General features: G+C 57.1%; 55 protein-coding genes and 4 tRNA genes (1 of these 59 running past the window's edge). 21 read left to right on the top strand and 38 right to left on the bottom strand.

Annotated features, from left to right (window positions below; genetic code table 11):
* The 4 genes from SB719_RS00295 to prmB all read right to left on the bottom strand — a co-directional run.
* On the bottom strand, window positions 1-391 hold the 5' portion of the coding sequence (locus SB719_RS00295) for a sulfite exporter TauE/SafE family protein (protein ID WP_292976170.1). It extends 407 nt beyond the left edge of the window; 391 of the gene's 798 nt are visible here — the first part of the coding sequence; the start codon lies at window positions 389-391; the stop codon falls past the left edge of the window.
* A gap of 70 nt (window positions 392-461) precedes the next feature.
* On the bottom strand, window positions 462-1286 hold the full coding sequence (gene mepA, locus SB719_RS00290; protein ID WP_292976571.1) for a penicillin-insensitive murein endopeptidase: 825 nt from the start codon (window positions 1284-1286) through the stop codon (window positions 462-464).
* An 8-nt stretch (window positions 1287-1294) separates the two neighbouring features.
* Complete coding sequence (gene aroC, locus SB719_RS00285) at window positions 1295-2380, bottom strand: chorismate synthase (protein ID WP_065648800.1); 1086 nt, start codon at window positions 2378-2380, stop codon at window positions 1295-1297.
* A gap of 46 nt (window positions 2381-2426) precedes the next feature.
* The gene (prmB, locus tag SB719_RS00280) at window positions 2427-3359 is read right to left on the bottom strand and encodes a 50S ribosomal protein L3 N(5)-glutamine methyltransferase (protein ID WP_065648799.1); all 933 of its coding nucleotides are present in this window, start codon (window positions 3357-3359) and stop codon (window positions 2427-2429) included.
* Window positions 3360-3513: 154 nt separating this feature from the next.
* Here prmB and smrB point away from each other — a divergent pair, with 154 nt between their 5' ends.
* Entirely contained in the window at window positions 3514-4062 is a 549-nt protein-coding gene (gene smrB / locus SB719_RS00275) for an endonuclease SmrB (protein WP_065648798.1), read from the top strand.
* Window positions 4063-4432: 370 nt separating this feature from the next.
* Here the strand turns inward: smrB and sixA are convergent, their stop codons facing one another.
* The 4 genes from sixA to SB719_RS00255 all read right to left on the bottom strand — a co-directional run bounded on the left by sixA (window position 4433) and on the right by SB719_RS00255 (window position 9011).
* The gene (gene sixA / locus SB719_RS00270) at window positions 4433-4915 is read right to left on the bottom strand and encodes a phosphohistidine phosphatase SixA (RefSeq protein ID WP_065648797.1); all 483 of its coding nucleotides are present in this window, start codon (window positions 4913-4915) and stop codon (window positions 4433-4435) included.
* Between the two features lie 207 nt (window positions 4916-5122).
* Window positions 5123-7243: a fatty acid oxidation complex subunit alpha FadJ gene (gene fadJ / locus SB719_RS00265; protein WP_314689226.1), complete on the bottom strand. Its 2121-nt coding sequence runs from the start codon at window positions 7241-7243 to the stop codon at window positions 5123-5125.
* Entirely contained in the window at window positions 7243-8553 is a 1311-nt protein-coding gene (fadI, locus tag SB719_RS00260) for an acetyl-CoA C-acyltransferase FadI (protein WP_292976161.1), read from the bottom strand. The genes fadJ and fadI overlap by 1 nt, the downstream gene beginning before the upstream one ends.
* Before the next feature lie 161 nt (window positions 8554-8714).
* A complete protein-coding gene (locus SB719_RS00255) occupies window positions 8715-9011 on the bottom strand; it encodes a YfcZ/YiiS family protein (RefSeq protein WP_304235608.1) in 297 nt (98 codons plus the stop codon).
* A gap of 360 nt (window positions 9012-9371) precedes the next feature.
* Between SB719_RS00255 and fadL the strand changes: the two genes are divergently transcribed.
* On the top strand, window positions 9372-10622 hold the full coding sequence (fadL, locus tag SB719_RS00250) for a long-chain fatty acid transporter FadL (RefSeq protein WP_065650435.1): 1251 nt from the start codon (window positions 9372-9374) through the stop codon (window positions 10620-10622).
* Window positions 10623-10673: 51 nt separating this feature from the next.
* Here fadL and mlaA read toward each other — a convergent pair whose 3' ends face one another.
* From mlaA to ccmA, 10 genes are read right to left on the bottom strand one after another with little or no spacing between them, the layout of a single operon-like run.
* Window positions 10674-11441, bottom strand: a complete 768-nt coding sequence (mlaA, locus tag SB719_RS00245; RefSeq protein WP_304235605.1) for a phospholipid-binding lipoprotein MlaA — start codon at window positions 11439-11441, stop codon at window positions 10674-10676.
* A 35-nt stretch (window positions 11442-11476) separates the two neighbouring features.
* A complete protein-coding gene (gene ccmI / locus SB719_RS00240) occupies window positions 11477-12688 on the bottom strand; it encodes a c-type cytochrome biogenesis protein CcmI (protein WP_412158748.1) in 1212 nt (403 codons plus the stop codon).
* On the bottom strand, window positions 12688-13143 hold the full coding sequence (locus SB719_RS00235; RefSeq protein WP_412158747.1) for a cytochrome c-type biogenesis protein: 456 nt from the start codon (window positions 13141-13143) through the stop codon (window positions 12688-12690). The genes ccmI and SB719_RS00235 overlap by 1 nt, the downstream gene beginning before the upstream one ends.
* Window positions 13140-13697 carry a DsbE family thiol:disulfide interchange protein gene (locus SB719_RS00230; RefSeq protein WP_292976148.1) on the bottom strand — a complete coding sequence of 186 codons (558 nt, stop codon included), beginning with the start codon at window positions 13695-13697 and terminating at the stop codon, window positions 13140-13142. The genes SB719_RS00235 and SB719_RS00230 overlap by 4 nt, the downstream gene beginning before the upstream one ends.
* Window positions 13694-15652, bottom strand: coding sequence for a heme lyase CcmF/NrfE family subunit (locus tag SB719_RS00225; RefSeq protein WP_412158746.1), 1959 nt, complete (start codon window positions 15650-15652; stop codon window positions 13694-13696). Before SB719_RS00225 ends, SB719_RS00230 begins: the two co-directional genes overlap by 4 nt.
* Entirely contained in the window at window positions 15649-16134 is a 486-nt protein-coding gene (ccmE, locus tag SB719_RS00220) for a cytochrome c maturation protein CcmE (RefSeq protein ID WP_065648789.1), read from the bottom strand. The genes SB719_RS00225 and ccmE overlap by 4 nt, the downstream gene beginning before the upstream one ends.
* Entirely contained in the window at window positions 16131-16361 is a 231-nt protein-coding gene (gene ccmD, locus SB719_RS00215; protein ID WP_314687535.1) for a heme exporter protein CcmD, read from the bottom strand. Before ccmD ends, ccmE begins: the two co-directional genes overlap by 4 nt.
* Window positions 16358-17098, bottom strand: coding sequence for a heme ABC transporter permease (locus tag SB719_RS00210; protein WP_292968386.1), 741 nt, complete (start codon window positions 17096-17098; stop codon window positions 16358-16360). Before SB719_RS00210 ends, ccmD begins: the two co-directional genes overlap by 4 nt.
* Window positions 17099-17152: 54 nt before the next feature.
* Window positions 17153-17812 carry a heme exporter protein CcmB gene (gene ccmB, locus SB719_RS00205; RefSeq protein ID WP_065648786.1) on the bottom strand — a complete coding sequence of 220 codons (660 nt, stop codon included), beginning with the start codon at window positions 17810-17812 and terminating at the stop codon, window positions 17153-17155.
* Window positions 17812-18420 carry a cytochrome c biogenesis heme-transporting ATPase CcmA gene (gene ccmA, locus SB719_RS00200; RefSeq protein WP_065650434.1) on the bottom strand — a complete coding sequence of 203 codons (609 nt, stop codon included), beginning with the start codon at window positions 18418-18420 and terminating at the stop codon, window positions 17812-17814. Before ccmA ends, ccmB begins: the two co-directional genes overlap by 1 nt.
* Before the next feature lie 243 nt (window positions 18421-18663).
* On the opposite strand from ccmA, the gene SB719_RS00195 reads away from it, so the two are divergent.
* Window positions 18664-19602 carry a formate/nitrite transporter family protein gene (locus tag SB719_RS00195; RefSeq protein ID WP_292968394.1) on the top strand — a complete coding sequence of 313 codons (939 nt, stop codon included), beginning with the start codon at window positions 18664-18666 and terminating at the stop codon, window positions 19600-19602.
* Between the two features lie 96 nt (window positions 19603-19698).
* Window positions 19699-19773 (top strand) — tRNA-Arg (locus tag SB719_RS00190).
* Here the strand turns inward: SB719_RS00190 and SB719_RS00185 are convergent.
* Entirely contained in the window at window positions 19733-21592 is a 1860-nt protein-coding gene (locus SB719_RS00185; RefSeq protein WP_412158907.1) for a DEAD/DEAH box helicase, read from the bottom strand. The two genes, SB719_RS00190 and SB719_RS00185, sit on opposite strands and share 41 nt — an antisense overlap.
* Before the next feature lie 291 nt (window positions 21593-21883).
* Between SB719_RS00185 and SB719_RS00180 the strand changes: the two genes are divergently transcribed.
* On the top strand, window positions 21884-22129 hold the full coding sequence (locus tag SB719_RS00180; RefSeq protein ID WP_039385596.1) for a DUF2543 family protein: 246 nt from the start codon (window positions 21884-21886) through the stop codon (window positions 22127-22129).
* Window positions 22130-22181: 52 nt separating this feature from the next.
* On the opposite strand, the gene SB719_RS00175 is transcribed toward SB719_RS00180, so the two are convergent.
* From SB719_RS00175 to SB719_RS00155, 5 genes are read right to left on the bottom strand one after another with little or no spacing between them, the layout of a single operon-like run.
* Window positions 22182-23189: a substrate-binding domain-containing protein gene (locus SB719_RS00175; protein ID WP_065648783.1), complete on the bottom strand. Its 1008-nt coding sequence runs from the start codon at window positions 23187-23189 to the stop codon at window positions 22182-22184.
* Between the two features lie 34 nt (window positions 23190-23223).
* A complete protein-coding gene (locus SB719_RS00170) occupies window positions 23224-24243 on the bottom strand; it encodes an ABC transporter permease (protein ID WP_412158906.1) in 1020 nt (339 codons plus the stop codon).
* 33 nt (window positions 24244-24276) lie between these two features.
* Complete coding sequence (locus SB719_RS00165; protein WP_065648781.1) at window positions 24277-25749, bottom strand: sugar ABC transporter ATP-binding protein; 1473 nt, start codon at window positions 25747-25749, stop codon at window positions 24277-24279.
* Window positions 25750-25766: 17 nt separating this feature from the next.
* Window positions 25767-27284 carry a xylulokinase gene (xylB, locus tag SB719_RS00160; protein ID WP_314687529.1) on the bottom strand — a complete coding sequence of 506 codons (1518 nt, stop codon included), beginning with the start codon at window positions 27282-27284 and terminating at the stop codon, window positions 25767-25769.
* A 3-nt stretch (window positions 27285-27287) separates the two neighbouring features.
* Window positions 27288-28322, bottom strand: a complete 1035-nt coding sequence (locus SB719_RS00155) for an NAD(P)-dependent alcohol dehydrogenase (protein ID WP_065648779.1) — start codon at window positions 28320-28322, stop codon at window positions 27288-27290.
* Between the two features lie 211 nt (window positions 28323-28533).
* Between SB719_RS00155 and SB719_RS00150 the strand changes: the two genes are divergently transcribed.
* Together SB719_RS00150 and SB719_RS00145 are read left to right on the top strand one after the other, a co-directional pair.
* Complete coding sequence (locus SB719_RS00150) at window positions 28534-29076, top strand: D-lyxose/D-mannose family sugar isomerase (protein WP_314687527.1); 543 nt, start codon at window positions 28534-28536, stop codon at window positions 29074-29076.
* A gap of 82 nt (window positions 29077-29158) precedes the next feature.
* Window positions 29159-30160 carry a LacI family DNA-binding transcriptional regulator gene (locus SB719_RS00145; protein WP_065648777.1) on the top strand — a complete coding sequence of 334 codons (1002 nt, stop codon included), beginning with the start codon at window positions 29159-29161 and terminating at the stop codon, window positions 30158-30160.
* An 11-nt stretch (window positions 30161-30171) separates the two neighbouring features.
* Here SB719_RS00145 and SB719_RS00140 read toward each other — a convergent pair whose 3' ends face one another.
* Complete coding sequence (locus SB719_RS00140) at window positions 30172-31044, bottom strand: helix-turn-helix domain-containing protein (RefSeq protein WP_412158745.1); 873 nt, start codon at window positions 31042-31044, stop codon at window positions 30172-30174.
* A 181-nt stretch (window positions 31045-31225) separates the two neighbouring features.
* On the opposite strand from SB719_RS00140, the gene SB719_RS00135 reads away from it, so the two are divergent.
* Entirely contained in the window at window positions 31226-32125 is a 900-nt protein-coding gene (locus tag SB719_RS00135) for a DMT family transporter (RefSeq protein ID WP_412158744.1), read from the top strand.
* 37 nt (window positions 32126-32162) lie between these two features.
* On the opposite strand, the gene SB719_RS00130 is transcribed toward SB719_RS00135, so the two are convergent.
* Entirely contained in the window at window positions 32163-32402 is a 240-nt protein-coding gene (locus SB719_RS00130; protein WP_065648774.1) for a hypothetical protein, read from the bottom strand.
* 257 nt (window positions 32403-32659) lie between these two features.
* Here SB719_RS00130 and SB719_RS00125 point away from each other — a divergent pair, with 257 nt between their 5' ends.
* Window positions 32660-33877, top strand: a complete 1218-nt coding sequence (locus SB719_RS00125; protein WP_412158743.1) for an OFA family MFS transporter — start codon at window positions 32660-32662, stop codon at window positions 33875-33877.
* Window positions 33878-34137: 260 nt separating this feature from the next.
* A complete protein-coding gene (locus tag SB719_RS00120) occupies window positions 34138-34284 on the top strand; it encodes a hypothetical protein (RefSeq protein WP_167350666.1) in 147 nt (48 codons plus the stop codon).
* Window positions 34285-34359: 75 nt separating this feature from the next.
* Here the strand turns inward: SB719_RS00120 and SB719_RS00115 are convergent, their stop codons facing one another.
* The 4 genes from SB719_RS00115 to SB719_RS00100 all read right to left on the bottom strand — a co-directional run bounded on the left by SB719_RS00115 (window position 34360) and on the right by SB719_RS00100 (window position 36955).
* Window positions 34360-34641, bottom strand: coding sequence for a hypothetical protein (locus SB719_RS00115; RefSeq protein ID WP_039379385.1), 282 nt, complete (start codon window positions 34639-34641; stop codon window positions 34360-34362).
* Between the two features lie 253 nt (window positions 34642-34894).
* The gene (locus tag SB719_RS00110) at window positions 34895-35698 is read right to left on the bottom strand and encodes a hypothetical protein (RefSeq protein ID WP_412158742.1); all 804 of its coding nucleotides are present in this window, start codon (window positions 35696-35698) and stop codon (window positions 34895-34897) included.
* A gap of 9 nt (window positions 35699-35707) precedes the next feature.
* Complete coding sequence (locus tag SB719_RS00105) at window positions 35708-36160, bottom strand: universal stress protein (protein WP_039379390.1); 453 nt, start codon at window positions 36158-36160, stop codon at window positions 35708-35710.
* 6 nt (window positions 36161-36166) lie between these two features.
* The gene (locus SB719_RS00100; protein WP_314687515.1) at window positions 36167-36955 is read right to left on the bottom strand and encodes an IclR family transcriptional regulator; all 789 of its coding nucleotides are present in this window, start codon (window positions 36953-36955) and stop codon (window positions 36167-36169) included.
* 152 nt (window positions 36956-37107) lie between these two features.
* Between SB719_RS00100 and SB719_RS00095 the strand changes: the two genes are divergently transcribed.
* From SB719_RS00095 to ypdK, 3 genes are all read left to right on the top strand, one after another.
* On the top strand, window positions 37108-38712 hold the full coding sequence (locus SB719_RS00095; protein WP_314687513.1) for an MFS transporter: 1605 nt from the start codon (window positions 37108-37110) through the stop codon (window positions 38710-38712).
* Window position 38713: 1 nt separating this feature from the next.
* On the top strand, window positions 38714-39742 hold the full coding sequence (locus SB719_RS00090) for an HlyD family secretion protein (protein ID WP_065648768.1): 1029 nt from the start codon (window positions 38714-38716) through the stop codon (window positions 39740-39742).
* 200 nt (window positions 39743-39942) lie between these two features.
* Window positions 39943-40014, top strand: coding sequence for a membrane protein YpdK (ypdK, locus tag SB719_RS00085; RefSeq protein ID WP_006120362.1), 72 nt, complete (start codon window positions 39943-39945; stop codon window positions 40012-40014).
* A 41-nt stretch (window positions 40015-40055) separates the two neighbouring features.
* On the opposite strand, the gene alaC is transcribed toward ypdK, so the two are convergent.
* Window positions 40056-41291, bottom strand: a complete 1236-nt coding sequence (gene alaC / locus SB719_RS00080; protein ID WP_314687511.1) for an alanine transaminase — start codon at window positions 41289-41291, stop codon at window positions 40056-40058.
* Window positions 41292-41410: 119 nt separating this feature from the next.
* Window positions 41411-41935, bottom strand: coding sequence for a GNAT family N-acetyltransferase (locus SB719_RS00075; protein ID WP_314687509.1), 525 nt, complete (start codon window positions 41933-41935; stop codon window positions 41411-41413).
* 513 nt (window positions 41936-42448) lie between these two features.
* Between SB719_RS00075 and SB719_RS00070 the strand changes: the two genes are divergently transcribed.
* Entirely contained in the window at window positions 42449-44140 is a 1692-nt protein-coding gene (locus SB719_RS00070; protein WP_412158905.1) for a LytS/YhcK type 5TM receptor domain-containing protein, read from the top strand.
* On the top strand, window positions 44137-44859 hold the full coding sequence (locus SB719_RS00065; RefSeq protein ID WP_314687507.1) for a LytTR family DNA-binding domain-containing protein: 723 nt from the start codon (window positions 44137-44139) through the stop codon (window positions 44857-44859). Before SB719_RS00070 ends, SB719_RS00065 begins: the two co-directional genes overlap by 4 nt.
* A gap of 30 nt (window positions 44860-44889) precedes the next feature.
* On the opposite strand, the gene glk is transcribed toward SB719_RS00065, so the two are convergent.
* Together glk and SB719_RS00055 are read right to left on the bottom strand one after the other, a co-directional pair.
* Window positions 44890-45855 carry a glucokinase gene (gene glk, locus SB719_RS00060; protein ID WP_065648764.1) on the bottom strand — a complete coding sequence of 322 codons (966 nt, stop codon included), beginning with the start codon at window positions 45853-45855 and terminating at the stop codon, window positions 44890-44892.
* A gap of 152 nt (window positions 45856-46007) precedes the next feature.
* Entirely contained in the window at window positions 46008-47663 is a 1656-nt protein-coding gene (locus SB719_RS00055; protein ID WP_412158741.1) for an alpha-keto acid decarboxylase family protein, read from the bottom strand.
* Between the two features lie 215 nt (window positions 47664-47878).
* Between SB719_RS00055 and mgrA the strand changes: the two genes are divergently transcribed.
* Window positions 47879-48868, top strand: a complete 990-nt coding sequence (gene mgrA / locus SB719_RS00050) for an L-glyceraldehyde 3-phosphate reductase (RefSeq protein ID WP_304235553.1) — start codon at window positions 47879-47881, stop codon at window positions 48866-48868.
* Between the two features lie 148 nt (window positions 48869-49016).
* Window positions 49017-49376, top strand: coding sequence for a DUF2502 domain-containing protein (locus SB719_RS00045; protein ID WP_304235550.1), 360 nt, complete (start codon window positions 49017-49019; stop codon window positions 49374-49376).
* 34 nt (window positions 49377-49410) lie between these two features.
* On the opposite strand, the gene SB719_RS00040 is transcribed toward SB719_RS00045, so the two are convergent.
* Window positions 49411-50652, bottom strand: a complete 1242-nt coding sequence (locus SB719_RS00040) for an Nramp family divalent metal transporter (RefSeq protein WP_065648760.1) — start codon at window positions 50650-50652, stop codon at window positions 49411-49413.
* Between the two features lie 366 nt (window positions 50653-51018).
* On the opposite strand from SB719_RS00040, the gene SB719_RS00035 reads away from it, so the two are divergent.
* Window positions 51019-52209, top strand: a complete 1191-nt coding sequence (locus tag SB719_RS00035; protein WP_039379419.1) for a NupC/NupG family nucleoside CNT transporter — start codon at window positions 51019-51021, stop codon at window positions 52207-52209.
* Window positions 52210-52444: 235 nt separating this feature from the next.
* On the opposite strand, the gene SB719_RS00030 is transcribed toward SB719_RS00035, so the two are convergent.
* Both SB719_RS00030 and SB719_RS00025 read right to left on the bottom strand, forming a co-directional pair.
* Window positions 52445-52520, bottom strand: a tRNA-Ala gene (locus tag SB719_RS00030).
* Window positions 52521-52563: 43 nt separating this feature from the next.
* Window positions 52564-52639 (bottom strand) — tRNA-Ala (locus SB719_RS00025).
* Window positions 52640-52982: 343 nt separating this feature from the next.
* On the opposite strand from SB719_RS00025, the gene SB719_RS00020 reads away from it, so the two are divergent.
* Together SB719_RS00020 and SB719_RS00015 are read left to right on the top strand one after the other, a co-directional pair.
* Window positions 52983-53771, top strand: coding sequence for a formate/nitrite transporter family protein (locus tag SB719_RS00020; protein WP_065648757.1), 789 nt, complete (start codon window positions 52983-52985; stop codon window positions 53769-53771).
* A 110-nt stretch (window positions 53772-53881) separates the two neighbouring features.
* A complete protein-coding gene (locus SB719_RS00015) occupies window positions 53882-54235 on the top strand; it encodes a YfeC-like transcriptional regulator (RefSeq protein WP_065648756.1) in 354 nt (117 codons plus the stop codon).
* A 77-nt stretch (window positions 54236-54312) separates the two neighbouring features.
* Here SB719_RS00015 and gltX read toward each other — a convergent pair whose 3' ends face one another.
* On the bottom strand, window positions 54313-55734 hold the full coding sequence (gene gltX, locus SB719_RS00010; protein WP_304235545.1) for a glutamate--tRNA ligase: 1422 nt from the start codon (window positions 55732-55734) through the stop codon (window positions 54313-54315).
* Between the two features lie 273 nt (window positions 55735-56007).
* Between gltX and SB719_RS00005 the strand changes: the two genes are divergently transcribed.
* A tRNA-Val gene (locus SB719_RS00005) sits at window positions 56008-56083 on the top strand.
* Window position 56084: the final 1 nt, after the last annotated feature.

Below are 56084 nucleotides of genomic sequence, written 5' to 3'. Positions count from 1 at the left end.
GATCCACTTCTCCCAGACGCGGCATGAGCAGGAACCAGAGCCCAATGGCGATAAGCAGCAGCGGCAGGATCTGCCGCAGGATATCGGCCTGGATATGCTGGATCAGCAGCGTGCCGCCGACCGCACCGAGAAACGTCATCGCAATGTTCAGCCGCTGGGCACGCAGGTTTACGGCGCCACGACGGACAAAATAGAGACTGGCAGAGAAAGAGCCGCCGACCGACTGCAGCTTATTAGTGGCAAGCGCCTGCGCCGGTGACAGCCCGGCCGCCAGCAGCGAAGGAACGGTCAGCAACCCGCCGCCACCGGCTATTGAGTCAATAAAGGCGGCCAGTATGGCGACAAAAAACAGTACGCCAAGGATAAGCGGGCTGACGATAAAAAGGTCCATTTCACTTCTCGCAGCAGGTAGCAGACAAGCCCGGCGCGGGGCGATGGCCGTTGCGCGCCGGGAGACGTATTCAGAGCCGGTGGTTATCCAGCAGCGCCTGGCAGGATGGCGGCAGCGGCGGCGGTGCTTTTTTTACCGGCGGCGTGCTGCCGGGCTTTTTCGGCAGAAACCAGCTCTCCAGCTCCGCTCCGCAACCATCTCCCGGTGGCGGCGGCGGCTGATCTTCACATTCCAGGCTGCCGGCCGGACAGCGCAGGCGCACATGCATATGCGCCCGATGCGCAAACCACGGACGTACTTTATGCAGCCACGCGCGATCGCTGCCGGCATCGGCGCACAGCTGCTTTTTGATCGCCGGATTCACAAAAATCCGCGTGACGTCGCTGTCTTTCGCGGCCAGCTTGATCAGGCTGTCAATCTGCGGCTGCCAGTGGCGGGCGATCACCTGTTTATCATCCGGCGCCACCAGATCCAGCGGCTGCGGCTTCAGCAGCTGCTGCGCGCTCCAGCGGCTCTTTGGCAGCTGCAGCCAGATGTCCACATCCAGTCCGGTCTGATGACTGGCGTGGCCACTGCTGAAACGTCCACCGGCCGCCATTCCCATATCGCCAATCAGCACCTGCCCCAGCTGCAGCTGACGGGTCTGAGTGCTGAGGCGCTGAATAAAGGCGATCAAATCGGGATGGCCGTAGTAGCGGCGCTGGTCCTGACGCATGACCTGATAGGCCGGTGCGTCAAGCGGCAGCGCCTGTGCGCCAATGATACAGCCATTGGCGAAGCCGCCAATCGACTGCGGCGCCCCGGAAACCGGGTGCTGGATCTGCTGCCACGGCGTGGCGGCAACGGCGACCGCGCTACCCAGCAGCGCGGCGAGAGTGAGCAGAGCGCGGCGCATCATCAGGCTCACCAGCGCGGCACGCTGCTGTTAACGTCAGCGTTTTGCCCGCGCTGGCGTAACAGGTGATCCATCAGCACTATCGCCATCATCGCTTCCGCAATGGGTACGGCGCGAATGCCCACGCAGGGATCGTGCCGCCCTTTGGTGATCATCTCTACCTCCTCGCCCGTGCGGGTGATGGTGTTACCCGGTACGGTAATGCTGGAGGTCGGTTTCATCGCCAGATTGGCGCTGATGGTCTGCCCGCTGCTGATGCCGCCGAGGATGCCGCCGGCGTGGTTGCTCTGAAAGCCATCTGTGCGGATTTCGTCGCGATGTTCGCTGCCGCGCTGGTTGACGACGGCAAAGCCATCCCCAATCTCCACGCCTTTAACGGCGTTGATGCTCATCAGCGCATGCGCCAGATCGGCATCGAGACGATCAAACACCGGCTCACCGAGGCCTGGTGGGACGTTTTCCGCCATGACGGTGACTTTTGCGCCAATAGAGTCGCCCTCTTTCTTCAGAGCGCGCATCAGCGTATCCAGCGCCTCCAGCTTGCTGGCGTCCGGACAGAAAAACGGGTTTTCTTCCACGATGCTCCAGTCTTTCAGCTCACAGGCGACGTCGCCAATCTGCGCCAGATAACCCCGCACCACAACACCGTGCTGCTGCTGCAGATATTTTTTGGCGATAGCACCAGCGGCCACGCGCATGGCGGTTTCGCGCGCTGAGGAGCGTCCGCCACCGCGATAGTCGCGCAGACCATATTTCTGCTCGTAGGTGTAGTCCGCGTGGCCGGGCCGGAACAGATCTTTGATTGCGCCGTAATCCTGCGAACGCTGATCGGTATTCTCAATTAACAGGCCGATAGAGGTGCCAGTGGTCACCCCTTCAAACACACCAGACAAAATTTTCACCTGATCCGGCTCGCGACGCTGGGTGGTATAGCGCGAGGTGCCGGGACGGCGGCGGTCGAGATCGTGCTGGATATCGGCTTCGGTCAGCGGAATACCGGGTGGCACACCGTCAACGATGCAGCCCAGCGCAAGACCGTGCGACTCGCCAAACGTGGTAACGCGAAAAAGTTGTCCAATGCTGTTTCCGGCCATGATGGCTCCTTGTTGCCATAGTGCGGGCGCTCAGGCGCGCCGCAAATTAATCTTTAAAAAAGGAGAAATGGTGCTGTGCTGCAACGATCTGCTCGCGCGTCAGCATAAAGACGCCGTCGCCACCGTTATCAAACTCCAGCCAGGTAAACGGCACGTCAGGATATTGCTCGATCATATGCACCATGCTGTTACCGACTTCGCAAATCAGCACGCCCTGTTCGCTCAGATAGTCAGGCGCACAGGCGAGAATGCGGCGTACCAGCTTCAGGCCATCGCTGCCGGCTGCCAGACCAAGTTCCGGTTCGTGATGATATTCGCCAGGCAGATCGCCCATATCTTCCGCGTCAACGTAAGGCGGATTGGTGACGATCAGGTCATATTTAACCGGTGGCAGGTTGCGGAACAGATCGGCGCGAATCGGCGTCACGTGATGCAGCAGGCCATGCTCTTCGATGTTTTGCTCCGCCACGGCCAGCGCATCGTGGGAGATATCCACTGCATCCACTTCCGCTTCAGGAAACGCATAGGCGCAGGCGATAGCGATGCAGCCGCTGCCGGTGCACATATCCAGAATATGCTGCGGCTGGCTGGCGAGCAGACCGGCAAAACGGTTTTCAATCAGCTCACCAATCGGTGAACGCGGGACCAGCACTCGCTCATCAACATAAAACTCATGTCCGCAGAACCAGGCTTTGTTGGTCAGATAAGCCACCGGAATACGCTCATTCACGCGGCGGATGACCCGCTCAACAATACGATGCCGTTCACTGGCAGTCAGGCGCGCATGGCGCATATCTTCAGGAATATCGAGCGGCAGCCACAGCGTGGGCAGAACCAGTTGGACCGCTTCGTCCCAGGGATTATCCGTGCCGTGGCCGTACCAGATGCCAGCCGCCGAAAAACGGCTGACGGCCCAGCGCAGCATATCCTGAATAGTGTGCAGTTCGTTTACTGCCTCATCGACGAAAATCTTGTCCACGTAGCCCTCCGCAGGCCATAAAATCAATCGGCCGATAGTTTGCCATGAAGCGGACCAGAATTCAGCGCAGCGAGGCGAAAAAGCTGACATTTGTCAGCGCTTAGCGGTAAGGTATCAGCCCGGTAAACTGCAACGTTGAAAGAATTTTCCCGCCATGAGTAAAAAGACGCCGCTGAACGACGACGATCAGGCGCTGTTTCGTCAGTTAATGACCGGGACGCGTAAGCTGAAACAGGACACTATCGTACATAAACCTGCGGTAAAAACCCGGGAAGTGCCGCTGAAACGTCTGCTTTCCGAGCAGGCTGACAACAGCCACTATTTTTCCGACGAGTTTCAGCCGCTGCTCTCCAGCGACGGCCCGGTGCGCTATGTACGCGCTGACGTCAGCCACTATGAACTGAAGAAGCTGCGTCGTGGTGACTATACGCCGGAAATATTTCTCGACCTGCACGGACTGACGCAGATGCAGGCGAAGCAGGAGCTGGGTGCGCTGATCGCCGCCTGCCGCCGCGAACACATTTTTTGCGCCAGCGTCATGACCGGCCACGGAAAACATATTCTTAAACAGCAGACGCCACTTTGGCTGGCGCAGCACCCGCATGTGATGGCTTTTCACCAGGCACCTAAACTGTTTGGCGGCGACGCCGCATTACTGGTGCTGATTGAGGTAGAAGAGTGGCAACCGCCTGAATTGCCTTAGCAGATGAGGTTGCAGGGTTGCAGGTTGCAGCAAGGCGACAAGTAAATGAATCCCCGGGAGCTTACATCAGTAAGTGACCGGGGTGAAAGCACGCAGCCAGTGCGGCTGCGGCCTGAACACACAAATTCCCCGAAATAATTCAGGTTGCAGCAAGGCGGCAAGTAAATGAATCCCCGGGAGCTTACATCAGTAAGTGACCGGGGTGAAAGCACGCAGCCAGTGCGGCTGCAGCCTGAACACACAAATTCCCCGAAATAATTCAGGTTGTAGCAAGGCGGCAAGTAAATGAATCCCCGGGAGCTTACATCAGTAAGTGACCGGGGTGAAAGCACGCAGCCAACGCTGCTGCGGCCTGAAGTATGAAGGGGAATCAGATAGCTTTAGCCAGCCTGGCCGGACTCACCTGCCACAAAAGTTTGCCCTCGCACTCATCAGCGTTAAAATCGATACAGGCGATAGCCGACGTAGCGAACATAGGCGGCGTTTCCTGCGGGCACAGCTCAGAAACCAGGTATCCTACCAGCGGCAGATGCGAAATCACCAGCACGGCTTTCACCCCCTGCAGCGCCAGCGCATGCAAATGCATTGCGACCTGTCCCGGGTCACCACCCGGCGTCAGTTCAGGGAGAACTTCCTGATTTTGCGGCAAATCCAGTGCCTCGCGCACCGTGGCGAGCGTCTGCCCGGCACGGAGATAGGGACTGACCAGCACCCTTCCGATATCCGGCGCCTGGTTGTTAAGCCAGCTCGCCATCTGACGTGATTCGTTACAGCCGCACAGCGTAAGGGGACGAGCAGAATCGCTCGCGGCTTCCAGAGCTGCATCGCCATGACGCATGATAAAAACTTGCATAAAGCACCGCTGTTGTTGGTCGATATCGCCCGGTACCGCAGCACCAGACGCTTCATTCTGCGAATGAAGGCTGTGTTTTACCCCAATGCCTTCAGTATAGTCAACCGGTTGCTCATTAAATAAGCGCCCGCTAAAACGCTACCGGCTGACGTATCGTGCGCCTGCTGTGCTAAGCGGCTGAATCTGCACTGCTCTTACCGAACGTGATTAAATGTAAAAATGCGCGTCCTGTTCTGCCCGCTTCAGCAACGCCTCGCATGGGGTAAAGCGATCGCCGTACTGCTGTGCGAGTGCCGTCAGTTTCTGCACCAGTGCAGCGCTGCCGTAGCGATCCATATAGCGGAACGGTCCGCCAAGGAAAGGCGGAAAACCGATGCCGAATACGGCAGCAATGTCACCATCGCGTGCCGAACGGATCACCGATTCATCCAGGCAACGCGCAGCCTCATTCAACAGCATCAGCATGCAGCGTTCAGCAATCTGCTGTTCACTCTGACGTGCCTCCGGCTTGATAGCGAGCAGCGTATAGAGGCTGTGATCCGCTTTACGTGCGCCGGGCCAGCGCCTCTTCTCATAGCGATAAAACCCTTTGCAGTTTTTTCGTCCTTTACGATCGTCAGCGAGAATGGCATCAACCGCAGCCTGCGGTGCAGCAAAGCGCGCGCCATACGCCTGCTCAAGCAGCGGACTGATTTTGCTGCCTGTGTCGATGCCCACTTCATCAAGCAGCTGCAATGGCCCTACCGGAAAACCCGCTTTTACCAGCGCCTGGTCGATGTGTTCAACCGGTTCACCTTCCAGCAGACAGCGTAATGCTTCATTAATATAAGGCGCGAGAATACGGTTTACGTAAAAACCCGGACGATCCGCCACCACTACCGCGGTTTTCCCCTGCTTTTGCGCCAGCCGCAGCGTGGTAGCCAGCGTTTCAGCTGACGTCGCGGCGTGCGGGATCACCTCCACCAGCGGCATTTTATCTGCCGGACTGAAGTAGTGCAGCCCGATGATGTTTTGCGGCCGCTGTGCCTGCGCGGCAATATCGCCAATAGCGAGCGAAGACGTATTCGAAGCAAAAATGGTGTCGGGCTGGCAGTGCTGTTCAATTTCCGCCACCATCTGCTGCTTCAGCGCGAGATCTTCAAATACCGCTTCAATAATCACATCGCGCTGGCTGAAGCCCTGATAGTCGGTGCCGCCGCTGATGCGCGCCATCTGCTGCTGCCGCTCCGCCGGTTTCAGCTGACGCCGCCTGACTTTCTTCGTGAGCAGATCCCAGCTGTAGCGCAGTGCGTGATTGACCCCGCTGAGCTGGATATCTTTGATGCGCACCGGCAGTCCCGCCTTCAGCGCCGTAACGCTGGCGATCCCGCCGCCCATCAGCCCCCCGCCCAGCACACCCACCTGCTGCAGCGTGCGCGCCTCCCCCTCTGTCGCGGCTGCTTTTTTCAGCGCGGTGGACGCGAAAAACAGGCTGCGCAGCGCCGCAGACTCTGGCGTCAGCGCCAGTTCGCCAAACGCCTGCGCCTCGGCCTCATGTCCCGCCTGACTGCCCTGCTCCAGCCCGGTGCGCACCACCTGCAAAATACGCGCAGTCGCCGGATAGTTGCCGTGCGTTTTTTTATCCGTCTGGCGCTTTGCCAGCGCAAACAGCAGCGGCCGGCCTACGATGCTCTGTGTAAAACGTGCCCGCTGTGGCAGAGGACGCGCTGCGCCTTTTCCTTTATGTACGCGCGCCACTGCTGTTGCCAGCAAAATAGCGTGCGGCACGGCATCATCCACCAGGCCCAGCTTAAGCGCCTGCCGGGCACGCAGTGCTTTACCGCTCAGCATCAGCGACAGCGCCTGCTCCGCCCCGATCAGCTGAGGCAGCCGCTGCGTACCGCCGGAACCGGGCAGCAGGCCCAGCTGCACTTCTGGCAACCCGAGGCGGGTTTTCTCATCCAGCGAACAGATGCGGGCGTCGCACGCCAGCGCCAGCTCCAGCCCTCCGCCCAGACAGGCACCGTGAATCGCCGCCACCACCGGAAACGGCAGCGCGGCGATTTCCGCCATCACGTCCTGGCCCTGCTTTGCCAGCGCCTGAGCTTCAGCGGGTGAATGACAGCGGTCAATCATGCTGATATCGGCACCCGCAATAAAATTGTCCGCTTTACCGGAAATCAGTATCAGACCTGCCAGCTGCGGATGCTGACGGGCTGCGGCTATGACCGCACGGATCTCCGCAGCAAACTCAGCGCGCAGGGTATTCATTTTTTCACCCGGCACATCAATGGTGATCACACCAACATGATCCGGACGCAGGGTTAATTCAAACGCGGTATTCTGCATTATTCAGCCTCCAGAACCATTGCGGCACCTAAGCCTCCCGCTGCACAGGCGGTGACCAGCCCCAGCCCGCCGCCGCGACGCCGCAGCTCATGCAGCGTCTGGGTTATCATGCGTGCACCGGTGGCGGCAAACGGATGCCCGTAGGCGATGGAGCCGCCCAGCACATTAAAACGGGCGTCATCAACCTCACCCAGTGCCTGTGGCCGGTTGAGTACCTCACGCGCAAAGCGGTCATCGCTGAACAGTTTCAGGTTGGCTAACGTCTGCGCGGCAAAGGCTTCATGCATATCAATCAGCGTTAAGTCATTCAGCGTAACGCCCGCGCGATCCAGCGCCAGCGGCGAGGCGTAAGCCGGCCCCAGCAGCATATCGGTATGCACACCAATAGCGGTAAATGCGTAGCTGCGCAGGTAGCCCAGCGGCGCAATCCCCAGTTCGCGGGCGCGCCCTTCACGCATCAGGATAAGCGCTGCCGCGCCGTCGGTCAGCGGCGTGCTGTTTGCCGCGGTGACCGAGCCATGACGCCGGTCAAAAGCGGGCCGCAGTCTGGCGTAATCTGCCGCGCTGGCGTTAAAGCGGATGGTGTTATCCTGCTCAACCGGCGCTTTCCACGGCGGCACAAAGGCGGGCATCACTTCCTGCTGCAGTACGCCGCTTTGCCAGGCCTGCGCGGCACGCTGGTGTGAGCGCAGCGCCAGCGCGTCCTGCTGCTCACGCGTGATGCCGTACGTTTTAGCCATCTGTTCAGCTGTATCCCCCATGCGCAGACCGGTTGAATACTCTGCTACAGCAGGTGGCACCGGCAGCAGATCGCGCGGGCGCAGACGCCGCAGGATCTGCAACTTTTTAGGTAAGGTTCGCGCCCGGTTAAGATCCACCAGCGCGCGCGCCAGCGTTTTACTGACGCCGATCGGTAATACGGAGGAGGAGTCGGCGCCGCCGGCAATACCCGCATCAATGGTGCCCGCCATCAGGCTTTCAGCAAGGTTAGCGACGGCCTGAAAGCTGGTCGCACAGGCGCGACTGACGCTGTAGGCGTCCGTGTGTACGCTCAGCCCGCTGCTCAGCACAATTTCGCGCGCAATATTTGGCGCTTCAGGCATTTGTACCACCTGGCCAAACACCAGCTGATCGATGACTTCAACCGGCAGTTCGCTGCGCACCAGCAGTTCGCTGACCACCATACGCCCCAGCTCCAGCGCCGGAATGCCGTGAAAATCGCTCGCCTGACGGGCAAAAGGCGTACGCAGCCCGTGAGTAATCGCGATACGTTCGCCCTGACGCGTCAGCAATGGCTGCGCTCTGCTCATTATTTTCCCCTGTAACCGACGATCTGACACCATTGCCAGACAGGTCTGACCTGATCGTCAGTGTTAACCATCCGGCGACTGCGCGCCAATAGCAAAGAGAAAAAAGTGCGAGGAAAAACACGAAAATGGCAATTCGCCGTCGCTGGCCGACGGCGGCAGGATCAACGCAGGGCGAGCTGAAAAATCAGCGCTTCAGCCTGACAGGCAAAGGTAAATTCAGCGTTCAGGCGTATGCCATCCGGCTCTGAGATAAAATGCGATGCTATCTGACAGGGTTCAGAAGCGGTGTGCTGTGCTTTCCCCGTCAGCGCGGCCAGCTTCGCTTCGGCAGCCTGACGATCGGGAAACAGTGCTGACCAGCGGGCGCTGCAGTCACTGTTATCAATCACGATACCTGTATCCACACAGCAGCAGGCTGCGGTCTCGCGGGCTCTGCAGTTATTAATGGTATGACTCATGAAGTTTCTCCGGCTAAAAAGCGGGCGCTGTTGGGGTGATTTTCTGTCAGAAAGTGTACGCCTGCGGGCCGTTTTCCTCTATGATTGCGTCGCTAAGTGACGAATATCACAATAAAATTTGATCCAAAACAAATCTGAGCCGGTATGCTGACGGCGCAGCATAAAGAAATTGTTAAGCAGATCTGATTTTATCGATCAAGTCTGTAATATTTGAAAAACATTATTGCAACTTACACACAGGTCAGACCTATACTCGTCGCACTGGTCTGATATGTCTGTTTAGTCTCAGTCCCTACAATCCGCCGTCCTTTGTTACGCGACGTGACAACGTTTAATAATAATTTTGATGAGGTTGTGGTCATGAACCATAAGAACCTGTTTGCAAAGTCAGCTGTGGCAGCTGCAGTGGCGCTCGTCTCCTCCCAGGTTTACGCCGCAGGCTTTCAACTTAACGAATTCTCAGCAATTGGATTAGGTCGCGCTTATTCAGGTGAAGGCGCGATGGGTGACACAGCAGCATCGGCCAGTCGCAACCCCGCCACCATGGCGCTGATGGAGAGCCCGATGTTCTCGATCGGCGCGGTCTATATCGATCCTGAAGTGGATATCAGTGGCCGCAGCCCGCTAACCGGCAACAGCCTGGATGCCAATAACATTGCGCCTAATCAGTGGGTGCCCAATATTCACTACGTTCAGCCACTTACCGATCGGTGGTGGGTGGGCGCGTCAGCAACGTCAAACTATGGCCTGGCCACAGAGTTTAACAATGGTTATGCCGCAGGGGGCTACGGCGGCAAAACCGACCTGATGACCGCCAACCTTAATCTCAGCACCGCGTATCGTCTGAACGAGCATCTGAGCGTGGGCGTTGGTTTTGATGCGGTTTACGCCCGTGCCAAAATCGAACGTTATGCCGGTGAAGCCGGCCCGGCAGTGGGCTTCCCGTCAGACCTGCAGGTCGCGCACCTCAAAGGCAATGAGTGGGGCTATGGCTGGAACGCCGGCGTGCTGTATGAAGTGGATAAAAATAACCGTTTCGGCTTTACCTATCGCTCTGAGGTAAAAGTCGACTTTGACGGCAACTATAAAAATGATATTCCGGCGGCGTTTGGCGGTACCGGCGGCTCAACGGTGCCCGGCTACCTGACACTGAACCTGCCGGAAATGTGGGAAGTGTCCGGCTGGCATAAAGTTGCGCCACAGTGGGCAGTACACTACAGCCTTGCCTACACCAGCTGGAGCCAGTTCCAGGAGCTGAAAGCGACCGGCAGCCGTGGTCAGACGCTGTTCCAGAAAGATGAAAGCTTTAAAGATGCCTATCGCATTGCGCTGGGTACAACCTACTTTTATGACGATCGCTGGACCTTCCGTACCGGTATCGCCTTCGATGACAGTCCGGTTCCGGCCGATAAACGTTCTATCTCTATTCCGGACCAGGATCGCCTGTGGCTGAGTGCCGGTGCGTCTTACGCCTTTACGCCTGAAGCGTCAGTGGATGTCGGTGTGTCTTATATGCATGGTCAGCACGTTACCGTTAATGAAGCCCCTTATACCTTTAACTCTGAAGGCAAAGCCTGGCTCTACGGTGCGAGCTTTAACTATAAGTTCTGATGACTGCAGTTGCATAAATAAGAAGGGCAACCCGGTGGGTTGCCCTTTTTTTTACGGCGCGTCGATATCCTGCAAATCATCCTGTATCGCGCTGGCGTTTGGATTCTCTTCCGGCTTCAGCTTGCCGCCGCTGGCCAGGAAATCGTTACGCTGGAAATAGGCATTGCGGATAAAGGAGTAAGGATCCTGCTGCTGTTTCAGCAGCCCGTCGGAGTCCAGCAGCTGAGCACGTGTCTCCACCCCTTCCAGCGCCCACTTACCGATCGACATCGGCCAGGTGAGCCAGCTGAGTACCGGATAGAGCGTATCCACATAGTCACCGCCATCCTGCCGTACGGTGAAGCTGCCGTAGCCAGGCAGTACGACATACGGGCCGTAGCCAACGCCATAACGTCCCAGCGTGCTGCCAAAGCGATGCGGTACCTCGCGCGCCAGCACCGGATTCGCTTTGCCTGCAACATCGATAAAACCGCCCAGGCCCAGCACGGTATTCAGGAAGAAACGCGTGAAGTGGATCCCGGCCTGACGCGGCTCGCCCACCAGAATAGCGTTAACCATACTGGCTGGTTCATTCAGGTTACCCAGAAAATTGCTGACGCCGGTACGCGCCGGTACCGGCACATAATCGCGCCAGGCTACCGCCACCGGGCGCACCACCCAGGGGTCAAGTACGTTGTAATTAAAGTTAAACATCGTACGGTTAAACCCTTCCAGCGGATCGCTGCGCTGCGCCGGGGCGGCATCATCTGCCGGTTTTGAGCTGGCGCATCCCACCAGAAGTAAACTGGCCAGTGCCAGACTGGTCAGGCGGTTATTCATGTTCTTCTCCCTGTGCGGATAATAAATGTAGCGCTTCAGGGCTGCTGCTGATTAATCTCAACAGTCAGCGGCTGGTGACCCTCCCACGAGGTAATAGCACTGATCCCGAACCAGTCCCCGGCCTGAGGATTTGCGCTGCCGTCGCGGGCAATGCGCACTCTGACCTGAACCTGATGCTGCGCCGAAAGCAGGCGATCGGACATCATAGCGTTGCTGTCATCCAGCGTAAGCGATAGCGGAAAGTGGCTAAGCGGCAGGCGCTTAACGGCCACGGGCACCGGTGAAACACCGTCAGATACAGAAATATACAACACTCCGTCCGGCGGCAACATTTTTTCTGCCTGCGGCGACAGCTTTACCGTCAGGCTCAGCGCAACCGCCTGCTGTCCGGCATCGGTTTTTGCCTGTTCAATGCTGCGCTGAATCAGCGTGATGCGCGGATCGCCGGCAGGCAGTAATGCCAGCATGGCGCGCCACGCATCGATCGCCTCAGTATAGTTCTGCTGCCCGGACGCGTTGAATGCCAGCAGGCTAAGCGTGCGAAGATTCGCGCTGTCGCGCTTCAGCAGCGCATGCAGCAGCAGTCCCGCCTGCCGGTTATCCTGCGGATCGCCGGAGCGTGTCAGGACTTCCGCATAATCCTGCTGCAGTTCCAGGTTGCCGGGTGCGCGCTGCAGGGCGCGCTCAAACGCCTGCCCGGCCGCAGTCGCATTGTTCAGCACCATACCAAGCCGCCCCAGCATCGCCCACTCATCGGCGCTGCCGCTTGTCTGCTGCAGCGCCGTGCGCAGGCCCAGCTGCAGGCGCGCCAGCTCCTCCATCGTCAGCGGCTTTGCAGCCGGGTCCATCACGCGCGCGCGCAGCGCCGGATAGTCACGCTGAACGGCGAGCCAGCCCGCGAGCTGTGCGTAGCCGCCGGTTTGCAGATAGACCCCGGTTGTCACCAGCAGCAGCAGGATCACGCCCGGCAGCAGGATCCAGCGGCTGCTCTGCCGCGCCGGGAGAGTCTGCCCGTCGGGTACGTCCGTCAGCAGCATCTGCTGCAGATCGCGCTCCATCTCCGCCCGGTTGGCTACCACGCCTTCCGTTTCATCACGCTGCAGCTCGCGCAGGCGCTGCTGGTAAAAGGCGGTGTTAAGACGGTCGCGTTCGTCAGCATGGTATTCACGCTGGCGCCATCCCGCAGCCAGAAACAGCGCCACCGCAGCCGTCAGTAAAATTATCAGAATCGTGCAAAATGCGATCATTACGGCTTCCCGTTACGTTCCAGAATCGCCGCCAGGCGCTGTTGTTCATCATCATTCAGTTCACCCGGCTCACGCACGCGGCGGTTACGCAGCAGGATCACCCCGCCACCCAGCAGCACAAACAGCGCCGGACCGGCCCATAAAATCAGCGTCGAGGGGGTAAGCGGTGGATCGTAAGTGACAAAGTGACCGTAACGCGCCACCATGTAATCCACTATCTGCTGCCGGCTCTTGCCCTGCTGCATCAGCTCATAGACTTTCAGGCGCATATCAGCGGCAATCATGGCGTTTGAATCTGCGATGCTGTTGTTCTGGCATTTCGGGCAGCGCAGCGAGGCGGTGATCGCACGATACTGATCCTCCTGCTGCAGCGAGGCAAACTGCAGGGCATCCGTGGTGGCCTGCACGCTGAGCGCAAGGAGCAATCCCGTCAGGGCGACAAGCAGCCTGCTCATGCTCCTGCCTCACGGCTATATTTTTCCCACAGCGGTTTAACTTCCTGATTCCAGACGCGCTCGTTCATATCGCCGGCGTGGCGGTAACGGATAATACCGTGGCCGTCGATCAGAAAGGTTTCCGGCGCACCATACACACCGAGATCGAGTCCCAGCATGCCGTTGCCATCATAGAGGCTCAGGGCGTAGGGGTTGCCCAGCGTATTAAGCCAGTTTATCGCTTTGGTACGGTCATCTTTATAGTTGAGACCGACCACGCGCACGCCCTGCTCTGCCAGCTGGTTCAGATAGTGATGCTCAGCGCGGCAGGTCGGACACCAGGTCGCCCAGACGTTGAGCAGCAGCGGCTGGCCATCGGTAAGGATCTGCTGGCTGTAGATTTTGCCCGGCTTATCCAGCGCTTCCAGTCTGAACTGCGGCACCGGCTTGCCCGTCAGGGCTGACTCCAGCCGGGAGGGATCGTCACCCTGCGCATTGCGCGACAGCTGCCACAGCAGCGCCGCCGCCAGCAGCAGAAACAGCACCAGGGGAATAAAAAGAATTTTTTTGTTCATGCCCGCTCCTCACGCGCAACTTTTTTCCGCGCGCGATAACGCGGATCCAGCAGACAGAGCAGGCCGCCTGCCGCCATAAACAGTCCCCCAAACCAGATCCAGCGGACAAAGGGTTTATAGTAGAGGCGCACAGCCCAGGCACCGTTATCCAGCTCTTCACCGAGCGCCGCATAGAGATCGCGGGTAAACCCGCCGCTGATCGCCGCTTCGGTCATCATGGTGCGCGCCGCGGTATAAAAGCGTTTTTCCGCCCGCAGTACAGCTTCCGGTTTGCCATCACGGGTCACGTCAATGATCGCCACGCCGCCGCTGTAGTTAGGGCCCTGCAGGTTATGCACGTCGCGGAATACAAAGTGATAGCGATGAATATCGATGCTGTCGCCCGCCTTCATCCGTACATCGCGCTCAACGCTGTACTGGGTGCTGAATGCGATGCCCACCACCGTCACCGCCACGCCCAGATGCCCCAGCACCATGCCCCAGTGGCTGCGCGACAGATGACGCAATCCTCTCAGCAGGCTATGCCGGTGGGTCGCGCGCTCATGCAGCTCCATCAGCGTCAGCAGCGTGACCCAGATGGCCATCAGCAGGCCGGTTACCGTCATCGCTTCGATACGATCTTCCAGCAGCCACGGCAGCAGAACAGAAAGCAGCAGCGTGACCACCAGCCCGGCGCTCAGCCGCTTCCACAGTTTCTGCGGCTCATCGCGCCGCCAGCGTACCAGCGGACCAATACCGAGCAGCAGCGCAAACGGCGCCATCAGCCAGCTAAACAGGGTATTAAAGAAGGGTTCTCCCACTGAAATACTGCCCAGCCCCAGCTGCTTATGCACCAGCGGCAGCAGCGTACCGAGCAGCACCACCAGCATTGCCGCAATCAGCAGCACGTTATTGCCCAGCAGAAACGATTCCCGCGACCAGATTTCGCTTTGCACGCGGCTGCGTACCTGCCCGCCGCGCAGCGCATAGAGCAGCAGCGAGCTGCCAATCACGATTATCAGAAAAGCGAGAATAAACATCCCGCGCGCCGGATCGGAGGCAAAGGCATGCACCGAAACCAGCACCCCGGACCGCACCAGAAAGGTGCCGAGCAGGCTGAGCGAGAACGTCGCGATCGCCAGCAGCACGGTCCAGGCTTTAAAGCTGCCGCGCTTTTCTGTAACCGCCAGCGAGTGCATCAGCGCGGTTCCGGCCAGCCACGGCATAAACGAGGCGTTTTCTACCGGATCCCAGAACCACCAGCCGCCCCAGCCCAGCTCATAATAGGCCCACGCCGATCCCAGCACGATACCCACCGTAAGGAAGACCCACGCGGCGGTGGTCCAGGGTCGCGACCAGCGCGCCCAGGCGGTATCCAGTCGCCCGGTCATCAGCGAGGCGATGGCAAAGGCAAACGCCACCGAGAAACCGACATAGCCCATATAAAGCAGCGGCGGATGGAAAATCAGGCCGATATCCTGCAGCATCGGATTGAGATCGCGTCCGTCGACAGGGAAGTCAGGCAGCGTGCGGGCAAACGGATTGGAGGTCAGCAGGATAAACAGCAGAAAGCCGGCATTAATGATCCCCATTACCGCCAGCACGCGCGCCAGCGCATCGCGCGGCATCTCACGGCTGAAAATCGCTACCGCCAGCGACCAGCTGCTGAGCAGCAGTACCCACAGCAGCAGCGAGCCTTCATGCGCCCCCCAGGTCGCGGCGATGCGATAGTAGACCGGCAGCAGCGTATTCGAGTTAGTCGCAACATACGCGACGGTGAAATCGTTCACCACAAACGCGTGCACCAGCACCATAAAGGCGGCGGCAATGCTTAAAAACATGCCCCAGGTCAGCGGTCGTGCGAGCGCCATCAGCCGCGCATCCTGACGCGCGGCCCCCCACAGCGGATAAATACTCAGCAGCAGCGCCAGGCCCAGCGCCAGGCAGAGCAGAAAGGTTCCGATTTCCGGCATCATGGCTGATTACCCGCCGGCTGATAGCGCGCTGCCGCGCCGGTATGGTTTTTATTCATCGCGTCCTGAATTTCCGGCGGCGTATATTTTTCATCGTGCTTTGCCAGCACTTCCCGGGCGCTGATGACATTACCTGCCTGCAGGACTCCCTGCGCCACGACCCCCTGCCCTTCACGGAACAGATCGGGCAGGATGCCGTTATAGCTGACGCTGACCACGCCTCGGGCGTCATAAAGGCTAAAGGTCACCGCCAGCGATTGCGGATCGCGCTTTACGCTGCCAGGCATGACCATACCGCCCACGCGCAGGCGCTGTCCCGCTTCCGGCTTCAGCTGCGCGTCGCCTTTGCCATTGATAATTTCGCCCGGCGTATAGAACAGATCGATGTTTGAGCGCAGGGCATACATCACCAGGGCGGTCGCCAGGCCAAGGCCGGTCAGAATAGCCAGCACCACCAAAAGACGGTTACGACGACGGATATTCATCCTGCCTCCCCGGCAGCGCGCGCGCGCTGTTTAGTCTGTGCCGCACGCACACGCTGTTCCCGCGCCTGACGCTGACGGATCTCTGCCAGCAAACGACGACGCTGCAGCAGCGTATGCAGCACCAGACCCAGCAGCGGGATCAGGGTGCAGGCCACCGACAGCCAGACAAAAAAGGCGTAGTCGCCCATGGCAAAGAATTCACTCCAGGAGGAGAAGGCCGGACTCATGCTTTTTCCCCCTGCTGCGCCAGCGCGATAGCCCACGGACGATGCCGTTCAGTCAGTAAAATCAAATTACGCAGCCGCATCAGCGTCAGCGTGATAAACAGCAGCAGATAGCCGAGAATTGACCAGCGCAGCGGCGTGCGCATAGCGGGATCGATCGCCTGCTGCAGCAGACCGGATGAGCCCTGATGCAGCGTGTTCCACCACTGTACGGAAAAATGAATGATCGGCAGGTTCACCACGCCGACGAGGATCAGGATACCGGCGGCGCGGCCCGCTGTGCGGCGATCGTCAAAAGCGAGCCAGAGTGCCATCGCGCCCATATAAAGGAACAGCAGCACCAGCTCTGAGGTGAGGCGCGCATCCCAGATCCACCAGGTTCCCCACATCGGTTTGCCCCATGCAGAGCCGGTGACCAGTGCAATAAAGGTAAACGCAGCGCCCACCGGCGCCATGGCGGCGGCGGCCAGGTCAGCCATTTTCAGCTGCCATACCAGACCGGTGAAGGCGGCAATCGCCATGGAGGCGTAGATCCCCATTGACCACATGGCAGCGGGTACGTGCAGGTACATAATCCGGAAGCTGTTGCCCTGCTGATAATCAGCCGGTGCGAAGCCAAACCCCCATCCCCAGCCAAGCAGCAGCGCGCCGGCTGCGGCAATCGCCATGCCAGGAATAAGGCGCCCGCATAGCTGATAAAGGCGCTCCGGCCTTGCCCACTGATGTATCCATTTCCACATTTGCATTGCTCACACTTAATAATAAAGACGGAATGGCTTCTCTGAGGAAGCGCATTACTGCAGGCTGATTCGCAGCGCCGCCGCGGTGGCAAACGGCGAGAGCGTCGCACTCACCGTCAGCATCGCACCCAGAACCGCCAGATAGCCGCCAACTGGCAGCCCCTGCCCGGCGGCATCGATAGCCGCACTGGCAAAAATCAGCACCGGAATGGTCAGCGGCAGCACCAGCAGGCTGAGCAGCACGCCGCCGCGCCGTAATCCCGTTGTCAGACCGGTGCCGATAGCACCAAGAAAGCTCAGCGTCGGCGTACCCAGCAGCAGCGTCAGCGCCAGCGCGCGCCAGCCTGCCATGTCCAGCGACAGCAGCAGAGCCGCCAGCGGCGACAGCAGGATCAGCGGCAGGCCGGTGACCAGCCAGTGTGCGATCACTTTACCCAGCACCGTGACCGGTAGCGGCGCCGGCAACAGCAGCAGCTGTTCCAGCGACCCGTCAAGGAAATCGTCGCGGAACAGACGCTCCAGCGCCAGCAGCGAAGCCAGCAGAGCGGCGACCCAGACCACGCCGGGCGCAATACGCGCCAGCTGCTGCGGTTCCGGCCCGATGCCGAGCGGAAACAGCGTAATGACAATCAGAAAGAACCACAGCGGATTGATCACTTCAGCCCCGCTGCGAAACGCAATTTTCAGTTCACGCCGGATAATACGCAGCAGCATTATTGCCACTCCCCGCTCAGGCGTATTTTACGTAGCGCGGCGGCGGGCAGCTCCTGGTGCGTGGTGAGGATCACCGCCCCGCCCTGACTGGCGTGCTGATTAAAGCGTGCCATCAGTGTTTCCACGCCAGCTTTATCGATCGCAGTCAGCGGTTCATCCAGGATCCACAGTCGGGCTGAACTGAGCCAGAGGCGTGCCAGCGCGACGCGCCGCTGCTGCCCGGCAGAAAGCTGCGCCACCGGTACCTCTTCATAGCCGGTCAGGCTGACCTGCTCCAGCGCCGCATACAGCGCCGCCTGGCTGCTGTCGCCGTGCCAGAAACGCAGATTTTCCAGCGGGGAGAGTACCGCTTTTACGCCAGGCTGATGGCCAAGATAGAGCAGGTTTTGTTGCCATATTTCACGCTGTCGCTGCAGCGTTTCGCCCTGCCAGCGCACTTCGCCCTCTTCTGCCCGGCTTAGCCCGGCCAGCAGACGCAGCAGTGAGGTTTTGCCGGCACCGTTCGGCCCTTCTATCTGCACGAGGTCACCTGGCCGGACATGGAAGCTCAGTCCGTGAAACAGCATTCGCTCATCGCGAACGCATGAGAGATTAATGACGTCGAACATAGAGGGGCGCATCACCGCAAAAAATGAGGCGGCGATAATATCACACTGTTGCAGTCCGCCGAAGAGTGTGACCGTGCTCTCATTTCGCTCCACGCACCTGTTTACGGTCTTTAAATCCGAAAACTGTGTAAAAAAGCGGCGCGGTTAAAATTTTGTTACGCTTGAAGAAATTCTTCGTAACATTTCAGGCTTGCTAAAACCGTCTACGCTTATTACGCATTGGCACTATCACCAGGAGCAAACATGAAGCCATCGCCATCACATGCTGAACACGACAATGACGTAGACAGCGAAGAAAAAGAGCAAGGCACTGAGATTGAAGTTGATGAAGAGGCCCTGCCCTCGCGGGCAGCGGCGATTCATGAAGAGATACGGCAGGATGGAGAGAAAGAGTTAGAGCGTGACGGCATGGCGCTGCTGTGGTCAGCTATCGCCGCAGGCCTCTCAATGGGCGCGTCGCTGATGGCGAAAGGGATCTTTCAGGTTCATCTTGAGGGTGTCCCCGGCGCCTTTCTGCTGGAGAACTTTGGCTACACCTTTGGCTTTGTGATTGTGATCCTGGCGCGGCAGCAGCTGTTTACCGAGAACACCGTGACGGCGGTGCTGCCGGTTATGCACAAGCCCACCGGCAGCAATTTTATGCTGCTGCTGCGCCTGTGGGGGCTGGTGCTGCTGGGCAATCTGATTGGTACCGGGCTGGCGGCGCTGGCCTTTAACTACATGCCCATTTTTGATGAGGCGACGCGCCAGGCGTTTACGGCCATCAGTGAAAAGGTGATGGAAAACACGCCGGGCGAGATGTTCGCGAATGCCGTGATCTCCGGCTGGATCATCGCCACCATGGTCTGGATGATCCCGCATGCGGAAAATGCCAAACTGCTGATCATCATTATGATGACGTGGCTGGTGGCGCTGGGCGATCTGGCGCATATCGTAGTCGGATCAGTCGAGGTGCTCTATCTGGTCTTTGCGGGCACGGTGCCGTGGCAGGAGTTTTTCTGGCCATTTGCGCTGCCCACGCTGCTCGGTAACATCACCGGCGGCACGCTGATTTTTGCCCTGATCAGCCATGCGCAGATCCGCAACGACATGAGCGAAGAGGCGAAAGCGAAGGCGCGGGCGGATCAAAAACGCCGCGAAAAAGCAGAAGAGAAGAACGCTGCCGGAGAGCAGACTGAGTAACCCGCTCTTCCGGGCGCGGCGCTGCTGACAGAATGAGCAATCACGCCGCGCCCGGTTAACATCCGGGAGACATACGGGTATACTGCGTCTCCGGATGTCTCCTTAGTTAAATGGATATAACGAGCCCCTCCTAAGGGCTAGTTGCAGGTTCGATTCCTGCAGGGGACGCCATATCCCCCTCATCCTGCAAATCCATACCGGCAAATTTCGACAGCTGCTGACTGATGCTGTTTTCTTTGTAGCAGGTGACCAGTAGCGCCTGGGTTGCACGCGTAAAGGCCACATACAGCGCCGGAATAGCCTCAGACTCATCTTCAGCCCCTTTATGAACAAATGAAGCATTGATCACGGCAACGTAAGGGAACTCCAGCCCTTTGCTGCTCTGAAAGGTCAGAAGATGTACCACATCCTCCCGATGCGAATAGCGTTTTTTGTCTTCTGTCGTAAAGCTCACGGCGGCAGGGATCGCATGCTGCTTCAGCAGATCGATGAGTCTGTCTGCTGAAAAATGCGTGGGACACAGTACCGCCATGTCGCCCCAGCGGCCTGCAGACGCATATTTTTCTCTCAGCCATGCCACAACGCGACGCGCTTCATCTGTTGCAGACTGACACTGTTCGATATCGGGAATGTCGCTGTTTTCTTCGCCGCAGGCTTCCGGCAGTACCAGCGGAAGCTCCTGATTATGATGCTGGTCAAAGTAGTCGCGTGAAAAAGCATAGGCAAAATTGAGGATGCGCCGCGGATTGCGATAGTTTACCCGAAGGATAGAGGTACGCCCCTGCGCCTGGATGCCCACGCTTGCCAGCGAGAAATTCAGCGCTTTTTCACGCCGGTACAGAGACTGGGCATCATCGTACATCAGCAGCAGCGAGCGGCGGGTGTTATCAAACAGCCGGGCAATCAGTGAAAGCCAGCGCCGGTCGAAATCATGCCCTTCGTCCACCAGCACCGCATCGTACCCCGCATCCCCGACGGTGCCGCTGTTAACCGCATTTTCCAGCGCCGCGAAGCAGTTATCATAATAGCGCCCTTCCCCGCTCATATTCAGCTTAAAGGTCCGGGCGGCCGTCGCGCACCAGTCATGAAAATGATAGACGTGTACTTTATCCGATAGCCCTCTGGCCGCGATGCACTCACGGATATAGTTAGCCAGAATGATATTAAAACAGAGCACCAGTACAGGGCGCGTGGTGGTCTCGGAAAGATATAAACAGCGGTAGAGTAAGATCAGCGTTTTACCGGAACCGGCCACGCCATGTATGACACGATGCCCTTCGCCAAGATTACGCGCCAGCACCTCCTGCTGCAGATCCATTACCCGGTAAATATTACTGCGCTTATTTTTTACCGTAATAGCGATCTCCGGAAAAAGATGCCGGCGCAGTATATCCCGCATAGCGGGTGTTATTGCGGGTCTGAAACGGGTAGTAAACAGTCCGGAAATTTTAGCGCGAAACGCAGAAACAGAGACAGACTCTGTCATTTCATCCTGACAAATCGTCAGCGCCTGCGGAAATATAGATTCAACCACGCCATCGGCTGAAAGTGATGTCAGTTGCTGGCGGGTAATATTGGTAAACACCACACCATAAGCCCAGGCCATATTCAGCTTTCCTTTATACAGGCCTGTTTTCTGCTGCAGTTTCGGATCCTGAGATAACTGTTCGACGGTTGCACAGGCATACTCTCTGACCTGCAGCAGCGGATTTTGCGCCTGCGTTTCGCCCTGGGCGTTTCTCAGCGTCACCCGCTGCGGGTCCGCATGCTGCAATGTACTTAGCTTCCAGTCTTTGACCTCAAGGAAAATCAGTCCGTTGTCGGGATCGATAATAACAAAGTCAGGATGCCGGTACTGGCGTCCAACCGGAATGTCATACCAGACAAGGCAATCGTCGCCGAGATGCGATTCAAGCCGCTGGGCGACGCGTCGCTCTCCGTGCGTCATTCGCCCTGAACACAGCGTCAGGGAGGTCATTAATTTCGCCATAAAACAGTATCCACGTATATAAAGTACATCAGCGCAACACAACGATAACACCGCTATTAAAAGTTTAGAATACGATGTTATGCCGTTTTACCCTGTGCCGGTTTATTACGCTGCCGTTATTCTGATAATGGCGGGTCAGAAATATATTTATTCTGAGGGTAATAACGCCTCTGATTTACCGGGCATTCCGCGGCCTTTTACGGCAGGCGGGAAAATGCCGGCAGGAGTGGTATGATTTACGCTAAATGATGCCGCTGGCATCTGAACCCTCCCCCGTTTCCGGAGCGCACCATGAAACATGAGATTGATCTGAAGTATTACGATATCGCTGACGCTTACGCTGAAGAGTGTGAAAAACCGGTGAGTGAAGCCGAGCGCGACCCGCTGGCGCACTACTTCCAGCTGCTGATCACCCGCCTGAATAATCATCAGGAGATCAGTGAAGAAGCGCAGCATGAGATGGCGCGCGAGGCGGGAATTGCTGACGCGCGCATTGATGATGTGGCGAACTTCCTGAACGAATGGGGCAACGAGTAAACGATGTTAACAGGCTGTCTGAAGGCAGACAGCCTGCTCACCGTCGCGTTGATTACTTACGTGCATCCAGCAGCTGCTGCGCATTATCCGCAGTGACCGTGGTCCACGGGATGTAGTAGTGTTTTTTCGTGCCGCCGTCCCAGGCGAGATCTTTGGCATACTGCTGCCAGATGTCAGACTGCGGCTGGTAGCCTGCACCTTTTACTGCGCGCAGCGCGACATCAATGGCGCCCTGCATCTGGCCTTTCGCATCCTGCAGAATAGAGACCATTTCACCCGCCTGAACGGCATGAATGGCATCAGACACGCCATCCACACCCGCAATCGCGAAATCGTTAACGTTCAGACCCGCGCCTTTAATCGCTTCAATAGCACCCAGCGCCATCTCATCGTTTTGGCCGATCACACCGTTGATTTTACCGCGATGCTTCTGCAGCCAGTTCTCCATCAGCGGCTGTGCTTCTGCGCGTGACCAGTTGGCTGTTTTTCTCTCCAGTACGGTAACCTGTCCCGGACCACACTCCGCTATCGCTTTGTCATTGCCTTTGCCGCGCTGGATCTCACCGCTGCCGCCCTTCGGTCCTTCGATGATGACGACATTGACCTTTTTGGTTTTGCACTGCAGCTTATCCAGAACCGCTTTGGCCTCCAGATAGCCGCCCAGCTCATCATTAGAGACCACTTCTGACGTCATCTCTTCCGTGTTCAGACGGGCGTTGGTGACCACCACCGGAATTTTGGCTTCGTTAGCATTGGTCACAATATCGATGTTGGCTTCATAGTCCATCGGGTTCACGATAATGGCGTCGGCGCGCGTCTGGATAGCGGTCGCCGCCTGGTCATTCTGCACCGACGCGTCATAACGACCATCGTAAAAGGTGAGTACAGCTTCGCCGCTTTTTACTGCCGGATGCGCTTTACCGTAGCGCTCCATCAGCTGAACGAATTCCGCCTTATTGCCATACATCAGTACAGCAATCTTTACGGGTGCAGCCTGCGCTATGCTAATCGCGCCCAGCGTCAGGGCTGAAGTTAACAGAGCGATAGATCTTATTTTCATTGTTTTCTCCTGGCAGGGTTTATCTATTCAGAGGTTAATCGCGCTGTTGTTTACGCGACGGATCGAGCAGTACAGCCACTACAATCAGGGCGCCTTTGATAATCTGCTGGTAGTAAGACTGCACCCCCAGCAAATCCAGGCCGTTATTCATTACGCCGATGATCAGCACACCAAAAAAGGTGCCAACAAGCGTACCGACACCGCCAGCCATACTGGTGCCGCCAATCACTACCGCAGCAATCGCATCGAGTTCATAGCCTGCGCCCGCGTTAGTCTGTGCCGATCCGGTGCGTGCGGTGAGGATCAGCCCGGCGATCCCGGCCAGCGCGGCGCACAGGGTGTAAACCATGACTTTTATGCCCACGACGCTGATGCCTGACGTACGGGCACTTTTCGGGTTGCCGCCAACGGCATAGACGTAGCGTCCGAGTAAGGTTTTATTGAGCAGCAGCCAGGCGAGGCCAAACAGCACAACAAAGATAATGACCGGTACGGGTATGCCGGCCATGTAGCCGTTGCCGAGCCAGCGAAAATCACTGTTAAGCTGTGAAACCGGGTTGCCGCCGGTGGTCAGCATCGTGAGGCCGCGGGCAGCAGAGAGCATGCCCATAGTGACGATAAACGGCTGCAGGCGGTAACGCGCCAGCACGGTACCGTTGATCAGGCCACAGACAATGCCAATACCTAACGCGACAATCATCGGGACCATCACGGCATGCGCCGTATCGCCGATTGCCATGCCGCTGTTGTTAGTGGCAAATCGCGCAGCAACAATGCCGCTCAGCGCCAGCACCGATCCCACCGACAGATCGACGCCGGCGGTGATAATTACAAAGGTCATACCGATCGCTAAAATGCCGTTGATAGAGACCTGGCGCAGCACAATCAGCATATTTTCATTACTGAGAAAATAGTTGCTGCTCCAGGCGCCATTAGCGACCTGCAGCTCGCCGACGGCTGCCACAATCAGGCAAAGCACAAAAAACGCGATGATGATGCCGTATTTGTGCATACGTCTTTTATTGCGTGTAAAAAATGAGATGCCGGAAGGCATGGAATGTGTGGTGTTCATAACATTGTCTCTCTGTTAAACCGCCAGCTTCATCAGTTCACTCTGCGTCGCCTGAGCCGCACTTAATTCTCCCGCCAGCTGCCCGTCGCGGAACACCAGAATGCGATCGCTCATGCCGATGATTTCCGACAGCTCTGAGGAGACCATTACGATCCCCTTGTTTTTCAATGCAAACTCAGACATAAAGCGGTAAATCTCTTTCTTTGCACCGACATCAATACCCCGGGTAGGCTCATCCAGCAGCAGTACCTCCGGATTGAGTAACGCCCAGCGCCCCAGCACGACTTTTTGCTGATTGCCGCCGCTGAGATTGCCCACCAGCTGTTCGGCATCCGGCGTTCGGACGTTAAAGCGTTTGATCATCTCCAGGCTGCGCGCCTGCTCCTGCTTCTCACTGATAAAGCCGGCGCGGGAGATGGCGCCAAATGAGGCGATGTTGATGTTTTCCCGAATCGAACGACAGAGCACCAGGCCGGTCGCTTTACGATCTTCTGTGACATAAGCGATGCCGTGCCGGATCGATTCTTTCGGTGAATGGCGACCCAGTACCACCTCGCCCAGCCGGATGGTGCCGCTGTCTGCGTGTTCAATACCAAACAGCAAATCGAGAAACTCGCTGCGCCCGGAGCCAACCAGCCCGTAGATGCCGAGGATTTCGCCCCGCTTCAGGTGCAGGCTGATATCGTTGATTTTGTTACGCCAGCGCAGGTTTTTTACCTCCATCATCACCTCATCGCCCGGCTGATTGAACTTGGCAAACTCACTCTCATATTCTCCGCCAATGATCTGTTCAATCAGCTGTTCACGCGTGATGTCGGCCAGCATGCCCTCCTGCACCCAGGCGCCATCGCGAAAGATGGTATAGCTGTCGGCAATCTGAAAAATCTCAGAGAGGCGGTGGGAGACATAAATAATGCCTTTGCCCTTTTGCGCCAGCCGGGCGAGAGTCTGAAAGATTTTTTGCGCATCCTCTTCGCCAATCGCTGAAGTCGGTTCATCCATGATGATGATGTCAGCATTCGCGTGAGAGAGCGCTTTGGCGATCTCCACCAGCTGCTGCCCGGCAACGCTGAGGTTACGCATTTTTTCGGTAGCAGAGATGTCAAAATCGAGCTCCTCCAGCAGCACGCGGGTGCGCTGATTGAGCGTGGCAAAGTCAACAAAACCAAACCGGCGCGGTTCGCGTCCCAGCCAGATATTCTCGGCCACCGTCAGGTCCGGAATCGCGCTTAGCTCCTGCTGCACAATCGCGATACCGGCAGCCAGCGCGTCGCGCGGATGAGCAAAGCTGCAGCGCCTGCCGCGAATAAAAATCTCTCCGGCGTCGGGCTGGATAAACCCCATCAGGATGCTGAGAAAGGTCGATTTTCCGGCACCGTTGCCGCCGCACAGAGCATGAATTGACCCGGGGCGCAGCGCAAATTCCGCGTTTTTCAGCGCCACAACCGGGCCAAACGCTTTGCGGATCCCCGTGACCTCCAGCAGCATCTCCTGGTTATTTCGTGTCACAATGCCACCTCCGGATAAGTACTGCTGAGACGGTTCAGATAGCGCTGATAATGCGTTTCATAGGCCTGATGGCGAGCGGGATCCGGTACGGCGCGGGTGCTTTCATCCGGCGTGACAAAGCGCTGACACAGCGACTGCAGTAACGCATCCGGCTGCTGTGCAGGGTTATCCAGCAGCGCGCTGGCCCACATCGCCTGAATTGCTGCGCCCAGCGCGGCGGTTTCAGGGATGCGCAGCGAGACCACCGGACAATTCATGACGTCGGCAACAATTTGCCGCCAGCCGCTGCTGCGTGAGCCACCGCCAGTGAGGCGGATCTCCTGCGCGCTGATGCCCTGCTGCCGGAACAGGTCGAGTCCGTAACGTAATCCGTAGGTCGCACTCTCCACGGCGGCGCGGCAGAGGTTCGCGCGGGTAAAATTCACGGCATTCAGGTTATGCAGACTCGCCTGCGCATGGGGCAGAGGCGGCGTGCGCTCGCCATTAAAAAACGGCAGCATCTCAATGCCCTCCGCTCCCGGCTCTGCCTGATTCAGCAGCTGATTAAAGCCGGCAATATCCTCTGCCAGCAGCGTCTGGATCAGCGTGGTTGCAGAGGTAACATTCATGGTGCAAATCAGCGGCAGCCAGCGGTTAGTGCTGGAGCAAAAGCTGGCAATCAGCCCGTTCTCGTCGATTACAGGCGTGTCACTGCAGGCGAACAGCGTGCCGGATGTGCCGAGGCTTAGCGTTACCGTGCCCGGCGCAATATTGCCGGACCCGATGGCGGCCATCATATTATCGCCGCCGCCTGTCGCCACCCGCACCGCAGGGCGTAATCCCAGACGCTGCGCGGCTTCCGGCTGCAGGGTGCCGATACAGTCGTGCGCAGCAGCCAGCGGCGGCAGCGCCTGCCACAGCCGGCCATCCGGATCGATAAGATCCACCGTGTGCCGATCCCAGCGGCGGCGGCGGATATCCAGCAGGCCGGTGCCGGAGGCGTCGCCATACTCCATCACCCGTTCGCCGGTTAGCCAGAAATTAAGGTAATCGTGCGGCAGTAACACGGTGTGTAAACGCGCCCACAGCGCCGGATGCTGCTGCTTCAGCCAGAGAATTTTCGACGCGGTGTAGCCGGTCGCCGGAACAAGCCCTGGCTGCGCCAGCGCACCGCTGATCCCTCCCAGCTGCTGCAGCAGCCAGCTGTTCTGCGCATCGGTGGCGGTGTCGCACCACAGCTTTACCGGGTGCAGCACTGCTCCGGCTTCATCCAGCGCTACAAAGCCGTGCTGCTGACCAGAGACACTCAGCGCAGTAATCTGCTGTGTATCGATACCGGCGTCTGATGCTGCCTGATGGAATGCCGTGACCAGCGCGTCAATCCACTCGCTGGCATGCTGTTCACGTGTGCCATCTGCGTCGCTCTGCAGCCGGTGCGGCGCGCTGCCTTCGCCGACAATCGCCCCCTGCTCGCTATTCACAATGACCACACGCGTTCCCTGCGTGCCGCAATCAATGCCTGCATAGAGCGCCATGCGTCACTCCATCTCCAGCATGATTTTGATATCTGCCGCATGACCCGCGGCGGCGCGATCAAACGCTTCAACGCTGTCGGCGAATTTATAGGTATGGCTGATAAGCGGCTCTACCCGCAGCTTGCCGCTGCTCAACAGGCGCAGCGTGCGGGGATACATATTGGCGTAGCGAAAAATGGTTTTGAAGGTCAGCTCTTTGGCCTGGGCCGCAACAATGTCCATCGGCGCGGCGTCCACCGGCATACCCACCAGAATCACCGTCGCACCCGGCGCCGCGTGTTCAGCCAGCGTGGCAATAGCAGGTTTAGCCCCGCTGCATTCAAACACCACGTCCGCACCGTTACCGCTGGTGAGTTCAGAGACTTTGCCGGCCAGATCGCCGGTTTTGATATTGATGGCGTGCAGCCCTTCATACTCCGCCGCCACGGCCAGCTTTTCATCAAACATGTCGCAGATGATCACATCAGAACAGCCACCTGCCAGCGCTGCCAGCGCAGTCACCACGCCGATGGGTCCGGCACCCAGCACCAGGCCAATATCGCCGGGTTTGATCCCGGCTTTGGTCGCGGCCTGCATTGCCACCGCCAGCGGCTCAACCATGGCTCCTTCGCGGAAGCTGACATTTTCCGGCAGTTTAAAGGTGAACGCCGCGGGATGAATGACCGTTTCACGCAGGCACCCGTGCACCGGCGGCGTCGCCCAGAAGCGTACGGCGGGATCGAGATTGTAGAGACCCGCACGCGACTGATCGGAATTCAAATCCGGGATCCCGGGCTCCATACAGACGCGATCGCCTGCTTTCAGGTGCGTGACGTTTTTTCCGGTCTCCAGCACAATGCCGGCAGCTTCATGGCCCAGCACCATCGGTGCCTCCACCACAAACGGACCAATCCGGCCATGTTTGTAGTAGTGAACATCGCTGCCGCAAATGCCTACTGAGTGAATTTTGATTTTGACATCGTCATCGCCCAGCACCTCATCAAATTCCCGATCTTCAATCGCAATGTGGCCTGCCTGACTCAGAACTAATGCTTTCATTAACGCCCCCGGATTCATTTTAATGGTATCGATATCATTTCAATGCGGCGATAGTGACGTAAAAAAAACGCTAAAACTGTGATGCAGACTCAATAATCCCGATTTGAAACCATGCTCTCGTCACTGACCCGGCGAATTGCAGATCGGGATCACAGAAGATCATAAGCGGAACACGCTTTAATGGTATCGATATCATTACAGGAGAAACCGCATGACCGATTATCCGCAGGCGATTGAGCGCACCCTGGCATTTCTGCAGCAGGCGAATATTGTTCTTACCCCTGCAGAGCAGGAGAAAATTGAAATTGCCACTTTCGGCCTGGACGACTACCCCGCTTCAGGTTTGCAGCTGTTAACCTATATCAATGAACCGCGCTATTGCGCTAAAGAACTGGTGCTGTTTCCCCGCCAGACCTGCCCTGAGCATCGGCATCCGCCGTTTAACGGTACGCCAGGCAAGCAGGAGACCTTTCGCTGTCGCTGGGGCGAAGTCTATCTGTTTGTCGATGATGAGCAGCTCACGCCAAACGATGCGGCGGGCTCTCAGCGCTGTCAGGTGCCTGCCGGCAGCGAAACCGCCTATACCTGCAGCCGCTATATTCTGCTGCGTCCGGGCGAACAGTACACGATTAAACCCGATACGCGGCACTGGTTTCAGGCGGGTGAACAGGGGGCCGTTGTCTCGGAGTTTTCATCAGAAAGCCGCGACGACCTGGATATTTTCACGGACCCGCGCGTCAGACGACTCGCATAACGCAGCGAGATCGCTTAACGCTAAACGATCTGCCATGATTGACTCATGATACAAAATGACAGGGTTGATTAAGGAGCCAGACTTGGCAGCAGGACGGGGACGCAAGGCAACGCTGGCAAGCGTTGCTGCCCAGGCAAACGTGAGCAAAATTACCGCCTCACGCGCCTTTTCACAACCGGAAAAAGTGCATCCGGAGACGCTGCAGCGCATTCATGCTACCGCAGAGCAGTTAGGCTATGTGATGAATACGGCGGCGCGCAGCCTGCGGGCAAAAAGCAGCAAAACTATTGGCATCGTTAATCCCGATATGGCTAACCCCTTCTTTGGCGGCCTGACGCGTCTGATGACGCTGGAGGCGAATAAGCTGGGCTACGATACGCTGGTGTTTGACTCCTGTGAGTCGCAGGAAAATGAGAACCGTATCATCGACAGGCTAATCGGGTATAACGTTGATGCCATTATATTGTCGGTGATTTCCAACGATCTTCACTATCATCCGGCCTATATGACGCGGCTGGAGACGCTGAATATACCGGTGGTGCTGGTCGATCGTGAACTGCAGGTTTCTCACTGCAGCGGTGTCTATATTGATAACCTCGACTGTGGCCTGCAGACCGGTCGCTGGCTGGCGGAACAGGGGGCACAGCGTATTGTGGTGGTCTCCGGTCCCGAAAAGTCGAACGTTGCACGTGAGCGGGTGCTCGGTCTGCAGGCCGCGCTGCAGGGCAAAGCTGCCTCGCTGGAAGTGCTCTACGCTGACTTTTTTATGGATGCAGCCTGGCAGGAGACCCGACGCTGGCTGAACCATCACCCTGCCCCTGACTACTTTGTGGGCTGTAACAATCAGATCTCACTCGGCATTATTAAAGCCTGCATCGATCACTCACTCAGTCTGCAGCAGCAGGTAAAACTCTTCAGCATTGACGAGGTTACGCAGGCGGATATTTATGGCTTTCACTTTCCCTGCATCGCACACGATCTGCAGAGCATCGCCTGGCAGGCGCTGAATCTGGCTATCCGGCGCATCAATGAGAGTGACAGTAAGCCGGGCAAAGTTATCGTGCGGGGTGAAGTGATCCCCTGATAACGCGTTTTTTACCGGCTATAGCCCTGCCGCCACGCTGACGGGGCCACGCCATGCAGCTGACGGAACCGGTTACTGAAATGGCTGGCAGAGTGAAAGCCGCAGCGCAGCGCAATCTCAGTCAGCGGCAGCGTGCTGTGCATCAGTAGCTCTTTCGCCACCGCCATGCGGCGCTGCATCACATACTGGTGCGGCGCGCTGCCGGTGCTGCTGCGAAACATACGCGCAAAATGATATTCGCTGAGCGCAGCTTCTGCGGCCAGCCGCGCCAGCGTCAGCGGCTGATCGAGCTGCGCATCAATCAGGGCAATGATCCGGCGCAGCACGGCGGGTGCCAGGCCGCCCCGCACGGCGGGCAGCTGCCACTGCACATCGCTGTAGCGATGCAGCAGATGCGTCAGCAGCAGCGTCGATGCGCTGCTCAGCATCAGCTGATTGGCGGGCTGCTGCCAGCTGACGCTGAGTAAAAAATGGCGGTAAAGCTGGGTAATACGATCGTCATCAGCAAAAATCTTTTCCTGCAGATTCAGGCTGGCCGGCGAGCGATCCCAGATCTGTTCACCAAGCTGACGTAAATGTGTATCGGTGCAGTAGAGATGCACAAATGAAAGATCGGCCCGTAAATCCCAGGTTGACTCCATACCGGACGGCATCAGGCAGAAACGATCCGGCGCGCCGCCGTTGCGCCACCCGTGTGGCGTTTTATGCCAGGTATCATAACCCTCTTCGGTATACAGGCTCAGGGTATGATGATCGCTGTGGTTGGTGACGCGGTCACCGCTATTAAACCAGGCTGCCAGCCGGATACCGCCCGAGAGCGGTACGCTGTCGCGCAGCTGAGCCTTACGGTTTTTTAGCATGGTAAAAGTCTGGTAATCGGACATGGCGCACATCACATCTGCAGCGGTTAAACAGCAGTTTACGCGTCCGCACGACGGAAAACAGCGCTGCAGCCGGTCTGTGAGTGAAAAAGCGCAAGTTTTTGCAAGTGCTGCGCAATACGGTGCAAGCGTCCGTACGCGCAAGTGAGGATACTGCACTCCCCTCCCTGCCGGAGTAATAACAATGAATATAGTGCTGTATCTGAGCGTGGTACTGATCTGGGGCACCACCTGGCTGGCGATCTTTCTGCAGCAGGACGCGGCCACTACGCCGGTCTATGTCGCGGTATTCTGGCGATTTCTCTTTGCTTCGCTGCTGATGCTGGTGCTGCTGACGCTTTGCCGCCGTCTGCGATCGCTGGATACGCGCGATCATCTGTTTTGTCTGCTGCAGGGAGGCTGCGTGTTTGGCTTTAACTTTGTCTGTTTCTATCATGCGGCAGCGTGGATTAGCACCGGTCTGGAGTCGGTGATTTTTTCCATGGCGGTGATCTTCAACGCGCTTAACGGCTGGCTCTTTTTTGGTCAGCGCCCGCCGCTGCGCCTGCTGCCTGCCGCGCTGCTCGGTATGAGCGGTATCGTCGCGCTCTTCTGGACTGATATCCGTGCGGCGCACCCCTCGCCGCAGCTGTTATGGGGCGCGGGCCTGAGTGCGCTGGGCACCTTTGGCTTTTCGCTGGGTAATATGATTTCAGCCCGGCATCAGCGCCGCCAGCGCGATATTCTCACCACTAACAGTTACGCCATGCTCTACGGCGCGCTGATCATGGCGGTAATGGCATGGCTTAATGGCGATGCGCTGCAGCTGCCGCGCAATCTGCAGTGGCTGGGCGCGATGAGTTATCTGGCGCTGTTTGGTTCTGTGATTGGATTTGGCGCTTACTTCACGCTGGTGGGTCGCATCGGTGCCAGTCAGGCGGCCTACAGTACGCTACTTTTTCCGCTGGTTGCGCTGACGCTCTCGACAATTTATGAAGGCTATCAGTGGCACGCTAATGCCGTGGCGGGACTGACGCTGATTTTGCTGGGCAACCTGGTGATGTTTATGCGCTGGCCGGTGCGCCGCGCACTGCGGCTGGCCTGACAGCAGAAGCGGGCGTGCAGCCCGCTCTGCTCATCCTCTAACGCCAGCCACCTGCGCCGGACTGAAGCTGCTGTGGCTGATTAAGGGCTTTTCTGGCGATCCAGTACAGCATTACCCGCTCATCATCGCTGTCACGATCGGCCATAGCCAGCAGCTTTAATGACAGCGTGGCTTTGTTGACAGGCTGATGTTCATCGCTTAATTCGATCACCGCCTGACCGATAAGACAGCAGACCTCATCTCCACTCGATACGGATTCATATGCCCGGTCTTTCATATTTCCTCCCGTTGGTTGAAATGTAAGCCTGGCAAACCTCCCGGACTCTGCAGGAAAATCGCCGCGCTCAACACACCTGCTTACATATGTTCATCAGGCGAAACAGCGTGACGTGAATTGTCATGCCGCTGCCATTCATACCGGAAAAATGGCATTTCATTCTCTGTTCCCGGCGGCTGAGGCGGGATCCGGCCACTGCCTCGCGCGTGCGCGCTAAGCTGCCAGCAGACTTCATATTCCCGGACGGGAGATTAACAATGACCACAGCTTCAACGGCGCACTACCGGCGTACCCGCACACTGACTCTGATCGGTACTGTCATTACCCAGCTTGCGCTGGGCTCCGTGTATACCTGGAGTCTCTTTAACGGCGCGCTGGCGCATAAACTGCACGAATCTGTCAGTCAGGTCGCGTTCTCATTTGGGTTGCTGAGTCTGGGGCTGGCTATCGCCTCCTCGCTGGCAGGCAAACTGCAGGAGCGTTTTGGCGTGCGTAATGTGACTATCGGGGCCGGTATTCTGATGGCAGCCGGATTCTGGCTGACCGCTCAGGCCGATAACCTGATGATGCTTTATCTGAGCGCCGGTATTCTGGTAGGCCTGGCGGATGGCGCAGGCTACCTGATGACGCTGTCAAACTGCGTAAAGTGGTTTCCTGAACGCAAAGGTCTTATCTCTGCCTGTTCGATCGGTGCTTATGGCCTGGGCAGTCTGGGTTTCAAATTTGTCTGCGGCACCCTGCTGGATGCGGTCGGCCTGGAACACACCTTTATGATCTGGGGCGTGCTGGCAATGAGCATGATGTTCTGCGGTGCGCTGCTCATGCGCGATGCGCCGGTGCGCACTGCCAGCAGCAATCCGCACCATGCCGGCCGCGATTTTACGCTGGCGCAGGCGATACGCCTGCCGCAATACTGGATGCTGGCGCTGATGTTTCTTACTGCCTGTATGAGCGGCCTGTATGTAATTGGCGTAGCGAAGGATATTGGTGAAGGGATGGTGCATCTTACGCCGCAGATAGCAGCGAGCGCCGTAACGGTTATCGCGATTGCCAACCTTAGCGGCCGGTTAACGCTGGGCGTATTGTCAGACAAAATGGCCCGTATCCGGGTGATCTCACTGGCGCAATGCATTGCGCTCGCAGGCATGAGTATTTTGCTGTTTACCCGTATGAATGAAACCACCTTTTTTGTCTCGCTGGCCTGCGTAGCCTTCAGCTTTGGCGGCACAATCACCGTTTTCCCGGCGCTGATCAGTGACTTCTTTGGCCTGAATAATCTGACAAAAAATTACGGGCTAATCTACCTGGGTTTTGGTATTGGCAGCGTGCTCGGTTCGCTGGTCGCCTCACTGTTCGGCGGCTTTACCGTTACCTTTAGTTTAATCATGACGCTGCTGGTTATCTCGCTGCTGCTTTCACTGAGTGTTCGTCAGCCGCGACGTCAGACAATTAACAAACCGGCTCTGCATAATTGATTAATGTGCGGGCGTGGTCAGCAGACCGCGCCCGCATTTTTTATTAAGTCATTAGCGTTACCAGGTTATTGCCTTTCAGAATTGTCGCGCTATTATAAAGCGTTATTCAGCTTATTCCGATTCAAATAGATATATTTGCCTCGCCGTTCTTTTATTTTGACACATCTGGCAATAGTTATATAAATAAATCTACATTTGCTGCATCTTCACTCCACTATTCTGGCGTAATCTGACCTCACTGGAAAAGAGGAGGTCTTTCCATGAAGAAGCTTATTTCATTAACGTCGATGGCGGTCATGATCAGTTTGCTCAGCGGATGTATTATTGAGCACGACCGTGGCCGCAGCGCTGGCTGGGGTCATGACCGCGGCTGGCACCATGGCCACTACGGGCATCGTCACGGATAATTGGGCAAAGCTCACACAGCACTAATAAAAAAATAAATAGAAAGAACCAGGGCGGGAATATATCCCGCCCTTTTTTTAGCTTTTAATCGCGTAATTACACTGATACCAGGCTTTCTTTAATCCTGGCAGATGACTGTCCTGAGCAGGCAGTGAATCCACTTTATCGAAACCCCGTTCACTGCAGTAATTTGCCAGGTCAACATTCATGGCATCCCGATTAAGGCTATGCGGATCGTAACGATATTGAACAGTGTTCGACGTGTTATCTTCATCTACACGTTCAAATCCGCCAGGCTGATTAACGCTGCAGCCAGCCAGCATAATAAGCGCTAACGCGCCGGTAACGATATTTTTCATTCAGGTGTCCTCTTCAGGCGTCGCAGTGTAAACAACGATGCCCCTGCGCGACTATAGGAAAACGCGCGAAATAGTCTTGATACCAGTGATTTTACCAATTGAATCAATAAAACCAAACGGCTTTTCTTATCATATGACAACTGCGATAGTGCAGTCAGACCACACGATGTCTGCTCCACACCAGGTAATATCAATAATAAAAAAGTAACAAAGTGACCTTTGTGCCCGCGCTGAGCGGGCTTTTTTTCATCGGTTATCCGTTACTGTGCACCATATTACGTAAAAGACCGGCGGCGCGCTTAGCTGGCAATGCGAGAATAGCGCTGTAGAGATCGATAGACATTGCACATAACGCGCTGCGATCAACGGCGGTATCAGCTGGCTGATTGAGCTGCTGAAGTTTATTGCCCCATTTACCGTATAGCTGGTCAACTACCTGACGCAGATCGCGCCGGGCCAGCGGCCGGTCAATCTGCTGTTCCGCCCCCTGACTGCTCAGCAGCAGGGCTTCAAGCGCGTCGCTGTCGCGCTGATAGAGTGCCGGATCCAGCACCTCCTGCAGATTAATCCCGCCGGTGACCTGCGGATAGAGAAACTGAAAACAGCGTTGCGGATTCTGCTGCTGCAGCGCGCGCATCTCTTCCACCGAAACCTGAACATACGCAATGACCGCCTCATCACTGGCGCGGGCCATGCGTTTATTGACGATGTCAGCCAGCCAGCCCCGCAGGTCGCCCAGCGCCCGTTCGGCAGAGGTACCCTGCTGCAGCTTGTGCAGCAATTCACGATTCAGTAATTGCCATAGCTCCGGCTCCTGAACCTTCAGCAGACGGTAGCCCGGTGCCTCGCTAAGCTGCCGCGCAACTGCCTCCGCCTGCACCTTCTCTGCCTGGCGCGGATGCAGCCAGCTAAACCAGATCGCATTAGCCGCCACCAGCGGCAGCATAAACAGCAGCACACCCTGCCAGGCACGCAGCGCCGTGGTGCGTACCAGCATCACGATCACCAGCGCCAGCAATGCAAAAGCGGCCAGCACCGAAATAAAAAGCAGCGTCATAATACGGCGTTAATCCTTACGCACGTCCAGCAGAACCGGACAGGTCGCGCGTTCGATCACTGCCGCGCTGACCGAGCCTTTCAGCAGCCGGTTAAGCGGCGAGAGGTGCCGGCGTCCCATTATAATCATACTGGCGCGCAGTGCTGCAGCCTGCGCCACAATGGTTTCAGCGGCTTCACCCGCCAGGATGACGCCTCTGGCATTCACACCCGCCCGCAGCAGCGGAGCCAGCGCATGACGCACCACCATCTCGGCGGTGTTCTGCTCATCTTTTGCCGCGACAAAATCATCCGGATCTTCACCGGCGTCAATTTCGATAGGCTGGCTGCAGGCTGAATAGGCGGGATCGATACAGCACAGCACCGTGACCGGTGCGTTGAGCGCCAGCGCCTGTTCAAGGGTCAGCGCAATCACTTTCTCCGCGACCGGTGAGTTATCGATAGCCATTAACAACATTTTCATGAGTCGTTACCTCTTCTCCACAGCGGTTATTTTGCCAATTTCGCGCAGCAGCGCCTCTTTACAGGTGATGATCTCTTTGCGATAGCGCGCTTCATGTTGCGCAAAGCGCGCGCCGGGAACCAGCAGCGAGATAGAGAAACGTCCGAACAGTGTGTCAATGGCGACCGCCAGGGTGGTGATCCCTTCAAGCGTTTCACCGCGATCGATCGCCAGGCCACTGCTGCGTACTTCAGCAATCAGCGCCATCAGCTGCGGCAGCGTTTTTACCGTTTTATCCGTGAGTTCCTGCCAGGCATCGCCCACCAGCAGCTGTACATCTTCATCGCTCTCCAGCGCCAGCAGCGCCCGGCCGCCGGAGGTACTGTAGAGCGGCAGATTAAGCCCCATCCGCGGTACGACCCGCAGCTCGCGCGGCGCCACGACATAATGAACGATCGCCAGCTGCGTCCCGCTGGCGCGCGCCAGCGAGACGGTTTCATTAACCGTTGCTGAGAGCTGTTCCAGCAGCGGACGCGCCAGCTCCACCACGTCCGTATGGACGCTGGAGATCAGTTTCAGCAAAGCCGGACCCAGTCTCAGTCCCCTTGCCCCGCTGCTGCGCACCAGCTGAGCGCTGTCGAGCGCTGCCACAATACGCTGTACCGTAGAGCGCGGCAGGTTCACCACCTGTGCTATTTCGCCCAGACTCATACCGCCGGGGTGTTCGCCCAGCGCATGTAAAATTTTTGCCGCACGCGCAATGACCTGAATGCCACCCGCTTTTTCATCCTCACGGCCTGAGGCAGATCCCACCATGATGCGTTCCTTCTGAGCCTGCTTTACTGTAGCGCGAATGATCGCACTTTTGTACCCGGGTATCACATTGCAATACATCATACCGGCATGTAAGATGCGCGTCCTGTATCACATCGTAATACACTGCATCATAAATTCATGAGAGTTCTGTTATGACCGCTTCGCCCGCTGCTCCGCCAGCTCCGCACCCGTTTACACTGCGCCTGGCTCTCGGGCTGGTGGGCGTGCTGATCGCGGCACTGACGTCAGGACTCAACGACCGGGTCACGGATATTGCCCTGGCAGATATCCGCGCTGCGATCGGTATCAGTCACGATCGCGGCAGCTGGATTGTCTCCGGCTATCAGGCAGCTGAAGTCGCCGCGATGATGATTGCACCCTGGTTTGCCGTTACCTTTTCTCTGCGCCGTTTTGCGCTGGCGGTTGCTGCCGGTTTTATGCTGTGCGGCCTCGTGCTGCCGCTGACCCAGGATACGGCACTGTTTATTACACTGCGCGTGCTGCAGGGGATATTTGGCGGTGCGCTGCCGCCGCTGCTGATGACGGTAGCGCTGCGCTTTCTGCCGCCGCCGATCAAACTCTATGGCCTGGGCGCCTATGCGCTTACCGCTACCTTTGGCCCCAATATGGCGGCTTCGCTGGCCGCGTTCTGGACCGATGAGGTGGGCTGGGCGTTTGTATTCTGGCAGGTGATCCCGGTAATGCTGCTGGCGATGGCGCTGATTGCGTGGGGGCTGCCACAGGATCCGCTGCGCCTGGAGCGCTTTCGGCAGATCGACCTGTTTGGCATGCTCACCGGCTGCACCGGCATGGCGCTGCTGATTCTGGCTCTGACGCAGGGAGAGCGGCTGGACTGGCTCAGCTCGCCGCTGTTTACCGCGCTGCTGCTGAGCGCGCTGGCGCTGCTGACGGTATTTCTGATCAACGAGTGGTTTCATCCGCTGCCGCTGTTCAGGCTGCAGATGCTGCGTCGTCCCAACCTGGCACACGGCCTGCTGGCGCTGATGGCGGTGCTGATTCTGGCCCTCTCCGGTTCTGCGCTTCCTTCAGTCTATTTTGGTCAGGTTGAGGGATTCCGTACGCTGCAGTTTGCCCCGCTGGCGCTGACGGTGGGCCTGCCGCAGCTGCTGATTGCCCCGCTGGTCGCTGCCATTCTGAATATTCGCCGGGTCGATTGCCGCTGGATACTGTGCTGCGGCGTGCTGCTGCTGGTCACTGCCTGCCTGCTGGGCACGCAGGTCACCACTGACTGGGCGCGGCAGAACTTCTGGCTGATGCAGATCCTGCAGGCGTTCGGGCAGCCGATGGTGATCCTGCCGGTACTGATGAGCGCCACCAGCGTGGTGGCCCCGCCGGAAGGGCCTTTTGCTTCAGCCATGTTTAACACCGTGCGCGGGTTTTCCAGCATCGCGGCCAGCACCCTGGTGGAGTGGTTTATCAGCCATCGCGAACAGTTTCACTCTCATGTGCTGGTGGATCAGGCCGCCAGCCGCAGCTGGCTGATGACCGCGACCAGCAGCGCGCAGGCAGACAGCAGCACGCCCCTGCTGCCGGATGGCAGCGCCAGCAGCGTGCAGAACCTGAGCGGATTTGCCGCTCTGCTGAAACATCAGGCGCTGGTACTCAGCCTGAGCGATGCCTGGCTGATGCTGACCGGCTTTGGCGCCCTGCTGGTGCTGCTGACGCTCTGCCTGGCGCATCGCGTCTGGCCGCCACAAACATTGATTCAACCTGTTACGTCACGTCGGGAAAACTGATATGCAACTCTCTGCTGTAAAAAGAACGGCGCTGCTAAGCGCCCTGTTAGTGCTGCTGCTCGCGCTCGCCTTCTTTGTCTGGCGTGCAATGACCGCCAACGATCATCGCACCGACGATGCCTGGGTCAATGCGGATTACACCCTGGTCGCCCCTAAAGTTTCAGGCTATATCGCCCGGGTCAGCGTGCAGGATAATCAGCACGTCCGGGCAGGCGATCTGCTGGCAACGCTTGACGATCGCGATTTTCGCGTGGCGCTGGAAACCGCGCGCGCCTCGCTGCAGGTGAGCGAAGCTAAACGGCTGAGCACCCAGGCGCAGCTGGCGCAGCAGCAGGCGACCATCAATCAGGCAAAAGCGACGCTGGCAGCCAGTGAGGCAGCGGCCCGCTACGCCGGTCAGAACGCTGCACGTTATAATCAGCTCTATAAGAGCGGCACTATTGCGGCTGACGATCAGCAAAAAGCAGACGCTAATCAGCGTTCCGCTTCGGCCACGGTACGACAGAGTGAAGCAGCGCTGGACGCGGCGCGTAAGCAGGTTAGTGTCCTGCAGGCAGCCGTGCGTCAGGCAGAGGCGGATGTCGCAGCCGCGCAGGCGAATGTCGACCAGGCGCAGCTTAATCTCTCTTATACCCGTATTGTTGCCCCGGTTGAGGGCATGGTAGGGCAGCGTACGGTACGTCCGGGCGCCTATGTCAGCGCCGGCAGCCGTCTGCTGGCAGTGGTGCCGCTGCAGCAGCTCTACATTACGGCTAACTATCTGGAAACCCAGCTGACCGACGTGCGGCCGGGGCAAAAGGTCAGCGTTACTGTTGATGCACTACCGGGTAAAACCTTTACCGGGCAGATTGACAGCATTGCGCCGGCAACAGGGGCAACTTTCTCTGCCATCTCGCCTGATAATGCAACCGGCAACTATACTAAAGTGGTTCAGCGTCTGCCGGTGAAGATCATGCTTGATGCAGGTCAGCCCGATCTGGCACAGCTGCGCGTCGGCATGTCGGCGATCCCGCATATTGAGACCCATTAAATTGTGAGCAATATCTCAGAACCGGCCTATTTATTTCTGGATCGATTCCGCGTAAATTAGCGCCCGATCCTGTTCCGGTCTGGCCGGGACCACCTGAGTAGAAAGCGTGTAGCGGTGATGAACTCCACCTTTCTCTTATTCTGTTCGGGTTACGCTGGTCTGGGATCGCCATCACGGTAACCGCACAGAGGAGTTATGTTGTGAAATACGCTTTGATGGGCATTTCTTTTTTCGTGTTGCTTTGGGTCGGCACCTTTGTGCTGATGCTCTGAGTACCGGACGGGGCGACCATACCAGTCGCCCCGACTCACGCTTAACGCGTCTCTTCTGCTTCTTTCATCGCTCCCGGTAAGATACCGTCGGCACGGAACATCGCTTTAATCCCCCGCACCGCCTGACGAATGCGATCGCTGTTTTCAATCAGCGCAAAGCGCACGTGTGTATCACCATATTCACCAAAACCGATGCCTGGCGACACGCAAACCTTCGCCTCCTGCAGCAGCAGTTTGGCAAACTCCAGCGAGCCAAGATGCGCATAGCGTTCCGGAATTTTTGCCCAGACGTACATGGAAGCCTTAGGCAAATCCACCATCCAGCCCGCTTCATGCAGCCCTTTTACCAGCACATCACGCCGGCGCTTATACTGCTCAGCGATATCGCGCACGCACTGCTGATCGCCCTCCAGCGCGGCAATGGCTGCCACCTGCAGCGGCGTAAATGTCCCGTAGTCGTGATAGCTTTTGATGCGCGCCAGGGCAGCTACCAGCTCTTTGTTCCCTGTCATGAAACCGATACGCCAGCCCGCCATGTTGTAGCTCTTGGAGAGCGTAAAAAACTCTACGGCCACGTCGCGCGCGCCCGGCACCTGCATGATTGAGGGCGCTTTCCAGCCGTCGTAGGTGATGTCAGCGTAGGCGAGATCGTGGATCACCAGCACGTTATACTGTTTTGCCAGCGCAATCACCCGTTCAAAGAAGTCGAGTTCAACGCACTGAGCGGTGGGATTGGAAGGAAAGCCGAGGATCATCATTTTCGGCTTCGGATAACTTTCGCGAATCGCACGCTCCAGCTCAGTAAAGAAATCCACGCCCGCTACCAGCGGCACGGAGCGAACCTGCGCCCCGGCGATCACCGCACCATAAATATGGATAGGATAGCTGGGGTTCGGCACCAGCACGGTGTCGCCGTGATCGAGCGTGGCGAGCATCAGGTGCGCCAGTCCCTCTTTGGAGCCGATAGTCACAATCGCTTCTGACTCCGGATCGATATCCACCGCATAGCGCTCAGCGTACCAGCGCGAAATCGCCCGGCGCAGGCGCGGGATACCTTTTGAGGTGGAATAGCCATGCGTATCTTCACGCTGCGCCACCTGACAGAGTTTTTCCACAATATGCGGTGGCGTAGCGCCATCCGGATTCCCCATTGAAAAGTCGATAATATCTTCGCCGCGCCGGCGCGCAGCCATCTTCAGTTCAGCGGTAATATTGAATACGTAAGGGGGAAGGCGTTCTATACGCGAGAAACGACGGGGTATGCTGTTATCAGCCATGGTGTCCTCAGGATTACGTGAGCGCCCGGACCGTCCGAGCGACGCAGATCACGTGCTGTGACCTTATCCCGAACATAGCGCGCAGAGCCCTGCACTGTCGAGAGCAGCAGAATATTTTTTTATTTTTCGGGATTCAGGCAACCAAATAACCAATCGTTTACCCACTGTCCGTTTAACAGATAATTATCCCGCAGCGTCCCCTCCAGCATAAAATTATTCTTTTCCAGAATGCGTCTGGATGGCCAGTTACCCTCAATCACCAGCGCTTTCAGCTTATGAAATTCTGCGCTGAACAGAAAACGGACCAGCGCTGCCAGCGCTTCGCTGCCGTAGCCCTGCCCGGTGTGGCTATGGCGTAACATATAGCCAACTTCTGCCTGTCGATAAGGGTGCCATTCGGCGCTGCAGCCAAACAGGCCTATCGGTTCCTGATTTTTTTGCAGGCGCGCCACCAGGCACAGCATATGAAAGCTGGCAGGCTGCCAGGGCGCCAGCCGCTCAGTGAAACGCTGACGAATATCGTTTTCGTCAGGAATTTCGCCTACCCAGGTCATGGTGTCACTGTCTTCATGTACCGCTTTGAAAATCTGCCAGTCTTCCGGCTGCAACCGGCTCAGGGTTAATCGCGGGGTCAGAAGTTGCATGGCGGCGCTCCGCTGCGGGGAATAGTGCAACATAGCAAACTGCCGCAGAGACAGCCAGGGCGCCATTAATGGCGCCCCTGCAGAACTCCGCAGGAGCCGCATTGATGCGGCCCGATAAACCAGGGCGCCATTAATGGCGCCCCTACACAAATCCCGTAGGGGCCGCATTCATGCGGCCCGTTAAAACCAGGGCGCCATTAATGGCGCCCCTACGCACCTCCGTTGGGGCCACGGCGTTATAAATCCCGTAGGGGCCGCATTTATGCGGCCCGTTAAATCCACGGCGTTATAAATCCCGCAGGGGCCGCATTTATGCGGCCCGTTAACCCAGGGCTCCATTAATGGCGCCCCTACGCGCCTCCACAGGGGCCGCGGGCGTTATACACCTCGTAGGGGCCGCATTTATGCGGCCCGTTAAACCCCCAGCGCCATGCTGGCGCATTGCGCGCGCATTTTTTATCATGACACCATGAATGTTCTGTCCCGGAAACGCCTGTGCCCTTCCATTTTGACATGCTGCTGGCGGTGTTTGATCGCGCAGCGCTGATGCTGATTTGCCTGTTTTTCCTTACCCGCACCCGCGTGCTGCGCCAGCTGCTGCAGAAAGATGAGCACACGCTGAACGAGAAAGCGATCGTCACCCTGATTTTCTCGCTGTTTGCGCTATTCAGCACCTGGTCCGGCGTGGCGGTAGATGGCTCGCTGCTGAACGTCCGGGTGATTGCGGTGATGGCGGGCGGTATTCTGTTTGGTCCCTGGGTGGGCGTGACCACCGGCGTCATTGCCGGGCTGCACCGTTTCCTGATCGACATCGATGGCGTCACGTCAGTCCCCTGCCTGATCACCAGTATTATTGCCGGTATCGCTTCAGGCGTAATTAATCGCCGGGTCAGCAAGGAGCAGCGCTGGGGCGCTGGCATCGTGGGCGGCATGCTGTGCGAGGGGCTGACCATGCTTCTGATCCTGTTCTGGGCAAAGCCCGCAGCGCTCGGCCTGACGATTGTCTCTGAAATCGCTCTGCCGATGATTCTGGGCGCCTCCAGTATCGGACTGATTGTGCTGCTGGTGCAGAGCGTAGAAGGTGAAAAAGAGGCGATTGCTGCCCGGCAGGCCAAACTGGCGCTGGAGATAGCGAATAAAACGCTGCCGCTGTTTCGTCAGGTAAACAGCGATGCACTGCGCGAAGTGTGCGATATTATCCGGCGCGACATCCACGCTGACGCGGTGGCAATTACCAATACGCAGCAAATCCAGGCGTATGTCGGCTATGGCGAACAGAACTATCACAATGGCGACGATGGCATCAGCCCTACCACCGCGCAGGCGATTGCCAGCGGCAAAATCATTATCAAAAACAATGATGAAGCGCACCGCACGCGCGATATTCACTCTATGCTGGTGATCCCGCTCTGGGAACAGGGCCAGGTGACCGGCACGCTGAAAATTTACTATCGCCGGGCGCACCGCATTACCGGCTCGCTGAAAGAGATGGCCATCGGGCTGTCGCAAATTATCTCGACCCAGCTGGAGGTGTCGCGCGCTGAACAGCTGCGCGAGATGGCGAATAAAGCTGAACTGCGCGCGCTGCAGAGCAAAATTAACCCTCATTTTCTGTTTAACGCCCTGAACGCGATCTCGGCATCAATCCGGATGAATCCCGATACCGCCCGTCAGCTGGTTATCAACCTGTCGCGTTACCTGCGTTACAATCTGGAACTCAATGAGGATCAACTGATCGATATCAAGAAAGAGCTCTGGCAGGTAAAAGATTATATTGCCATCGAGCAGGCGCGTTTCGGCGATAAATTGTCGATGATCTACGATATCGACGACGATCTGCACTTCAGTCTGCCCAGCCTGCTGATTCAGCCTCTGGTGGAGAATGCCATCGTGCACGGTATTCAGCCGTGCCGCGGCAAAGGTGTGGTAACGCTCAGCGTGAAAGATCTTGGCGACCGGGTACGTATCGCAGTACGCGATACCGGCCCGGGGATCAGCGACGAGGTGGTCAGTCGCGTTGCGCGCAATGAGATGCCGGGCAATAAAATCGGCCTGCTGAATGTCCACCACCGTGTCAGATTACTGACCGGCCAGGGGCTAATGATTGTGCGTCACCAGCCGGGGACAGAGATCGCCTTTAGCCTGCCGAAAACCAGCCAGCCTCTGCCTGCCGCCCTCAGCGTTCAACCGGAAATGACAGTATGAAAGCCATAATTGTGGAAGATGAGTTTCTGGCGCGCCAGGAGCTTAGCTGGATGATTCAGCAGCACAGTCAGATCACCGTAGAAGCAAGCTTTGATGACGGGCTGGATGTACTGAAATATCTGCAGACGCATCGGGTTGACGTGATTTTTCTCGATATTAATATTCCGTCGCTGGACGGCATGCTGCTGGCGCAGAATATTCATCAGTTTACCCACAAGCCCCTGATTGTTTTTATCACCGCCTGGAAAGATCATGCGGTGGAGGCATTCGAACTCGACGCCTTCGATTACATCCTTAAGCCCTATCATGAGGCGCGCATTATCACCATGCTGAACAAGCTGGAGGCCGCCACGCAGCCGCCGCCGCTGCAGAGCAGCCTGGCAGTCACGCCACAGACAGTAAATCTGCAGAAAGATGAGCGCATTATCGTTACCGATATCAACGATATTTATTATGTGGAAGCGCATGAGAAGCTGACGTTTGTTTATACGCGGCGGGAAGCTTACGTCATGTCGGTGGCCATCAGTGAATTCTGCAGCCGGCTGCCGGAGACGCTGTTTTTTCGCTGTCATCGCTCTTACTGCGTGAATCTGAGTAAAATTCGCGAGATAGAGCCGTGGTTTAATAATACCTATCTGCTGAAGCTGCGCGATCTGGAGGCGCAGGTTCCGGTAAGCCGCAGTAAAGCCAGACCGTTCCGGCAGCTGATGCGGCTGTAAGGCGGACGACCCGCGCCGTCCGCCGGTACCTCAGAGCACGCGACCCAGCGCCTGACGCAGATGCGCACCGGCACCCAGCAGGCCGGGCTGATCGTGTGTGATCATATACACCGGAATATCGACCAGATAGTCGCGGAAGCGCCCTTTGTCTTCAAATGCCGCGCGGAAGCCGGAGGCTTTGAAAAACTCCAGGAAACGCGGCACGATGCCGCCCGCAATATAGACGCCACCAAAAGTGCCGAGATTCAGCGCCAGGTTCCCGCCAAAGCGTCCCATAATCACGCAGAACAGCGTCAGCGCGCGGCGGCAGTCGATACAGGTATCCTGCAATGCACGCTCGGTCACATCTTTTGGCTTGAGGTTTTGCGGCTCACGCGCGTCTGATTTCACAATCGCGCGGTAAAGATTAACCAGTCCGGCACCTGACAGCACGCGCTCGGCCGAAACGTGGCCCATTTCTGCCCGCAGCACTTCAAGGATCTGATCTTCCTCTTCGCTGTTTGGCGCGAAATCGACGTGTCCGCCCTCGCCCGGCAGACTGACCCAGCGCTGATTCACATGTACCAGATGGCTGACGCCCAGTCCGGTACCCGCGCCGTAAATGGCAATCGGCTTATCTTTAACCGGTGCTTTTCCGCCAAACTGGATCACTTCATTGTCTGTCAGCATCGGGATCGCCATGGAGACGGCGGTGAAGTCGTTGATAATTTCCAGCGTGCTGAAGCCCAGATTCTGTTTCATCTGACGCGTTGAGAATGCCCAGTCGTGGTTGGTCATCTCGACCCAGTCTTCGGTGATCGGACAGGCGATAGCAATACAGCCATCCGTCACTGCCTGCTGCTGCTCCGCCAGATAAAAACGGATAACGGCTTCAAGATTGTCGTAGTCTGATGTGGAGAATGTTTTGGCGTGTGAGATGGCGCCGGTCTCAACCTCACACAGCGCGAGACGAGCGTTGGTGCCGCCCACATCGCCGACCAGGGCGTATTTTGTCATTCTTCTGCTGCTCCGCTTGGGTCATAAATAGTGGCAAACACTATAGAAGCCTGCCAATAAAACAACAACGCCCGCCGGTGAGGCGGACGCGGTTAATCCAGTGTGATGCACAGCCTGGCGATTGTCAGGCCATCTGTATAGAGGCAACTTTCTTAAACTGCACCACTATTACGCTGGTGCAGGGCTGCGGTGACTTTACGCAGCAGCGGCGGCAGATCCTGTTTCTCCATTACCACTTCAATCAGCGACAAACGCGCGGTTTCGCTGACCACCGCCATCGCGGCCTCCAGCTGCGCGGTTTCACTGACCCGCCAGCTCTGCGCCGCCCCTTCCAGGCTCATTGCCTGCGGCAGTGCGGTCCAGTTCCAGCGCGCAATGTCATTATAACGCTGTTCCGGGCCGTGAATGGCCCGCTCTACGGTATAGCCATCGTTATTGATAAGGAAAATAACCGGGCGCTGGCCGTCCCGCTGCATGGAGCCCAGCTCCTGAATGGTCAGCTGCGCTGAGCCATCGCCAATGATCAGGATAACCCGGCGGTCGGGCCGTGCTGTCTGTGCACCAAACGCCGCAGGCAGCGTATAGCCAATCGAGCCCCACAGCGGCTGTACCAGCAGCTGCGCCCCTTCCGGCAGCTGCAGGGCCGCAGCGCCAAATGCCGCCGTGCCCTGATCGGCGAGGATAATATCACCCGGCAGCAGGAAGTGCTGTATTGCCTGCCAGAATGCCTGCTGAGTGATTATCCCTGCAGCGATCTGCTGGTTTTCCTCGCACTTCATGCTCTCTCCGGTTGCCCAGCGCTGGCAGTGACGCTGATAAACCGGCTGCAGCGCGGCCAGCGCCTCTTTCATCGTGAGCACAAAGCGTTCACCCGCCACGCTGGTATAAAACGGCTGAATATCGATAAGGCGCTCAGAAGGCAGCTGCTGGGTGAAGCCAGCGGTCAGGGTATCGGTGAAGCGCACGCCTGCGCACAGCGTGACATCCGTCGCCTCAATTGCCTGCCGAATGGCCACGCTGCTGCCCGCCGCCGCGTACGTGCCGACAAAACCGGCCTGCTGCTCATTCAGGACCCCTTTGCCCATCAGCAGCGTCGCTGCCGGGATCGCGCGCAGCTCGCGCAATCCGGCCAGCTGCGCGGCTACGCCCCAGCGAGCGGCGAGAAAGTCAGCCAGCAGCGCCACGCGCTGTGCCGGTGCCAGCAGACGCTCAGCCGCCGTCGCAAACGCGGCGGCGACATCTGCGTTTTCACTGTGCGGCTCAGCGCGTGCTAATGGCGGATCTATCGCAGCCGCGGCGACATCCACCGCCAGCAGCAGGTAGCCCGGCCGGTGTTCATGCAGCGCAACGCTCACCACGCGGTCAATCTCCGCTGCAGCGTTTTCTGCCGTCAGCACCGCTGTTGCCGCATTCACCTCCTGTGCCATACGCAGGAAAGGATGAAAGTCGCCGTCACCCAGCGAATGATGTACGCACTCCCCCTGCTGCTGCACCGTCAGCGCCGGCGCACCGACAATCTGGATCACCGGCACATATTCGGCGTAGCTGCCGGCGATGCCGTTAATCGCGCTCAGTTCGCCTACGCCAAAGGTGGTCAGCAGCGCCGCCGCTCCCTGACAGCGACCATAGCCGTCAGCCGCATAGGCGGCATTAAGCTCATTGGCACAGCCTACCCAGGTAATAGCCGGATGGGCGATCACGCTGTCGAGAAACTGCAGATTATAATCGCCCGGCACCCCAAACAGGTGACGGATGCCAGCCTGTTCCAGCCGCTGTAACAGATAGTCGCTTACGGTGAACGTCTTCATCTGATGCTCCTTCCAGGGGGAATGTTCTGGAGTATCAGTGATGGGTCTGAAATGAAGCGACTTTTTCATCGCGATCGCACCGGGCGCAATGGCAAGCATTCGTTACGGCATGATATCTCTCTGCAGAATGGGATCTTTCACGCTTTTTAGCGCAGTGTAAACGCATACACTGAGCGGCCAGAATACGCTTTTTTATTACAGGATAACCTCAAGCCATGCCTGTTTTTCCTCATCCCGATCGTTATCAGCAGATGCACTATCGTCGCAGTGGCCAAAGCGGCCTGAAACTGCCCGCTATTTCACTGGGACTCTGGCACAACTTTGGTGATGCGACGCGCGTTGATACCAGTCGCGAACTGCTGCGTCACGCCTTTAACTGCGGTATTACCCATTTCGATTTGGCCAATAACTATGGTCCGCCGCCCGGCTCAGCAGAGAGTAACTTTGGCCGTATTTTACGGGAGGATTTTTCCGGTCTGCGCGATGAGCTGGTGATTTCGACTAAAGCGGGATACACCATGTGGGATGGGCCCTATGGTGACTGGGGTTCGCGTAAATACCTGATTGCCAGTCTCGATCAGAGCCTGAAACGCATGGGTCTGGAGTATGTGGATATCTTTTATCATCATCGTCCCGATCCGCATACGCCGCTGGAAGAGACGATGCGCGCGCTCGACCATTGCGTGCGTCAGGGGAAAGCGCTCTACGTTGCGCTTTCTAATTATCCGGCTGAGCAGGCCGCACGCGCCATAGCGCTGCTGCGTGAACTGGGCACGCCATGTCTGATTCATCAGCCACGTTATTCTCTGTTTGAACGCGGTCCTGAACAGGGTCTGCTGGATGTGCTGGGCGAACAGGGAACCGGCTGCATCGCCTTTTCGCCGCTGGCGGGCGGCATACTGACCGATCGCTATTTACAGGGTGTTCCGCAGGATTCACGCGCCGCCAGCGGCAGTAAATTTCTGAATGAGGACCAGCTTACCGCAGAGAAAATGGAAAGAGTCCGGCAATTGCAGACGCTGGCGCAGCAGCGCGGGCAGAAGCTGGCGCAGATGGCGCTCAGCTGGGTATTACGCGATCCACGCATCACTTCTGTGTTGATTGGTGCCAGCAAAACCGCGCAGATTGACGATGCAGTAGCCATGCTGAGCCAGCCGGCGCTTACCTCTGAAGAGCTGCAGTCCATTGATCAGATCCTGATGTAACCGCTCTCTTTTACGGCAGCAGAGACTATTAACAGCCCACATAATCTGCTGCCGTCGTGTTTTTTCAGACTAAATCTCAAGGCTAAGCTGGTCCGATGTGGCACACTGGCCTGACGACAGCAGTGATAAGCTGTCGCAAGGAGATAACATGAAATCTGCACTTTTCGTTGCCGTTTTGCTGGCAACATTATCGCCGCTGGTGCCACACACAGCCCATGCGACCAGCGCTACCATCAATCTTGCTCCCGGCGTCAGTTTACAGCTGGGTGAACGCGACCGTCGCGGCTATTACTGGGATGGCGGCAACTGGCGTGAACCGCGCTGGTGGAACGATCGCTACCAGTATAATGAGCATCGCTGGTGGCGTCATGAAGAGTGGAAGCGTCATAAAGCGTGGGAGCGCGACCGCGAACATGAACGACGCCGGCATGAGCGGGAACGTCGCGAGCACTGGCGACACGGTGGCCCGCCGCATCATCATCGTGATCATCATGACCACCATCACTGATCCCTCTCCCGGCGCTTTCGCGCCGGTTTTTACGCTACCAGCCGAGCGCCTCCCCCACCAGTAAATAGATGTTCAGTGCCACCACCAGCATCACAATCAGCCGGCCGGTGTTCTGCATCAGGCGGGAGTTCACCAGTTCATCTCCCATCAGTTCACGATTACCGGTAAATGCCAGCAGCGGGATCAGCGCCAGCGCGATGCCAAAGCTCAGCAGCACCTGACTCATCACCAGAATGCGCGTCGGGTCCCAGCCAGCCCAGATAACAATAAACGAGGGCAGCATGGTAATTACCCGCCGGACCCACAGCGGAATATGAAACCGGATAAAGCCCTGCATAACCACCTGCCCTGCCAGGGTGCCGACCACCGTGGAAGAGAGTCCGGCCGCCACCAAACTCAGCCCAAAGACAATTGCCGCGGCCTGCCCGAGCAGTGGTTCCAGCGTCAGGTACGCCTGATCGAGATCAACAATGGAGGTGTGTCCGCTGAAGTGAAACGCCGCCGCTGCCGTAGCCATCATCGCCAGGTTAACGAAACCGGCAATGGTCATGGCGATCGCCACATCCAGCTTGGTAGAGGAGTAACGTTCTGCTTTAGTGCCTTTATTACCGTGCTGAGTCAGCGCTGAATGCAGATAGATAACGTGCGGCATAATGGTTGCACCCAGTACACCGGCTGCCAGAAATACCGCATCAGAGCCCGGCAGCGAAGGCAGAGCCATACCGGTGAGGAGCTGACTGACGCTGGGCTGAGAAAAAAAGAGTTCCACAATATAGGCTGCGGCGACAAACAGCAGCAGGCCACCAATCACCCGCTCCAGGGGTTTCTGTCCACGGCTTTGCAGCATCAGGATCAAAAATGTCGCAATTCCCGTCAGTACCGCACCCTGCAGAAGTGAAATGCCCAGCAGCAGTTTAAAGCCCAGTGCCGCGCCGATAAACTCCGCCAGGTCAGTCGCCATCGCGATGATTTCGGCCTGCACCCAGTAGAACCAGACGGCGGGACGTGGAAAACGGTCGCGTATGTGCTCCGCCAGATTTTTACCGGTGGCGATCCCCAGCTTGGCTGACATCAGCTGGATCAGCATGGCCATTACGTTTGCCCACACCACCACCCACAGCAGCTTATAGCCATAGGCCGCTCCTGCCTGGATATTGGTGGCAAAATTACCCGGATCGATATAACCGATAGCGGCAATGAATGCCGGTCCAAGCAGGGCAAGCTTGAGTTTTCTGGCTCCGCGGGCGGCGCGCTCTGCGGTGCGACTTTCTGACATAGTGTGATCCTGTCCTGACGCGTGTAGACCCGTTGAGTTTAAAGAGGCTTACAGGCGAGTAAAATCTGGTTATATTTATCGCAGTAATAGATGGTGCTATAAAGTATAGCCAATGCTATACATCAACGCAAAGATCGGCCACAGGCAAAGCATAGCCCGGTTTTACTCTACGCCCGGAACAAATTATAAACAATCTCTGTGTGGATAAATTGTGTGAGCAGTTTGTTACGGTGATGTGAGCAGGCAGAGTTATCCGGAAAAAATTGCGATACTGAATACTTATAATGCGGGTTTGATCTCGTTTTTAAGTAACGTGTTACATAGAATACGCAGCAAAATACAACCCTCCTCAAATTTGGAGCCGATATGTCCCATATTTTGCATTTCCTTTTAGCACTGGTGGTCGTCGGCGTGCTGGCCCTGCTGGTCAGTCACGACCGTAAAAGTATTCGCTTTCGCTATATTGCACAGCTTTTAGTGATTGAACTCCTGCTGGCGTGGTTTTTCCTGACCTCTGAAGCCGGCCTGGGCTTTGTTAAAGGCTTTGCCAGCATGTTTGATTACCTGCTGAAGTATGCCGGGGAAGGCACTAACTTTGTTTTTGGCGGCATGAATGAAAAGGGCCTCGCCTTCTTCTTCCTTAATGTTTTATGCCCTATCGTCTTTATCTCTGCGCTGATCGGTATTTTGCAGCATTTTCGCATTCTGCCGTGGATCATTCGCGGTATCGGAACCGTGCTGTCAAAAGTAAACGGCATGGGCAAGCTGGAGTCTTTCAACGCCGTCAGTTCTCTGATTCTGGGACAGTCAGAAAACTTCATCGCGTATAAAGATATTCTTGGCAAAATGTCGCAGCGCCGTATGTACACCATGGCGGCTACCGCTATGTCGACCGTATCGATGTCGATTGTTGGCGCCTACATGACCATGCTGCAGCCGAAATATGTGGTCGCCGCACTGGTGCTGAATATGTTCAGTACCTTTATTGTTCTGTCGCTGATCAACCCTTACCGCGTAGAAAACGAAGAAGATCTGCAGCTGCAGGACCTGCATAAAGGTCAGAGCTTCTTTGAGATGCTGGGTGAATATATTCTTGCCGGTTTTAAAGTGGCGATCATCGTTGCCGCTATGCTGATTGGCTTCATCGCCCTGATCTCCGGGCTGAATGCGCTGTTTGACCTGATTTTCGGCATCAGCTTCCAGGGTGTGCTGGGCTATGTCTTCTATCCGTTTGCCTGGGTAATGGGTGTTCCGGCTCATGAAGCGCTGCAGGTTGGCAGTATCATGGCTACCAAACTGGTTTCTAACGAATTTGTGGCGATGATGGATCTGCAGAAAGTCGCGGGCCAGCTGTCACCGAACGCCGAGGGCATCCTTTCGGTGTTCCTGGTGTCGTTCGCTAACTTCTCATCCATCGGCATTGTTGCTGGCGCGATCAAAGGCCTGCACGAAGAACAGGGCAATGTGGTATCACGCTTTGGTCTGAAGCTGCTCTACGGCTCTACGCTGGTCAGCGTACTCTCTGCTGCGATTGCCGGTCTGGTACTCGCGTTCTGATTCTCCGGGCGGGCTTCGGCCCGCCCTGCTCTCTTTTGCCTGCCAGCCTGCCCTCAGTGCAACACGTCCCGCTTTTCTCCGCGCTTTCTGCGCATCCTTCATTTTCGCAAACGGAATAGCCGCCGCTATAAAGCGTGCGTTGCAGACAGCAGAGTTGCAGCCAGAACCGACAGAGAAGCGTTACGCAGGAAGAAACTGGAAATCAGAGGAAATGAGTCAGATAACAACAAAGATTTGGTGGAGATAAGCGGGATCGAACCGCTGACCTCTTGCATGCCATGCAAGCGCTCTCCCAGCTGAGCTATACCCCCACATCTGGAATCATTTTTTCGGTGCAAACCGTTGGGCGCGGTTTGGTGGAGCTAAGCGGGATCGAACCGCTGACCTCTTGCATGCCATGCAAGCGCTCTCCCAGCTGAGCTATAGCCCCGTACCGAAAAAACTGCCGGGCAGACCCGACGGACGGCATAATATGAAACCGCCTTGAGTGTGTCAACGGCAAATTCTCGTTCTGTGTTCAATCGCTGAAAAAGACGGCAAACCCGTGTTGTGCTGACCTTTTTTTCACCCTTTATTCTCTCTGCCTCTCTGTTGTGCCCGAAAAGCAGCGCGCTGACCGGTTACATTCAGGTTAAAGATGTTAGCGCCAGGCTTGTTTTCGTTAATGGTCCGTGTAAAACTTCGCACGCTAATTAACCGGTTAACCTGCCAGGGTAAGCACCTTAATAACCGGAAAAAACCATCCCATTGTTTAATAAAAGAAAAAGAGAATTATGTCGCTACATACTCCCAAAGAGATCGCCCAGCTGGCGATTCAGGCTGGCGTGGCTAAAAGCCGTCTGCCCGTTTCAACCCTATTAATCCTTGGCTTTATGGCTGGTGCCTTTATCGCTACCGGCTTCCTGCTGGATCTGCACGTCATTAACCAGCTGCCTGCCGAATGGGGCTCATTCTCCAGCTTCCTGGGGGCCGCCGTGTTCCCGGTGGGTCTGATTCTGACCGTGCTGGCCGGCGGCGAGCTGCTGACGGGCAATATGATGACGCTGCCGGTGGCGTGGTTTGCCCGCCGCATCAGCGGCCTGAGCGTACTGCGTAACTGGTTCTGGGTTACGCTTGCGAACTTTATCGGCAGCGTGGCCGTTGCGTGGTTCTTTGGGCATATGCTGGGTATGACGGAAGGCGATTACCTGAAAAAAACCGTTGCCATTGCACACGCTAAAGTCAGCGCCGATTTCCTGCATGCCTTTATCTCTGGTGTGGGCTGCAACTGGCTGGTCTGCCTGGCCGTGTGGCTGGCGTTTGCCAGTAAAGATATGGTGGGCAAGATCATGGGAATGTGGTTCCCGGTGATGGCGTTCGTTGCCATTGGTTTCCAGCACGTCGTAGCGAATATGTTTATTGTGCCGGCGGCTATCTTTGCGGGTCAGATGAGCTGGGTCGAGTTTGCGCCTAACGTTATTGCCGTGTTCCTCGGCAACGCCGTAGGGGGAGCCATTTTCGTCGGTCTGACCTATTTCCTGGCCTTCCGCCCTGAACAGGCGGTTGCACGCGAAGCCTCGTAACCTATTAATGTCTTTTATTGGTCGTAAAAAGCATTTTCTGTCCGGATTACTTTTCCCAGTAACGTTTTGTTGTAATATGTAGAGCTAATGTATTCAACAGGGACAGCATCGTGAAAAAGGAATGGCTAACCCCCGAAGAGCTCGCGCTTGAAACGGGCTACAGTCGGCAGACGGTGAACAAATGGATCAAACGCGAAAACTGGACCACCACGCCTAAGCCCGGTGTACAGGGCGGCAAAGCGCGTTTGATCCATATCGATGAGCGGGTGAAAAGCTTTATTCAGTCCACCCGCCACGCCAGTGAACCGGCCGCAAATTACGCCGCCCAGCAGAATACGTTACCTGCGTTATTAATAAATTCTGTCCAGCAAATGACGCCGACAGAACAGGACCAGCTCGCCGCCCTTTTACTGCGTGAAGGGATCCGCGGTGTACTGGAAAGGCTGGGTATTCAGGATGCATAAAAAAGCCGGAGGCAGCTGCTTCCGGCTTTTTTGTTGTGCCTGATAACGCTCCCGCAGCGAGCGAGAGCGATAAACTGTCAGGCGTTAGCTTCGCGCTCCGCAATAAATGCCAGCGCTTTATCAATACGCGCTACGCTGCGGCTGCGGCCAATTGCTTCAACGGTGACATCCAGCGCCGGCGACTGCCCTGCTCCGGTAACGGCGACACGCAGCGGCATGCCCACTTTACCCATCCCCAGCTCAAGTTCATCCGCCGCGCTCTGAATCGCATGGTGAATCTGCTCTGCATTCCAGTCACTGTCGCTCAGGGCAGCCAGCTTATCGCGGACCTGCTCCAGCGGCTGACGCGCAACCGGGCGCAGATGTTTCTTCGCGGCATCGGCATCAAAAGCATCAAACTCTTCATAGAAGTAGCGGCATGAGGCGGCAATCTCCACCAGCGTTTTGCAGCGGTCGCCCAGCAGCGTCACCAGTTTTGCCAGCTCGGGTCCGGTACGGGTATCGATCTGCTGCTGTTCAATGTGCCACTGCAGATGCGTTGCCACATACTCAGGCGGCAGCGTCGTAATATAGTGGTGGTTCAGCCACTGCAGCTTTTCAGTGTTGAAAGCGCTGGCTGATTTGCTGACCGCATCCAGCGTAAACAGTGATTTCATCTCAGGGATGCTAAAGATCTCCTGATCGCCATGTGACCAGCCTAGGCGAACCAGGTAGTTAAGCAGCGCTTCCGGCAGATAGCCATCGTCGCGATACTGCATGACGCCTACTGCGCCGTGACGCTTGGAGAGTTTTTTGCCATCATCCCCGAGAATCATTGAGACGTGCGCGTAAACAGGAACCTGCGCGCCAATCGCCTTCAGAATGTTGATCTGACGCGGGGTGTTATTAATGTGATCTTCACCACGGATAACGTGCGTGATCCCCATGTCCCAGTCATCCACCACTACACAGAAGTTGTAGGTAGGCGAACCATCGGTACGACGGATGATCAGATCGTCAAGCTCCTGATTGCTGAATTCAATCGGGCCGCGGATCTGATCGTCAAAAATGACGGAGCCATCCTGCGGATTACGGAAACGCACCACGCAGGGTTCATCAGCGGCGTGATGTTCATGGCTGTCGCGGCAGCGGCCGTCATAACGTGGCTTCTCACCCTTTGCCATCTGCTCTTCACGCAGTGCATCGAGGCGCTCGCGGGAGCAGTAGCACTTATAGGCGGTGCCCGCTTCCAGCATCTCATCAATGACGTGGTTATAGCGGTCAAACCGTTTGGTCTGATAATAAGGGCCTTCATCCCAGTCAAGACTCAGCCAGTTCATGCCATCCATGATGGCTTCAATCGCTTCCGGCGTGGAGCGCTCCAGGTCGGTATCCTCAATACGCAGGACAAACTCGCCTTCGTAATGACGTGCGAAAAGCCAGGAGTAAAGCGCGGTGCGGGCGCCTCCAACGTGCAGGTAGCCGGTCGGGCTGGGGGCGAAGCGGGTTTTAATTTTCATTCAGCATTGCCTTAGATGCGCAGGTTTCCTTGTCTGGATGACAAAAAAACAGGTTAACGCGAAAAAACAGTGCGCACATTCTAGCAGGTGGGGATGATTCCTCAATCACTCTCACCGCCCCTGCCGCCGCGCAAATGGCTTTTTCTGCTAATAAAACCAGCACATTGGCTAAAACCCCTTCAGGGTGACTATTTTTAAAGCGAACGAACATTTTAATTTTAAAAAGCGTTGACTCACTTCGAAGGATCCCTATAATGCGACTCCACACAGCGGGGGTGATTAGCTCAGTTGGTAGAGCATCTCCCTTACAAGGAGGGGGTCGGCGGTTCGAACCCGTCATCACCCACCAC

It is taken from the genome of Pantoea sp. SIMBA_079, assembly GCF_046940275.1.
Taxonomy (GTDB): domain Bacteria; phylum Pseudomonadota; class Gammaproteobacteria; order Enterobacterales; family Enterobacteriaceae; genus Pantoea; species Pantoea borealis.
The sequence above is the reverse complement of the archived record's forward strand: the minus strand, read 5'-3'. Positions and strand labels throughout refer to the sequence as shown.

Coding starts and splice junctions, on each gene's coding strand:
- mepA (WP_292976571.1), bottom strand. CDS start 1,286: ATGCGCCGCGCTCTGCTCACTCTCGCCGCGCTGCTGGGTAGCGCGGTC.
- aroC (WP_065648800.1), bottom strand. CDS start 2,380: ATGGCCGGAAACAGCATTGGACAACTTTTTCGCGTTACCACGTTTGGC.
- smrB (WP_065648798.1), top strand. CDS start 3,514: ATGAGTAAAAAGACGCCGCTGAACGACGACGATCAGGCGCTGTTTCGT.
- sixA (WP_065648797.1), bottom strand. CDS start 4,915: ATGCAAGTTTTTATCATGCGTCATGGCGATGCAGCTCTGGAAGCCGCG.
- fadJ (WP_314689226.1), bottom strand. CDS start 7,243: ATGCAGAATACCGCGTTTGAATTAACCCTGCGTCCGGATCATGTTGGT.
- fadI (WP_292976161.1), bottom strand. CDS start 8,553: ATGAGCAGAGCGCAGCCATTGCTGACGCGTCAGGGCGAACGTATCGCG.
- SB719_RS00255 (WP_304235608.1), bottom strand. CDS start 9,011: ATGAGTCATACCATTAATAACTGCAGAGCCCGCGAGACCGCAGCCTGC.
- fadL (WP_065650435.1), top strand. CDS start 9,372: ATGAACCATAAGAACCTGTTTGCAAAGTCAGCTGTGGCAGCTGCAGTG.
- mlaA (WP_304235605.1), bottom strand. CDS start 11,441: ATGAATAACCGCCTGACCAGTCTGGCACTGGCCAGTTTACTTCTGGTG.
- ccmI (WP_412158748.1), bottom strand. CDS start 12,688: ATGATCGCATTTTGCACGATTCTGATAATTTTACTGACGGCTGCGGTG.
- SB719_RS00235 (WP_412158747.1), bottom strand. CDS start 13,143: ATGAGCAGGCTGCTTGTCGCCCTGACGGGATTGCTCCTTGCGCTCAGC.
- SB719_RS00230 (WP_292976148.1), bottom strand. CDS start 13,697: ATGAACAAAAAAATTCTTTTTATTCCCCTGGTGCTGTTTCTGCTGCTG.
- SB719_RS00225 (WP_412158746.1), bottom strand. CDS start 15,652: ATGATGCCGGAAATCGGAACCTTTCTGCTCTGCCTGGCGCTGGGCCTG.
- ccmE (WP_065648789.1), bottom strand. CDS start 16,134: ATGAATATCCGTCGTCGTAACCGTCTTTTGGTGGTGCTGGCTATTCTG.
- ccmD (WP_314687535.1), bottom strand. CDS start 16,361: ATGAGTCCGGCCTTCTCCTCCTGGAGTGAATTCTTTGCCATGGGCGAC.
- SB719_RS00210 (WP_292968386.1), bottom strand. CDS start 17,098: ATGTGGAAATGGATACATCAGTGGGCAAGGCCGGAGCGCCTTTATCAG.
- ccmB (WP_065648786.1), bottom strand. CDS start 17,812: ATGCTGCTGCGTATTATCCGGCGTGAACTGAAAATTGCGTTTCGCAGC.
- ccmA (WP_065650434.1), bottom strand. CDS start 18,420: ATGTTCGACGTCATTAATCTCTCATGCGTTCGCGATGAGCGAATGCTG.
- SB719_RS00195 (WP_292968394.1), top strand. CDS start 18,664: ATGAAGCCATCGCCATCACATGCTGAACACGACAATGACGTAGACAGC.
- SB719_RS00185 (WP_412158907.1), bottom strand. CDS start 21,592: ATGGCGAAATTAATGACCTCCCTGACGCTGTGTTCAGGGCGAATGACG.
- SB719_RS00180 (WP_039385596.1), top strand. CDS start 21,884: ATGAAACATGAGATTGATCTGAAGTATTACGATATCGCTGACGCTTAC.
- SB719_RS00175 (WP_065648783.1), bottom strand. CDS start 23,189: ATGAAAATAAGATCTATCGCTCTGTTAACTTCAGCCCTGACGCTGGGC.
- SB719_RS00170 (WP_412158906.1), bottom strand. CDS start 24,243: ATGCCTTCCGGCATCTCATTTTTTACACGCAATAAAAGACGTATGCAC.
- SB719_RS00165 (WP_065648781.1), bottom strand. CDS start 25,749: ATGCTGCTGGAGGTCACGGGGATCCGCAAAGCGTTTGGCCCGGTTGTG.
- xylB (WP_314687529.1), bottom strand. CDS start 27,284: ATGGCGCTCTATGCAGGCATTGATTGCGGCACGCAGGGAACGCGTGTG.
- SB719_RS00155 (WP_065648779.1), bottom strand. CDS start 28,322: ATGAAAGCATTAGTTCTGAGTCAGGCAGGCCACATTGCGATTGAAGAT.
- SB719_RS00150 (WP_314687527.1), top strand. CDS start 28,534: ATGACCGATTATCCGCAGGCGATTGAGCGCACCCTGGCATTTCTGCAG.
- SB719_RS00140 (WP_412158745.1), bottom strand. CDS start 31,044: ATGTCCGATTACCAGACTTTTACCATGCTAAAAAACCGTAAGGCTCAG.
- SB719_RS00135 (WP_412158744.1), top strand. CDS start 31,226: ATGAATATAGTGCTGTATCTGAGCGTGGTACTGATCTGGGGCACCACC.
- SB719_RS00130 (WP_065648774.1), bottom strand. CDS start 32,402: ATGAAAGACCGGGCATATGAATCCGTATCGAGTGGAGATGAGGTCTGC.
- SB719_RS00125 (WP_412158743.1), top strand. CDS start 32,660: ATGACCACAGCTTCAACGGCGCACTACCGGCGTACCCGCACACTGACT.
- SB719_RS00120 (WP_167350666.1), top strand. CDS start 34,138: ATGAAGAAGCTTATTTCATTAACGTCGATGGCGGTCATGATCAGTTTG.
- SB719_RS00115 (WP_039379385.1), bottom strand. CDS start 34,641: ATGAAAAATATCGTTACCGGCGCGTTAGCGCTTATTATGCTGGCTGGC.
- SB719_RS00110 (WP_412158742.1), bottom strand. CDS start 35,698: ATGACGCTGCTTTTTATTTCGGTGCTGGCCGCTTTTGCATTGCTGGCG.
- SB719_RS00105 (WP_039379390.1), bottom strand. CDS start 36,160: ATGAAAATGTTGTTAATGGCTATCGATAACTCACCGGTCGCGGAGAAA.
- SB719_RS00100 (WP_314687515.1), bottom strand. CDS start 36,955: ATGGTGGGATCTGCCTCAGGCCGTGAGGATGAAAAAGCGGGTGGCATT.
- SB719_RS00095 (WP_314687513.1), top strand. CDS start 37,108: ATGACCGCTTCGCCCGCTGCTCCGCCAGCTCCGCACCCGTTTACACTG.
- SB719_RS00090 (WP_065648768.1), top strand. CDS start 38,714: ATGCAACTCTCTGCTGTAAAAAGAACGGCGCTGCTAAGCGCCCTGTTA.
- alaC (WP_314687511.1), bottom strand. CDS start 41,291: ATGGCTGATAACAGCATACCCCGTCGTTTCTCGCGTATAGAACGCCTT.
- SB719_RS00075 (WP_314687509.1), bottom strand. CDS start 41,935: ATGCAACTTCTGACCCCGCGATTAACCCTGAGCCGGTTGCAGCCGGAA.
- SB719_RS00070 (WP_412158905.1), top strand. CDS start 42,449: ATGCTGCTGGCGGTGTTTGATCGCGCAGCGCTGATGCTGATTTGCCTG.
- SB719_RS00065 (WP_314687507.1), top strand. CDS start 44,137: ATGAAAGCCATAATTGTGGAAGATGAGTTTCTGGCGCGCCAGGAGCTT.
- glk (WP_065648764.1), bottom strand. CDS start 45,855: ATGACAAAATACGCCCTGGTCGGCGATGTGGGCGGCACCAACGCTCGT.
- SB719_RS00055 (WP_412158741.1), bottom strand. CDS start 47,663: ATGAAGACGTTCACCGTAAGCGACTATCTGTTACAGCGGCTGGAACAG.
- mgrA (WP_304235553.1), top strand. CDS start 47,879: ATGCCTGTTTTTCCTCATCCCGATCGTTATCAGCAGATGCACTATCGT.
- SB719_RS00045 (WP_304235550.1), top strand. CDS start 49,017: ATGAAATCTGCACTTTTCGTTGCCGTTTTGCTGGCAACATTATCGCCG.
- SB719_RS00040 (WP_065648760.1), bottom strand. CDS start 50,652: ATGTCAGAAAGTCGCACCGCAGAGCGCGCCGCCCGCGGAGCCAGAAAA.
- SB719_RS00035 (WP_039379419.1), top strand. CDS start 51,019: ATGTCCCATATTTTGCATTTCCTTTTAGCACTGGTGGTCGTCGGCGTG.
- SB719_RS00020 (WP_065648757.1), top strand. CDS start 52,983: ATGTCGCTACATACTCCCAAAGAGATCGCCCAGCTGGCGATTCAGGCT.
- gltX (WP_304235545.1), bottom strand. CDS start 55,734: ATGAAAATTAAAACCCGCTTCGCCCCCAGCCCGACCGGCTACCTGCAC.